General features: G+C 61.8%; 41 protein-coding genes and 1 pseudogene (1 of these 42 running past the window's edge). 30 read left to right on the top strand and 12 right to left on the bottom strand.

Annotated elements, in window-relative coordinates; all coding sequences use genetic code 11:
* The 3 genes from CO666_RS21005 to CO666_RS20995 form a co-directional block, all read left to right on the top strand.
* Positions 1-708: the 3' portion of a UDP-glucuronic acid decarboxylase family protein gene (locus CO666_RS21005; RefSeq protein WP_097614129.1), read on the top strand. 345 nt of this gene lie to the left of the window's left edge; the window shows 708 of its 1053 coding nt (coding positions 346-1053); its start codon lies beyond the left edge, outside the window; its stop codon occupies positions 706-708.
* Between the two features lie 115 nt (positions 709-823).
* The gene (locus CO666_RS21000; RefSeq protein WP_245436825.1) at positions 824-1759 is read left to right on the top strand and encodes a glycosyltransferase family 8 protein; all 936 of its coding nucleotides are present in this window, start codon (positions 824-826) and stop codon (positions 1757-1759) included.
* Between the two features lie 28 nt (positions 1760-1787).
* Positions 1788-2777, top strand: coding sequence for a glycosyltransferase family 2 protein (locus CO666_RS20995; protein WP_097614127.1), 990 nt, complete (start codon positions 1788-1790; stop codon positions 2775-2777).
* Between the two features lie 198 nt (positions 2778-2975).
* On the opposite strand, the gene CO666_RS20990 is transcribed toward CO666_RS20995, so the two are convergent.
* Positions 2976-3677, bottom strand: a complete 702-nt coding sequence (locus CO666_RS20990; RefSeq protein WP_425352427.1) for a response regulator transcription factor — start codon at positions 3675-3677, stop codon at positions 2976-2978.
* A 610-nt stretch (positions 3678-4287) separates the two neighbouring features.
* Here CO666_RS20990 and CO666_RS20985 point away from each other — a divergent pair.
* The 6 genes from CO666_RS20985 to CO666_RS20960 are packed head-to-tail and all read left to right on the top strand — an operon-like array spanning position 4288 to position 9852.
* Positions 4288-4794 carry an acyltransferase gene (locus CO666_RS20985; protein ID WP_097614125.1) on the top strand — a complete coding sequence of 169 codons (507 nt, stop codon included), beginning with the start codon at positions 4288-4290 and terminating at the stop codon, positions 4792-4794.
* Positions 4791-5828, top strand: coding sequence for a Gfo/Idh/MocA family protein (locus CO666_RS20980; RefSeq protein ID WP_097614124.1), 1038 nt, complete (start codon positions 4791-4793; stop codon positions 5826-5828). Before CO666_RS20985 ends, CO666_RS20980 begins: the two co-directional genes overlap by 4 nt.
* Positions 5825-6928 carry a DegT/DnrJ/EryC1/StrS family aminotransferase gene (locus CO666_RS20975; protein WP_097614123.1) on the top strand — a complete coding sequence of 368 codons (1104 nt, stop codon included), beginning with the start codon at positions 5825-5827 and terminating at the stop codon, positions 6926-6928. Before CO666_RS20980 ends, CO666_RS20975 begins: the two co-directional genes overlap by 4 nt.
* Positions 6918-7634, top strand: coding sequence for an acyltransferase (locus tag CO666_RS20970; protein ID WP_097614122.1), 717 nt, complete (start codon positions 6918-6920; stop codon positions 7632-7634). The genes CO666_RS20975 and CO666_RS20970 overlap by 11 nt, the downstream gene beginning before the upstream one ends.
* Complete coding sequence (locus CO666_RS20965) at positions 7631-8602, top strand: NAD-dependent epimerase/dehydratase family protein (RefSeq protein ID WP_097614121.1); 972 nt, start codon at positions 7631-7633, stop codon at positions 8600-8602. Before CO666_RS20970 ends, CO666_RS20965 begins: the two co-directional genes overlap by 4 nt.
* Complete coding sequence (locus tag CO666_RS20960; RefSeq protein ID WP_097614120.1) at positions 8599-9852, top strand: DegT/DnrJ/EryC1/StrS family aminotransferase; 1254 nt, start codon at positions 8599-8601, stop codon at positions 9850-9852. Before CO666_RS20965 ends, CO666_RS20960 begins: the two co-directional genes overlap by 4 nt.
* Positions 9853-9953: 101 nt before the next feature.
* Here CO666_RS20960 and CO666_RS20955 read toward each other — a convergent pair whose 3' ends face one another.
* Together CO666_RS20955 and CO666_RS20950 are read right to left on the bottom strand one after the other, a co-directional pair.
* Positions 9954-11468 carry an O-antigen translocase gene (locus tag CO666_RS20955; protein WP_097614119.1) on the bottom strand — a complete coding sequence of 505 codons (1515 nt, stop codon included), beginning with the start codon at positions 11466-11468 and terminating at the stop codon, positions 9954-9956.
* 80 nt (positions 11469-11548) lie between these two features.
* Positions 11549-12853, bottom strand: a complete 1305-nt coding sequence (locus CO666_RS20950) for a polysaccharide biosynthesis/export family protein (RefSeq protein WP_179869737.1) — start codon at positions 12851-12853, stop codon at positions 11549-11551.
* A 549-nt stretch (positions 12854-13402) separates the two neighbouring features.
* On the opposite strand from CO666_RS20950, the gene CO666_RS20945 reads away from it, so the two are divergent.
* Together CO666_RS20945 and CO666_RS20940 are read left to right on the top strand one after the other, a co-directional pair.
* A complete protein-coding gene (locus tag CO666_RS20945) occupies positions 13403-19744 on the top strand; it encodes a DUF4082 domain-containing protein (protein WP_097614117.1) in 6342 nt (2113 codons plus the stop codon).
* A 102-nt stretch (positions 19745-19846) separates the two neighbouring features.
* Positions 19847-21031, top strand: a complete 1185-nt coding sequence (locus CO666_RS20940) for a GTP-binding protein (protein ID WP_097614116.1) — start codon at positions 19847-19849, stop codon at positions 21029-21031.
* A 24-nt stretch (positions 21032-21055) separates the two neighbouring features.
* On the opposite strand, the gene CO666_RS20935 is transcribed toward CO666_RS20940, so the two are convergent.
* On the bottom strand, positions 21056-21568 hold the full coding sequence (locus CO666_RS20935) for a hypothetical protein (RefSeq protein WP_097614115.1): 513 nt from the start codon (positions 21566-21568) through the stop codon (positions 21056-21058).
* A 434-nt stretch (positions 21569-22002) separates the two neighbouring features.
* On the opposite strand from CO666_RS20935, the gene CO666_RS20930 reads away from it, so the two are divergent.
* The 5 genes from CO666_RS20930 (at position 22003) to CO666_RS20910 (ending at position 32661) form a co-directional block, all read left to right on the top strand.
* Positions 22003-27306, top strand: a complete 5304-nt coding sequence (locus tag CO666_RS20930; protein ID WP_425352426.1) for a DUF4082 domain-containing protein — start codon at positions 22003-22005, stop codon at positions 27304-27306.
* 48 nt (positions 27307-27354) lie between these two features.
* Positions 27355-28590 (top strand): GTP-binding protein, encoded by a 1236-nt coding sequence (locus tag CO666_RS20925; protein ID WP_097614186.1) that lies wholly within the window; start codon positions 27355-27357, stop codon positions 28588-28590.
* A gap of 57 nt (positions 28591-28647) precedes the next feature.
* Entirely contained in the window at positions 28648-28956 is a 309-nt protein-coding gene (locus tag CO666_RS20920; RefSeq protein WP_097614113.1) for a hypothetical protein, read from the top strand.
* Positions 28957-29065: 109 nt separating this feature from the next.
* A complete protein-coding gene (locus tag CO666_RS20915) occupies positions 29066-31210 on the top strand; it encodes a peptidase domain-containing ABC transporter (RefSeq protein WP_097614112.1) in 2145 nt (714 codons plus the stop codon).
* Entirely contained in the window at positions 31207-32661 is a 1455-nt protein-coding gene (locus tag CO666_RS20910) for an HlyD family type I secretion periplasmic adaptor subunit (RefSeq protein WP_097614111.1), read from the top strand. Before CO666_RS20915 ends, CO666_RS20910 begins: the two co-directional genes overlap by 4 nt.
* A 175-nt stretch (positions 32662-32836) precedes the next feature.
* Here the strand turns inward: CO666_RS20910 and CO666_RS20905 are convergent, their stop codons facing one another.
* Both CO666_RS20905 and CO666_RS20900 read right to left on the bottom strand, forming a co-directional pair.
* Complete coding sequence (locus tag CO666_RS20905) at positions 32837-33577, bottom strand: SDR family oxidoreductase (protein WP_097614110.1); 741 nt, start codon at positions 33575-33577, stop codon at positions 32837-32839.
* Positions 33570-34319 carry an SDR family NAD(P)-dependent oxidoreductase gene (locus CO666_RS20900; RefSeq protein ID WP_097614109.1) on the bottom strand — a complete coding sequence of 250 codons (750 nt, stop codon included), beginning with the start codon at positions 34317-34319 and terminating at the stop codon, positions 33570-33572. Before CO666_RS20900 ends, CO666_RS20905 begins: the two co-directional genes overlap by 8 nt.
* A 95-nt stretch (positions 34320-34414) precedes the next feature.
* Here CO666_RS20900 and ydiJ point away from each other — a divergent pair, with 95 nt between their 5' ends.
* Entirely contained in the window at positions 34415-37435 is a 3021-nt protein-coding gene (ydiJ, locus tag CO666_RS20895) for a D-2-hydroxyglutarate dehydrogenase YdiJ (RefSeq protein WP_097614108.1), read from the top strand.
* Between the two features lie 78 nt (positions 37436-37513).
* On the top strand, positions 37514-38245 hold the full coding sequence (locus tag CO666_RS20890) for a FadR/GntR family transcriptional regulator (protein WP_097614107.1): 732 nt from the start codon (positions 37514-37516) through the stop codon (positions 38243-38245).
* Between the two features lie 100 nt (positions 38246-38345).
* On the opposite strand, the gene CO666_RS20885 is transcribed toward CO666_RS20890, so the two are convergent.
* Genes CO666_RS20885 through CO666_RS20860 form a run of 6 tightly spaced genes read right to left on the bottom strand, consistent with a single transcriptional unit; the run spans position 38346 to position 47036 of the window.
* Positions 38346-40031: a thiamine pyrophosphate-binding protein gene (locus CO666_RS20885; protein WP_097614106.1), complete on the bottom strand. Its 1686-nt coding sequence runs from the start codon at positions 40029-40031 to the stop codon at positions 38346-38348.
* Between the two features lie 19 nt (positions 40032-40050).
* On the bottom strand, positions 40051-41244 hold the full coding sequence (locus tag CO666_RS20880; RefSeq protein WP_097614185.1) for an NAD(P)/FAD-dependent oxidoreductase: 1194 nt from the start codon (positions 41242-41244) through the stop codon (positions 40051-40053).
* Positions 41245-41252: 8 nt separating this feature from the next.
* Complete coding sequence (locus tag CO666_RS20875; protein ID WP_097614105.1) at positions 41253-42065, bottom strand: NAD-dependent epimerase/dehydratase family protein; 813 nt, start codon at positions 42063-42065, stop codon at positions 41253-41255.
* A 14-nt stretch (positions 42066-42079) separates the two neighbouring features.
* Positions 42080-43291, bottom strand: coding sequence for a pyridoxal phosphate-dependent aminotransferase (locus CO666_RS20870; protein ID WP_179869736.1), 1212 nt, complete (start codon positions 43289-43291; stop codon positions 42080-42082).
* Positions 43288-44943 (bottom strand): hydantoinase B/oxoprolinase family protein, encoded by a 1656-nt coding sequence (locus tag CO666_RS20865; RefSeq protein ID WP_097614104.1) that lies wholly within the window; start codon positions 44941-44943, stop codon positions 43288-43290. The genes CO666_RS20870 and CO666_RS20865 overlap by 4 nt, the downstream gene beginning before the upstream one ends.
* Positions 44944-44954: 11 nt before the next feature.
* A complete protein-coding gene (locus tag CO666_RS20860; RefSeq protein ID WP_425352425.1) occupies positions 44955-47036 on the bottom strand; it encodes a hydantoinase/oxoprolinase family protein in 2082 nt (693 codons plus the stop codon).
* A gap of 318 nt (positions 47037-47354) precedes the next feature.
* Here CO666_RS20860 and CO666_RS20855 point away from each other — a divergent pair, with 318 nt between their 5' ends.
* From CO666_RS20855 to CO666_RS20800, 12 genes and pseudogenes are all read left to right on the top strand, one after another.
* Positions 47355-48470: an ABC transporter substrate-binding protein gene (locus CO666_RS20855; RefSeq protein ID WP_097614102.1), complete on the top strand. Its 1116-nt coding sequence runs from the start codon at positions 47355-47357 to the stop codon at positions 48468-48470.
* Between the two features lie 74 nt (positions 48471-48544).
* Positions 48545-49462 carry an ABC transporter permease subunit gene (locus CO666_RS20850; protein WP_097614101.1) on the top strand — a complete coding sequence of 306 codons (918 nt, stop codon included), beginning with the start codon at positions 48545-48547 and terminating at the stop codon, positions 49460-49462.
* Between the two features lie 15 nt (positions 49463-49477).
* The gene (livM, locus tag CO666_RS20845; RefSeq protein ID WP_097614100.1) at positions 49478-50794 is read left to right on the top strand and encodes a high-affinity branched-chain amino acid ABC transporter permease LivM; all 1317 of its coding nucleotides are present in this window, start codon (positions 49478-49480) and stop codon (positions 50792-50794) included.
* Positions 50791-51609, top strand: a complete 819-nt coding sequence (locus tag CO666_RS20840) for an ABC transporter ATP-binding protein (protein WP_097614099.1) — start codon at positions 50791-50793, stop codon at positions 51607-51609. The genes livM and CO666_RS20840 overlap by 4 nt, the downstream gene beginning before the upstream one ends.
* The gene (locus tag CO666_RS20835) at positions 51606-52340 is read left to right on the top strand and encodes an ABC transporter ATP-binding protein (protein ID WP_097614098.1); all 735 of its coding nucleotides are present in this window, start codon (positions 51606-51608) and stop codon (positions 52338-52340) included. The genes CO666_RS20840 and CO666_RS20835 overlap by 4 nt, the downstream gene beginning before the upstream one ends.
* 11 nt (positions 52341-52351) lie before the next feature.
* Positions 52352-52492, top strand: a pseudogene (locus CO666_RS20830) (aldehyde dehydrogenase family protein); the annotation flags it as partial.
* Between the two features lie 419 nt (positions 52493-52911).
* Positions 52912-53946: a sterol desaturase family protein gene (locus CO666_RS20825; protein ID WP_097614097.1), complete on the top strand. Its 1035-nt coding sequence runs from the start codon at positions 52912-52914 to the stop codon at positions 53944-53946.
* Positions 53943-54254: a MocE family 2Fe-2S type ferredoxin gene (locus CO666_RS20820; protein WP_097614096.1), complete on the top strand. Its 312-nt coding sequence runs from the start codon at positions 53943-53945 to the stop codon at positions 54252-54254. The genes CO666_RS20825 and CO666_RS20820 overlap by 4 nt, the downstream gene beginning before the upstream one ends.
* 71 nt (positions 54255-54325) lie before the next feature.
* Positions 54326-55270, top strand: a complete 945-nt coding sequence (locus tag CO666_RS20815; RefSeq protein WP_097614095.1) for a substrate-binding domain-containing protein — start codon at positions 54326-54328, stop codon at positions 55268-55270.
* 59 nt (positions 55271-55329) lie between these two features.
* A complete protein-coding gene (locus tag CO666_RS20810; RefSeq protein ID WP_097614094.1) occupies positions 55330-56535 on the top strand; it encodes an NAD(P)/FAD-dependent oxidoreductase in 1206 nt (401 codons plus the stop codon).
* A gap of 43 nt (positions 56536-56578) precedes the next feature.
* The gene (locus tag CO666_RS20805) at positions 56579-57418 is read left to right on the top strand and encodes a sugar phosphate isomerase/epimerase family protein (protein ID WP_097614093.1); all 840 of its coding nucleotides are present in this window, start codon (positions 56579-56581) and stop codon (positions 57416-57418) included.
* A 26-nt stretch (positions 57419-57444) separates the two neighbouring features.
* Positions 57445-57671: alcohol dehydrogenase catalytic domain-containing protein (locus CO666_RS20800; RefSeq protein WP_179869735.1), on the top strand; the 227-nt coding region annotated here is incomplete at its 3' end.

The following is a 57671-nucleotide window of genomic DNA, read 5'->3' as shown; positions in this document are numbered from 1 at the left end:
GCATCCACCAGCGAAGTTTACGGCGATCCGGCAGTCCACCCTCAACCCGAGGAGTATCGAGGCAGCGTCAATCCCATAGGTCCGCGGGCATGTTACGACGAAGGCAAGCGCTGCGCCGAGACGCTGTTCTTCGACTATCATCGTCAATATGGCGTGGAAATTAGGGTGGCGCGGATCTTCAATACCTACGGGCCGCGAATGCAGACCAATGACGGGCGTGTCGTCTCCAATTTCATCGTTCAGGCGCTTCAAAACCAGCCGATCACCATCTTCGGCAACGGCACGCAAACGCGCTCCTTCTGCTACGTGGACGATCTGATCGAGGGCTTCATCCGCCTGATGGCGACCCCGGCCGGCGTTACCGGTCCGATCAATCTCGGCAACCCGGGAGAATTCCAGGTCCGGGAACTGGCCGAAATGGTCATCGCGATGACGGGATCGAAATCAAGCATCGTTTACAATCCCCTGCCGATCGACGATCCGACGCAGCGCAAGCCCGATATCAGCCGGGCAAAGCAGGAACTGGGCTGGCAGCCGACAGTCAGCCTGAGCCAAGGGCTCGAGAAGACGATCGCCTATTTCGAGTGGAAACTTTCCGGCGGCGCCAAGAGCACGACCGGCGTCCAATCCTGGCGAACGGCTTACACCCATCTGCCTAACGCAGCCGCCGGCCTTGCTGCCCAGGAAGCCGTATCAATCCGGCCGTGAGCAGCAACGTCGATCAGGACAAGGCGAACTGGTATTTTTTCGATGGGGTGGTACCGGAAACATGAATGTGCATAGCATACCGACAGGAACCGCCCCTGCGAAAGCAAAACAACGGTTGGGCCCCATCGTCTTTGCAGTCGATGCGGCCTACGCCGTTCCCTTGGCGACCGCCCTTCGATCGATCGCCGAGAACAACCAAAGTGCATGGCCCTTGGATATCCATGTCATTCATCAGGCAATAGGCGAAGAAACAAAGCGACTGATCTTTGAATCTCTGCCTGCAAATTCTGCAGTCATTCAGTGGCATCCCATCGACACATTGTCTTTCGCAAGCGGATTTTCCACTCGCCCAGGCGTTTCGAGGATGACCTTCGCAAGGATCCTTCTGCCGCAATTCCTGCCGCAGACCTGCAACCGGGCTCTGTATCTGGATGGCGACATCCTGGTCCTGACTGCGCTTGAACCGCTGTGGAATATCGATCTCGGCGAAGCAGTAATCGGCGCCGTACCGGATTACTGGCTGGACAATGTCGTGCGCGGACCAGGCGCAACGGGCGGCCATCGGGTCAAACGTTATTTCAACGCCGGCATCCTTCTTATCGACCTTGCAAAATGGCGCGACGAGCGCATATCGGAACGATCGCTGGACTATCTCGACCGTTTTCCGACGACGGAATATTCTGATCAGGACGCGCTCAACGTTGCCTGCGACGGAAAGTGGAAGATCCTCGACCGCGCCTGGAATTTTCAGTTCGAGCCAACGCAGGCGATCGCCCGCATCGTGCCCGAGCAGAGGCCAGCGATCGTTCATTTCGTGACCAACGTGAAACCCTGGAAATCAGGAAGCTTGAGCCCGAACGTCGCCTTCTACGATGTGTTTCGGTCCCGGACCCATTTTGCGCTTACCCGTTGGGACCGCGTTCGGAGCGGCTTGAAGCGTACAGGCTCCCGGCTGCTTGCCCGATCCACCTTGTTGAGAGCTGCGTGGTCCTGGACGAAATCGGCTATGCGGGCGCGTGCCTCAACGTCGGGGCGCGAAAATGCCCAATAGCGAAACGATCGCCTGCGGAGGAACGAGTTTGCAACGCGTTGATGTCGTCATTCCCTGCTACAACTACGCGCATTTCCTGCAGGAATGTGTTGAAAGTGTTCTTTCCCAAGCGGGCGTCGATGTGCGCGTGCTTATTCTCGATGACTGCTCGCCAGACAATACGCCGGAAGTCGGAAAGGCTCTGGCATCGCGGGACAACCGCGTCACCTATCGGCGCCACGCGGCAAACAAGGGTCACATCGCCACCTATAATGAGGGAATCGAGTGGGCGGGCGGCGACGTGTTCCTGCTTCTCTCTGCCGATGATTATCTCTTGCCGGGCGCGCTCAGCCGCTCTTCGGAGCTGATGCGCAATCATCCGCATGTCGGCTTTACGTTCGGCAACGCGCTCGTCGCCGAGCCAGACGGCGTCATCAAACGCGTCGATCCTCTCGGCGACAGTAGTGTGCCTCCCACGCAGATCTTGTCCGGTCCGCAATTCATCCGGATGAGTGGAGCAAGAAACCTGGTTCCGACACCGACGGCGGTCGTGAGAACGACGCTGCAAAAGCAGGTCGGCGGCTATCATAAGGAGCTGCCGCATGCCGGTGATATGGAGATGTGGCTGCGGCTCGCATCACATGCCGGCGTCGGCTACATCAACGAAGACCAAGCAGTATACCGCAGACATGCCTCGAACATGTCGCTCCAATATTATGGACAAAGTATCCTTCCCGACCTTCAGCAAAGAAACCAGGCTTTCGATATTCTTTTTCGCCAGGGCGCAGATAGCCTCAGGAACGATGAGAAACTAAGACGTTTTCTTGCCAGGGATCTCGGGAAAGAGGCGCTTCGGCTGGCCGGCATGGCATTCAATAATTTCGATGTCGCTACAGCCGAGGCTATTCAGCGCTTCGCGCTCGAGATTTCTCCCGAAGTGCGAAATTCATTGCCCTGGATCAAGTTGGTCTGCAAACAGACAATCGGACCCAAATACTGGTGCACCTTGAATTCCATCGGGCGACGAGTTTCAGGATGAATTCATCCCAAAGTACGGAAGCAACGGTCGGCGGTTAAGCGCTCGATCACTATTCATACCAAGATCGCGGGAAATGTGAGAACGCGCTTCACAAGCAAATCATCCGGTGGGCGTTCGCGCCACCGGATGACTTAAGCAACAGCGCAGTTCAAAGATACGGACACCAACAATGGTCTCAGCGCGACGCCTTGTTCACGCTCATGCCGGAATACTGTTTTGGAACAGGTCGTTGAGCTTGAACACAACTTCCGTCCTGTTGGTTGCCTTGACCTTTTTCATGATGTTGCGAACATGCACCTTGACGGTGCTTTCCCGCAGATTGAGCTCATAGGCAATGATCTTGTTCGCCTTTCCGCGCCGCAGTGCCGCGACGACTTCGGCCTGACGATCCGTGAAGATCCCGGCCAGCGGATGCGTTGTCGAGTTGCTCGACTGCAGCAAGTGCCGCATGGCGAACAAGGCGCTTGCGGGTACAAAAAGTCCTCCTGCTACCGATAGCGCGATCAGCTCCATGCAGACGCTGATGCTGACGGTGGCGGGTATGTAACCCTTGGCTCCGCAATCGATCGCCTTTACGATTTGCGCGAAATCGTCACTGTCAGACAATATGATGACCGGTGTCGACACGAATTCCGACGACAGGCTCTTGATCTGCTCCGAAACGGCAGGGTCGTCGACCATCTTGCCGCCGACGTTCAAGAGGATCGCCGACAGCGGCGGATATTCTTCGCGCTTTTGCTTCCACTCCTCAATTGATCCAAACGCCAGTATGAGGAAATCTTTCGTGTGGGCGGCCATACATTGCGCAAGGCAGTGCCGATCAAGTTCCCGCTTGTCGAGAATGACAAGCGACTGCTTTGAACTTGACGGTCGCGTAATCGCCGTCTCACCATCGTCCATCTCTAGGGGAAGAGATACGTCTTCCCGCCTGTGGTTTATTGAATCCAAAGCCCCATCCTCCCAAACTGGTACACGTCTTACCCAAAAGTCGATTATTGAACTCCCCTATAAATACGGGAGCTTTATCAGCAAAAGTGCTAATTTAATACCACAGTTTCGGTGCAGTAACACTAATTAATAGTGGTTACCTCTCAACACATAAGTTCCGTGAAAAGGTGAAAATGGTTAAATTTCAGAAATGATAAGTCTAGGTCTAAGTCATTTTCATGACACCGCCCGGATTTGCTGTCTATATTCAATTTAATTCCCTAAACCCATGGAAACAATGCCCGTCTTCTCTGGAGAGGACCAGGATCGATCATTGCGTGACCTGCCGCCGCTGCCGATCGATTACCATAGGCGATCCCGGGCAATCATCATCCGATCATAGTAAGCAGCTACGCCTTTTGGCGAATAAGCTTCAACGTTTTGTTCCTTTACTAAGATGGACAAAACAATTCACTTTGGATGCGAGAGTTATAGTTGCCTTGACGAAGTGAAACCTTGAGCACCTTCATGCGATCGACGGTTTCAGCCAGATCTGGGCCTGTTGAGTAGGGGGCAAGGTGGAATGATTGCATCGAACGTCAAGCTGGGTGACGGCTGCGTCATCCACCATCCAGATCTCGTCAATCTCTACGGCTGCACGATCGGCGCAGGAACGCGCATCGGCACCTTCGTTGAAATCCAGAAAAACGTCCTCGTCGGAAAAGACTGCAAAATATCCAGCCATTCCTTCCTCTGTGAAGGCGTGACGCTGGAAGACGGCGTTTTTATCGGCCACGGGGTCATGTTCACCAACGATACTTACCCGCGCGCCGTCAACTCGGACGGGAGTCTGCAGACGGAGGCCGACTGGGTTGTCATCCCCACCGTGGTCAAGCGCCATGCGTCGATCGGCAGCAACGCCACCATTCTGCCCGGCGTGATCATCGGCGAGGCCGCACAGGTCGGCGCCGGCGCTGTCGTAACCAAGGATGTGCCTGACGGCGCCATTGTTGCCGGCGTTCCGGCGAGAATTACCGGTCACGTTCATGACCGGCCAGTCAACATGCAAGCGTTGGGAGGAATGCGATGATCGGCATTGCAGTTGTCGGATATGGATATTGGGGGCCGAACCTGGTTCGTAACATCTCGGAAGCGGCCGGCGCGCACCTGGTTTCCGTTTGTGATTTGAATGTCGAACGATTGGCGGCTGTTAAAAGCCGGTATCCCGCGATCACGATCACCGACAATTTCGAGGAAGTTCTGCGCGATCCGAGAGTGGATGCGATCGCCATCGCAACGCCCGTCTCGACTCATTTCAAGCTCGCAATGCAGGCGATGATGGCCGGCAAGCATGTCTTCGTCGAAAAGCCGATGGCATCGACGACGGAGGAAGCCGCGCGGATGGTCGAAGAGGCCGCGCGCCGGCGCCTCGTGCTGGCGGTGGATCATACCTTCGTCCATACCGGCGCGGTCCGCAAGATGCGCGAACTGGTCGAAAGCGGCTTGGGCGATATGTATTATTATGACTCCGTCCGGGTGAATCTGGGGCTCTTCCAGCACGATGTCAGCGTCATCTGGGACCTCGCGGTGCATGATCTCTCAATCCTGGACCATGTCGTGCAGGAAAGGCCGGTGGCTGTTTCAGCGACGGGAATGAGCCATGTGCTCGGCGAGCCGGAGAACATCGCCTATCTCACGCTCTTCTTCGAAAGCAAGCTTATCGCCCACGTCCACGTCAATTGGCTGGCACCGGTCAAGGTCCGCCGCACGCTGATCGGCTGCAGCAACAAGATGATCGTCTATGACGATCTGGAGCCCAGCGAAAAGATCAAGGTCTATGACAAGGGCATCACCATGTGCCCCAATTCCGATGCGTATGGCGAGAAGGTGCATCAGATGATGGTTGGCTACCGCAGCGGCGATATGTGGGCGCCCAGGCTCGATATGACCGAGGCACTGAAACGCGAGCTGGATCAGTTCGTCGAGTGCATCGAGCAGAATTCACGCCCCATTGCAGACGGCCATGCCGGCTTGCGTGTCGTGCGGATCCTTGAAGCCGCAAGCCGGTCGCTCGCCCAGCGCGGTCGTATCATCGAGCTCGAAGAGGCGAGGCGCATTGCATGATCCCGTTCCTGGACCTCAAGGCACAATATCAATCGATCAAGAGCGAAATCGACGCCGCCGTGCTCGGCGTCCTGGCCTCCGGGCAATATATACTCGGCGAAGAGGTTGCCCGCCTCGAGCAGGAATTCGCCGAGTATTGCAACGTCAAACATGCGATAGCGGTCAACACCGGAACGAGCGCCCTGCATCTGTCGCTTCTCGCAGCAGGCGTCGGCCCCCGCGATGAAGTCATCACCGTGCCCTTTACCTTCGTCGCGACCGTATCGGCGATCTGTTACGCAGGTGCGCAACCTGTTTTCGTCGATGTCGAGCCCGTAACGCTGACGATGGACCCGGCTCAACTCGAGGCGAAGATCACCCCTCGCACCAAGGCCATCATTCCCGTCCATCTCTACGGGCAGATGGCCGATATGGACGCGATCAAGGCGATTGCCGACCACTACCGGATACCGATCATCGAAGATGCCTGCCAGGCGCACGGGGCGCAATACAAAGGCGCACGCGCCGGCAGCATCGGCACGTCAGGCTGCTTCAGCTTCTATCCCGGCAAAAATCTCGGCGCCTGCGGCGAGGGAGGTATCGTCGTCACCAACAGCGACGATCAGGCCAAAACGATGCGCATGCTGCGCGACTGGGGCCAGGAACAGCGCTATCACCATCTGCTGAAGGGCTTCAACTACCGCATGGATGCCATTCAGGGCGCGATCCTGCGCATCAAGCTGCGGCATCTCGAAGCCTGGACCGAAGCGCGGCGCGCCCACGGACGCCGCTACTCGCTGCTGCTTGGCGGCTCGGCGAATTTGAGCACACCTGTCGAAATCCCCGATCGCCGCCACGTCTATCACGTCTATGCCATCAGAAGCCGCGATCGCGACGAGCTTCAACGCGCACTGACCGCCGAGGGCATTCAGTCGGGGCTGCACTATCCGATCCCCGTTCATTTGCAGAAGGCCCATGCCGACCTTGGTTACCAGGCCGGCGACTTCCCCATCTCGGAAGCCGCCGCACGGGAGGTTCTCTCACTGCCGATCTATCCCGAGATGCCGGCTTGGCACGTCGATCAGGTGGCCGCCGCGCTGGAATACGCCTATGCCAGCTAATCCAGGCGAGGCCCGGGTCGTGCAGGCAGTCCACGGCCGCCATGAAAGACCGGCAGACCCGGCCTACCAGGCCGGGTTGGCCGAAGAACTCAGGCAGTCATACGGGCGCGCTGGCCTGATCGAACTCTATGGTCGCTTCGCAACAGGCGACGGGGTCGTGGACACGATGATGCGCAAAGCCATCTGGCAAGCGATCACGCGGAGCTGCGGCACGGGATTGCAGGTCGCAGGCGGCGCCGGCTTCAAACACCCGGAGACGTTCGAGATCGGCAATGGCGTGTTCATCGGCGCTCAAGCCTATATCCAGGGGCGCTACGACGGCACCTGCGTGATCGGCGACAATGTCTGGATCGGGCCGATGGCCTATTTCGACGCGCGCAACCTGGTGATCGAGGATTCCGTCGGGTGGGGGCCTGGCGCCAAGGTGCTTGGCTCGACCCACACCGCATTGCCAATCGACGTGCCGATCATTCGCACGGATCTCGAAATCAAGCCGGTCCGCATCTGTGCGGAGGCCGATATCGGAACGAATGCAACCATTCTTCCCGGCGTGACCATCGGGAAGGGGGCGATTATCGGAGCGGGGGCAATTGTCGTTTCCGATGTCGAGCCGTTCTCGGTCGCCGCAGGCGTACCGGCGAAATTCATACGTTGGCGTTCGGAGAATGATCCGATGACGAACATGTTGCGTGAGGGAAGATCATGAGAAATCAACGAGTGCTCATTACCGGCGGCGCCGGCCTGATCGGGTCGCACATTGCCGATCTTGTCGCATTGGAAAAACCGCGCGAGATCATCGTCCTCGACAATTTCGTGCGCGGGCGCCGGGACAATCTCAGCACGGCAATAGCCAATGGGTCCGTCAACATCATCGAGGGAGATATCCGCGACAGGGCGCTTCTGGCAAAAATCTTCGAGGGCGTCGACATCGTCTTTCATCAGGCGGCGATCCGCATCACGCAATGCGCCGAAGAACCGCGGCTCGCCTTCGATGTTCTGGCCGAGGGCACGTTCAATGTTCTCGAAGCCGCCGTCAAGGCAGGTGTTTCGAAGGTCGTCGCGGCCTCCTCGGCCTCCGTGCTGGGATTGGCCGAGAGCTTCCCGACAACCGAAGCGCACCATCCCTACAATAACAGGACGATCTACGGCGCGGCGAAGACCTTCAACGAGGGACTGCTGCGCAGCTTTGCGGAAATGTACGGCCTGCGTTACGTCGCGCTGCGTTATTTCAACGTCTATGGGCCGCGCATGGATGTTTACGGCGCCTATACGGAAGTTCTGATCCGTTGGATGGAGCGTCTTGTGGCCGGAATGCCGCCCCTCATCTATGGGGACGGCAGCCAGACGATGGACTTCGTCGACGCACGCGATATCGCGCGCGCAAACATTCTGGCCGCCAAAAGCGATGTCACGGACGAAGTGTTCAATGTCGCGAGCGGCAAGGAAATAAGCCTGCTGGAACTCGCCAGGATGCTGAGCGACATTATGGGTTCCTCGCTCGAACCGCAGCACAAGGAGGCCCGCACGGTCAACGGCGTAACCCGTCGTCTCGCCGATATCAGCAAGGCCGAACGGCTCCTCGGCTTCAAGGCGGAGATCTCCATGGAGCAAGGGCTTCGCGATCTCGTTGCCTGGTGGCAAAAGCAGACCGAGGCAGGAGGGCAGGCAGCATGAGCTCGTCTCAATCCACAACTCTGGCCACAACCCCGGCCACAATTCCGGCCACAATTCCGGTCGCCAAACCTGTCCTCGGAGAGGAAGAGGCAGAGGCTGCGCGCCGCGTTATTCTATCGGGATGGGTGACGCAGGGGCCAGAGGTCGCGGCTTTCGAGCGTGAATTCGCGGCCTTTGTGGGCGCCGCGCATGCCTGCGCCATGTCCAATTGCACGACCGCCTTGCATCTGGCCCTGAAGGCGGTCGGCATATCCGCCGGTGATGAAGTCATCACCGTCAGCCATTCTTTCATCGCGACCGCAAACGCGGTTCGTTACTGCGATGCAGTGCCTGTTTTCGTCGATATCGAAGAAGATGGCTACAATATCGACGCCGGCCTGATCGAAAGGGCAATTACGCCTCGCACCAAGGCAATCCTCTGCGTCCATCAGCTCGGCATGCCTTGCGATCTCCGCGCCATCGTGGAGATCGGCAAACGCCATCGGATACCGGTCATCGAGGATGCAGCCTGCGCGACGGGAAGCGAAATCCTGTGGGACGGGCGCTGGGAAAGGATCGGCAAAGCGCATGGCGACATTGCCTGCTTTTCCTTCCACCCCAGGAAGGTGGTCACGACGGGCGATGGCGGCATGCTGACCACGGCCAATCCCGACTACGACCGAAAGTTCCGGCTCTGGCGCCAGCATGGCATGAGCGTCACCGATGCGGTGCGCCACGGCTCGAAACAGGTCATCTTCGAAGACTATGACGAATTGGGCTACAATTATCGAATGACCGATCTCCAGGCGGCCGTCGGACGCGAGCAGTTGCGGCGGCTGCCGGAACTGGTTGCGCAGCGCAGGCTGCTTGCCGAGCAATATTGCGAACGTCTATCGACGATTGCCGGGCTTTCTCTGCCGGCCGAGCCGCGCTGGGCGCGCAGCAACTGGCAGAGCTTCTGCGTGAGATTGCCCGATACGATCGACCAGAGGGCCGTCATGCAGGCCCTGCTCGATCAGGGCATCTCGACCCGGCGTGGCGTGATGAACATTCATCTGGAGGGCGCCTACTGCGGTGAGAACTCCCACCGCGCTGCCACGAGCCTGATGCGAAGCGTATCTGCGCAGCAGCAAACGATCATCCTGCCGCTTTATGCCCAGATGACGGAGTCGGACATGGACCGGGTTGTCGAGGCGCTTCGCGCAGCCCTTGCAGAAGCGACTGCCGGAGGCGGCGGCGTGCAACGTGTCATGGATGCCGCTGTCGCCTGAACCCGCATTTGCCTGACTGAGAATTTGTATAACGAACAATGCGCGTATCTGAGGATGCGCGCATTGTTCGTTATGCTGCTTCAGAGCCTTTCCGGGTCAAGCTAACCCGGAAAGGCTCTAGCGATCCATCCGCGGATGATGGCCGGCATGGACTCCGGCGGAAGCAGGTCGATCAGTATGCGCAGCGAATAGAGCCCGCAGAGAACGACGGCGACGAAGCCGATCACCGTCGCCGGCCAGAGCGGCAAGATCGAAAACATCAGCAAGACCAGTCCAGATGCGGGCAGGAAAAGCAGCGCGTGTCTGCGGTTGGCAGCCGACCAGCGAAAACCGGTCAGCTTCCGCACGATCACATAGATCAGAACGCTGTGCCAGACATAGAGGCCAAAAAACGCCATGCCGGCTCCTTGCGTGCCGAGCAGCGATACGAACAGCCAGGCAAGCCCCACATGCACGACGGCCGCCGCAACCTCCGTCCAGAAGAAAATCGCCTGGGTACGCTTCGCCACCACGATGAAACCCATCGGCCAGGAAATAATTCGCAGCATCATTCCAAGGCAGATCCAGCGCAGAAGATCGACTGCGCCTTGAAATTCCGCCGAATAGAACAGGCTCATCATCAGCGGCGCCAGCGTCAGCGTGCCGAGCAGACCGGGACCGGCGAGCAGCATGCTGATCTCGGCCTGTTCATTGACCAGCCGGTTGCATTCGGTGTCGTTGTCGGCTGCCGCGGTCAGGCGCGGATAAAAATCCGTTCCCATCGCCTGCAGGATGAAGCCGGCATAGAGACCGCCGAGGCCCCAGGCCGCCTGGTACAATCCAGCCGCCATGACGCCGCCCTCCTTCAGCACGATGAGGCGGATGGCATAAGCCGCGCCGAAGGTCAGAAGCCCGCTTGCCATGAAGACGAAGCCGAGCCTGAGCAGTGCCGACACCTCCCGAGCGAACTGGCGCGTGGGCATTGGCAAGGGGTGCGGGCAGATCCGCCGGCTGTACCACCAGCTCGGAAGGATGGCGGCGGCCGCAATCACCACCAGCGACGGCGCGATCGCCTGCAGGCCGAACAGATAGATCAGCGGGATGCTGACAGCCGTACCGAAAAGCCCGGCAAGCACGTTGATACGGGCAAGATCTGCAATGCCCCGCAGGCCCTGGATCAAGGCAGTCTGCCCTGCGGAGATCAGTCGAAAGAAGATTGCCAGCGACAGCAATGCAATGCCACCGGCATGCTGGTAGTCGCCGAAAGTGAAATTCGAAACCGGCAATGCCAACGCGGCGAGAAGGAGCGCACCAAGCAATCCGAGAACCATCGATATGCGTCTCAGCACCGTTGCCGATCGTGCGATCGTTTCCGCGTCATCGGTGCCGGCAGCTTCGGCAATCTGGCGCACGCCGCTGCTGCCCACGCCAAGCCCGGCGATCGCCTGCGCAATATCGAGGATCGACCCGTAAAGACCCATGAGTCCCACGCCTTCCGGCCCGAGAAGAACAGCCATGGCTTTGTTTCTGATGATGCTGAGCGCGACGTTGACGAGCGAAGAGCCGCCCATCAGCATCGTCGATTTGAGGATCTGGGTGTAGGTCTGGCTGCTGGGTGGGGTCATGCGCAAAGTCATCGGATGCCCTTAGCCGTTTATCCCGTGCCGGCGTTCGATCGCCCGCCGCAGGTTCGATTGCAGCACATGGTTCTGGTGGATCACCGGCTTGCCTGACTGATATCCGCCTCTGTCTCGACAGGCAGCGCAGCGGCGTCTTCGGACGGCCCATCCGCCATGCCGGGCCGGGTTACCCTGACCACGTCGCCCGGCGCCAATTCCGTGGTTTCGGAGGCCTGGAACTGAGTGACTTGTCCCTTCTCCCGGCGGCTCACAATGAATGTCAGCGGGAGTTCCGCAATGCGTTTTTTCACGTCGGTGCCCGTCGACAGATCTTCGAGGAGCAGTTGCTGCGTGGTGTCACGCTTCAATTTGAACTGATCGACCTTGGCCTTTTCCGCCTGCACTTCGGAAGCGATCTCGCTCCGGCGCGTGTCGGAAAGTCCCTCGAGGTTGCGCGTCGTCTCGTTGATCGCCTGGCGACCCCGCATAATGGCCGTGACAAGGTCGAGCCGGTCGGAGCGATAGGTGGTGAGCAAGCGTTCCAGATCCATCTGGCGTGAGGTGATGGTGAGGCCCTTCTCGACAAGCGTCTTCACGCTCGTCAGTTGCTCCTCGACCGAGTGGATGTTGTCATCCGAGCCCTTCAGCTTCTCTTCCAGCGTATCGATTTCCGCCTTCAGGAGATCGCGCAATTCGACGAGCGCCGTCGACTGCCTGTCGAGCGCGCTTGCGCGCGCCTGAAAAATGACCCGCTCCTCGTCATAGATACTCGCGGCATATTGCTGGTCGACGGCGGGCGGATGGTCGAAGGTTATCTCCTTCGCGCCGGACATCTCGGCTTGCAGCCGCGAGAGCTTTGCGGCGCTGCGCAGCAGCGAATGGTCGATTTCCCGCAATTCCCCGACAAGCGTGATTGTCTGCGATTGCTGCTGTGGCCCCGCCCGCAACGGGCCGCCGCTCATGGCGAGGGATTGCAGGACGCTGAGGCCGGAACGAAACCTGTATTCTCCCGGGGCCATGACGTCCCCGACAACATAAATGGCCGGATAGTCGAGAACGTCGATGGTCACCGCAGGTGTCTGCGCCAAACCCATCTTCGCCTGCAGGCGCTTGGCAATCTCGTTGGTCAGGTCCGTCATATTTCCAACCGACACCGACCCCAGGAAGGGCAGGGAGACTGTCCCTGCATCCGAAACCGTATATTCGCCGCCAATCGCGTCCCATCGCTCGAACTGGCCCTTGGACTGGATCCATTGGACGATCGTCAGGCGGATCTTCGTTTGGGGAGCCAAAGTGGCGCTATCGGCGAGAGCGGGCGACACAGCGCCGGCAAGAAAGACGAGTGCACTGATGACAGACGTCGCGCGAACGAACAGGTGAGGGGCGCGGTGCGATAGATTCATGTACATGTCTCGCCTGCAAACCATCCTAAACTAACGCTGGTCCAACACTTTGAACGCTGTTCGAACGCCGGACCAGGTCCGAACCCGCCTCACCAGTGTGCAGTCTGGCGAAGCCTTGAGGAAGGTGGAGGCCGTTTGCTTTGCCTCATCACTATTGATGAGAAGGGGGTGAGTGCTTCACCCCACGTCGGCCGGAAGCATACATCCCTGCGCGGCAAGGAGGTATTATCCTGGAAAATCAACGGTTATGCACGCAGGAATAGGCGCGCTCGCCGCGCGAAGGACAGCGAACGGTCACGGCGCGGGATCGGCCCTGGCCCGATCGAAAATGCCGCCATCCCAACGGCCTTTGCCATCGCTCGAACCGTCCCGTGCGCGACTGATTGTCTCGCCCGTCTCCAGGCCTATACGGCAGGCCGTTCCAAAAGGATGCCGCGAGTAGAGCAAAAGGCGTATGATATACTCGCTTATTTTTGGACTATACTTCAGTGCTCCGAATTGAGCGATCTCATAGCTTCGATCCTGACAATCTCGCGAGAGGTGCCTCCCATGTATCGCAACGCTCGTCGCTGGACTGCGCGCTCACTCCTGGTGGATTCGTTGGTTCCCCAATGGTTGACCATCGGCGGAAAGGAAAGGTCGCGCAAGCCGGCCGAAAAGCACGGGGATAGTGCTCAACTTGCGGCAGCGGTGCCAACCGCAGACGGAAACAAGCAGGGCACCCTTGTCGACGATCCCGATAAGGACGCGGTGCTCAACGAGCATGATGTTGGCCAGGGAACGGACGGGAACGGCGACACTGACGGTCGGGCCGACAACAGCACCGCAACGCCGCTCTTGCCTGACGCTTTCACAACCAACCGCGAATTGGGAGCGCGAAACGGTCATATAACCGCGTCTGTCGCGTCCGGCCATACACCTGGTTTTGTACATTTCGCACCGGATGCGAACAGCGTTGCATTCGGGGGCCAATCGTCCCTTTATCGCACTTACGCCGGAACGAGCCTCATAGGCGACGATCCTCTGGCTCCGTATCTGCCGCAAAGCCCTGCACCGACAGCTCCTGAGCACAGTTCTCCCGCCGTGGCGGCCGCGCGCGTGCACTCGGGCAAAGTCGTTATTCTCGAATCGAGCCCGTCGGCGCAGACGACCGCGCATACCGGACCCAATTCGCTAGCGGTTGGCATGCCCTTTGGCGTGTGCGGTTGCGGCTACTATACGTCCCCCACGCGGATTCTCGATTGGGCCCACGGCAGCGGCCTGCTTCAACAGGACGGCCAATTGCCCGGGACCAGACTGACCGAGGGGCCGGACTATGTGGACACGATCAAGCGGGCCATCGGCGCCTCGATCAGCGACCCGCTTCTCGACCGGAACCTGTCCCCTCTCTCGGGCTGGCGCGGAACCGCAAGCTGGACGGATTCAACGGTCTTGAACGGATCCTTGCCAGGCGGCGGAGAGACCGGGACGGGCACCAGCACCTCCAGGGGCATCGGCACGCTTTCCGGCTCGGTCACCACCGCGCCCGCAATAGCACAGCAGCGGTCGTTGACGACGCAAAATCTGGCGGCCGCCGCGGTGACGGCCAGCAACGCGATCGTGCTGGAAAACCAGAAGCAGGGTAATCCGGAGAGCGAGTGGGGCATCGACGGTGCTGGCAGTTCCAACATCGAGGGGTTCGCGACCGATATCAGCGTCGATAACGGCAAGACGGTCAGCTTCAAGATCAACACCAATTCCACCAACTACCGGATCGATATCTATCGGCTCGGCTATTATGGCGGCATGGGCGCGCGCAAGGTCGCAACCATGCAGCATACCGGATTGCAGACGCAGCCTAGTCCGCTGCGCAACGCCTCGACGGGCACGGTGGACGCCGGCAACTGGGCCGTGTCGGCCTCGTGGACCGTACCGGATGATGCCGTCTCGGGCGTCTATATCGCCAAGCTCGTGCGTCAGGACGGCACCTTCGGTGAAAATCAGATCCCGTTCATCGTGCGTGACGACGCCAGCCACAGCGACATCGTCTTCCAGACCGCAGACGAGACCTGGCAGGCTTACAACGGCTGGGGCGGCGCAAACCTCTATGGCGGCAACGGCCCGGCGACGGGGCAGGGGGCAGGTCGCGCCTATGCTGTCAGCTACAACCGACCGATTGCGACCCGCGGCGGGGTCGGCACCTATGCCGGCCCGCAGGACTATTTGTTCGGCGCCGAATATGCGGGCATCTATTGGCTGGAACAGAACGGTTATGACGTTTCCTATATGTCGGGCCTCGACGTCGACCGCTATGGCAGCCTGTTGCTCAATCACAAGACCTATATCGATGCCGGGCACGACGAATACTGGTCCGGGCAGCAGCGAACCAATGTCGAAGCCGCGCGCGATGCCGGCGTCAACCTGATGTTCTGGAGCGGCAACGAGGTCTATTGGCGCACCCGCTGGGGCAATGCCTATAGCGCCGACGGCACGCCTTATCGCACGCTCATCACCTACAAGGAGACATGGGGCCCCGCGGGTGTCAGCCTCGATCCTACCAACCAATGGACGGGCACCTTCCGCGACCCGCGCCTCAGCCCGCCGGCTATCGGCGGCGGAAACCCGGAAAACTCGCTGACAGGGCAGTTGTTCAAGGTCGATGATGTCGGCGCCAATCTCAGCGCGATCGCGGTTGGATATGACGATGCCAATCTGCGCTTCTGGCGCAATACGAGCGTTGCCAATCTCCAGCCTGGCCAGACGGCAACACTCACCAAGAATTATCTCGGTTACGAGTGGGATGAAGCGCCTGACAATGGCTTCGATCCGGCCGGGCTCGTGAAGCTCTCGTCGACGACGATGCCCGTCAGCACCTACTTGCTCGACTACGGAAACACGACCGGCAATGCGACTGCGACCCACAATCTGACCCTCTATCGCGCGCCCAGCGGCGCGCTGGTGTTCGGCGCCGGTACGGTCTATTGGACATGGGGCCTGAGCGATAATCACGATAACGAGGCAACTCCCACTGATCCTCGCGTGCAGCAGGCAATGGTCAATCTGCTTGCCGATATGGGCATTCAGCCAGGGACGCTGCAATCCGGGCTTACCGCCGCGACTGGTTCGTCGGACCAGGTTGCGCCGACCTCCGTCATCACGGTGCCTGGCACGGTGACCGCTGGATCCACCGTGACGATTTCGGGCACCGCTGCCGACACGGGCGGCGGGGTCATCGCCAGCGTCGAGGTGTCGACCGACAATGGTGCGAGCTGGCATCCGGCGACGGGAGACGAGAGCTGGACCTACTCATGGACCCCGGCGATTGCGGGGACCTATACGATCCGGTCGCGGGCGGTGGACGACAGCATCAATCTCGAGACACCCTCGGCAGGGCGCACCGTCACCGTCACCGGGCCGACTTATACATCTCTCTTCGGCGGCGCGACGCCGGCTGTCGTCAACACCAACGATACTGCGGCCGTCGAGCTCGGGGTCAAATTCCAGTCCTCGGTGGCGGGCACGGTCAGCGGTATTCGGTTTTACAAGAGCAGCCTGGATACGGGCACACATACCGGGTCGCTCTGGTCAAGCACGGGTACGCGGCTTGCGACCCTCACCTTCACCAACGAGACTGCCAGCGGCTGGCAGACCGCGACTTTCACGAGCCCGGTGACGCTGACAGCCGGACAAACCTATACGGCATCCTACCATACGAATGTCGGCAACTATTCGACGACCGCCAACTACTTCACCTCCAATGTGACAAGTGGTCCGCTGACGGCGCCGGCAAGCGGCAACGGCGTCTATAGGTATGGCAATAGCGCGTTCCCGACGACCAGCTTCGACCAGACGAACTACTGGGTCGATGTGATGTTCAACCCTTCGAATGCGAACAACACGGCACCGACGGCGGTTGCCGATGCGGGGGATGCGACAGAGAAGGGCGGTGTCGCCAATGGTTCGGGCGGCGTGGTTGCCAGCGGCAACGTGCTGACCAACGACACCGATCCGGACTCTGGCGACACCAAGACGGTCAGCGCGGTCAGCTTCGGCGCGACATCGGGCACGCTCGGCTCGGCGCTGAACGGCACCTATGGCAGTCTCGTTCTCAATGCATCGGGTACCTATACCTATACGATCAACGAGACCAATTCCGCCGTCCAGGCGCTGCGCCTGTCGACCAACACGCTAAACGATGTCTTCAGCTACACGATGCGCGACACCGCAGGCGCCACCTCCACGGCAAACCTGACCGTCACCATCCACGGCGCCAACGATGCACCGGTGCTCGCCGTCCAGACGGCGACCCAGAACGCCACTGTCGGCTCCGCCTTCTCCTTCGTGGTGCCGACCACTACCTTCACCGATGTCGACAGCACCGAGACGCTGGCCTATTCGGCAACGGCCGCCGACGGCACCGCACTGCCTGCCTGGCTCACCTTCAACGCCTCGACGCGCACCTTCTCCGGCACGCCGACGACAGGCGGCACCTATGGCGTCAAGGTCACGGCAACCGATCTCGGCGGCCTCGCCGCCAACGAGACCTTCAACATCGCCGTCTCGGTTCCCGGCAATACGACGCCGACGGCGGTTGCCGATGCGGGGGATGCGACAGAGAAGGGCGGTGTTGCCAATGGTTCGGGCGGCATCGTCGCCAGCGGCAACGTGCTGACCAACGACACCGATCCGGATTCCGGCGACACCAAGACGGTGACGGCAGTCGTCTTCGGCGCGACGTCAGGCACGCTCGGCTCGGCACTGAACGGTACCTATGGCAGCCTCACGCTTAATGCGTCGGGTGTCTATAGCTATGCCATCAACGAGACCAATGCCGCCGTCCAGGCGCTGCGCCTATCGACCAACACGCTGAGCGATGTCTTCAGCTACACGATGCGAGACTCCGCAGGCGCCACCTCCACGGCAAACCTGACCATCACCATCCACGGCGCCAACGACGCGCCGGTGCTCGCCGTCCAGACGGCGACCCAGAACGCCACCGTCGGCTCCGCCTTCTCCTTCGTGCTGCCGACCACCACCTTCACCGACGTCGACAGCACCGAGACGCTGACCTATGCGGCAACAGCGTCCGACGGCACGGCGCTGCCTGCCTGGCTCACCTTCAACGCCTCGACGCGAACCTTCTCCGGCACGCCGACGACAGCAGGAAACTATGCCGTCAGGGTGACGGCGACCGATATCGGCGGCCTCTCGACCAACGAGACTTTCACTATCGCCGCATCGACGACGCCTGCGACCTACAGCCTGTTTTCCGCCTCCAACACGCCGGCTCAGACGAACCTCAACGACGGCCAGCAGCTCGAACTCGGCGTCAAGTTCACGTCGACCGTCGGCGGCGACATTACCGGCATCAAGTTCTACCGCAGCGCCAACGACAACGGCCAGAACGTCGTCGACCTGTGGAGTTCCACCGGCACCAAACTCGCCACCGCCACCTTCACCAACACCACGGCGAGCGGCTGGCAGACGGTGAACTTCACAACACCCTTCACCATTGCCGCCAACACCACCTATGTCGCCTCCTATCACACGACAGGCGCCTATGTGGCGACCGCTAATTTCTTCACCGCCGCCGTCACCGGCGGCCCGCTGACGGCAACAGCCAGCGGCAACGGCGTCTACCGCTATGGCGGCTCTGCCACCGCCGGCATTTTCCCGAATGCCACTTTTGGCGCCACCAATTACTGGGCCGACGTGGTCTTCCGTCCCACGAATTCGAACAACGCGGCGCCGACGGCGGTCGCCGATGCGGGGGATGCGACAGAGAAGGGCGGTGTCGCCAATGGTTCGGGCGGTGTGGTTGCCAGCGGCAACGTGCTGACCAACGACACCGATCCGGATTCCGGCGACACCAAGACGGTCAGCGCAGTCAGCTTCGGCGCGACGTCAGGCACGCTCGGCTCGGCGCTGAACGGCACCTATGGCAGTCTCGTTCTCAATGCATCGGGTACCTATACCTATACGATCAACGAGACCAATTCCGCCGTCCAGGCGCTGCGCCTGTCGACCAACACGCTGAACGATGTCTTCAGCTATACGATGCGCGATACCGCAGGCGCCACCGCTACGACAAATCTGACCATCACCATCCACGGCGCCAATGATGCACCGGTGCTCGCCGTCCAGACGGCAACCCAGAACGCCACCCTTGGCTCGGCCTTCTCCTACACGCTGCCGGCCACCACCTTCACCGATGTCGACAGCACCGAGACGCTGACCTATGCGGCAACAGCGTCCGACGGCACGGCGCTGCCTGCCTGGCTCACCTTCAACGCCTCGACGCGAACCTTCTCCGGCACGCCGACGACAGCAGGAAACTATGGTGTCAGGGTGACGGCGACCGATATAGGCGGCCTCTCGACCAACGAGACTTTCACTATCGCCGCATCGACGACACCGCCTGCGACCTACAGCCTGTTTTCCGCCTCCAACACGCCGACCCAGACGAACCTCAACGACGGCCAGCAGCTCGAACTCGGCGTCAAGTTCACGTCGAACGTCGGCGGCGACATTACCGGCATCAAGTTCTATCGCAGCGCCAACGACAACGGCCAGAACGTCGTCGACCTGTGGAGTTCCACCGGCACCAAACTCGCCACCGCCACCTTCACCAACACCACGGCGAGCGGCTGGCAGACGGCGAACTTCACAACACCCTTCACCATTGCCGCCAACACAACCTATGTTGCCTCCTACCACACGACAGGCGCCTATGTGGCGACCGGCGGCTTCTTCACCGCCGCCGTCACCAGCGGCCCGCTGACGGCACCAGCCAGCGGCAACGGCCTCTATGCCTATGGCGGCTCCGCCACCACGGGCCTCTTCCCGACCAACACGTTCAATTCGGCGAATTACTATGCCGATGTGGTCTTCCGGCCGCAGCTTGCCGCGTGAAGCATCGGAGGAGGTTTGGAGCGGGATTGAAATGAGGCTCATAGGACGCAAATGCCGGCTGCGGCGACGGTCACACCGAATATCCCTGATCGAGGGATGCCGATGAACGGGATCGAGCGCCTGCCGGTAACGGTGCTCGCCGGCTTCCTCGGTGCTGGCAAGACGACGCTCCTCAGCCACGTCCTGAATAACCGTCAGGGCCTGCGGGTCGCCGTCATCGTCAACGACATGAGCGAGGTGAACATAGACGCCAGTCTCATTCGAGACGGCGGCTGCAACCTGTCGCATACGACGGAGACATTGATCGAGCTCAGCAATGGCTGCATATGCTGTACCCTGCGCAACGACCTGCTAACGGAAGTGCGGCGACTGGCCGAAGAGCGGCGATACGACTATCTGTTGATCGAAGGCACCGGCATTGCCGAACCACGCCCCATTGCGGCAACCTTTTCCTTCCGCGACGAGAACGGTATTTCTCTCGCCGATTTCGCCAGGCTCGACACCATGGTCACCGTGGTCGACGCGGCAAACCTGTTAGCCGACTACAGCAGCGCCGATCTGCTTGCCGACCGCGGCCTGCAGCGCGACGGTGAGGACCGGCGCACGCTCATCGACCTGCTGGTGGATCAGATCGAATTTGCCGATGTCGTCGTGATCAACAAGATCTCGGACGCGTCTGAAGATATCCGCGCAGAGGTGAGCAGGATCATCACGTCTCTCAACCCGGACGCACTCCAGGTGGAGACGGATTTCGGCAAGATCTCTCTTTCAACAGTCCTGAATACCGGCCTCTTCGATGAAGCAAAGGCCGCTGCGCATCCCCTGTGGCACAAGGAATTGTACAGCCCGGATGAGCATGTTCCGGAAACGGAGGAATACGGGGTCTCGAGCTTCGTCTATCGCACCAGGCGCCCCTTCGATCCCAAGCGGTTTCGGGCATTCCTGGACGAACCCTGGCCGGGAGTGCTGCGCGCCAAGGGCCATTTCTGGCTTGCCACGCGCCCGCGTCATGTGGGGCTGATGTCGGCTGCCGGGATCCAGCGGCGCTGCGAACCCATGGGCCTCTGGTGGGCAGCCGTGCCCCGGCAGGACTGGCCGCCCCATCAGCAGTTTCGTCAGCATCTCGAGAGCCGATGGGACAGCGCCTGGGGCGACCGTCGGCAGGAACTGGTTTTTATCGGTGTCGATATGGACGAGAAAGGTGTGCGGACCGCGCTGGACGGATGCCTTGCCAGCGCCGATCCGCGCGACTGGGCCACCCTCGAAGATCCGTTTCCGGCCTGGTAGTTCGGGCGGTGGACCTTCGCGTCGTCACGGCTTGGTTGGGCAGCCCTTTGCCACGCGAGATATCTGGTCTCGTGCGTCCGTAAGTTCAAAGCCGGTGCTGTAATCTATCTCACCGGCCTTGAGGGCGAACATAGTGGCGAAATCAGCGCCAGATGTGAGGGCGGCAAGCAGCTTCGGATGTTTTGAGAGAACAATCGTTCGCCGATCGGGACTGTTGCCGTCGAGACGGATCGTCTCTTTGTACCTGCCAATCTCGAAGCGCGCCGATCGCAGGCCGTTCTCACCAACAGTGGCATCGCCAATCTCGAAGATGAGGCCGTTCTTGGCGTCGCACCGGACCATGTAACAAGCCTCGATGTCGCTCGCATCAATCATTGAGCATGTTCCGACCGCTCCGGCATGCGAACCGGTCAGCTTAACCCATGGAGCGGGCGGCTCGACTTCCTGTGCGAGCGCAGGCGATGCCGCAAGGCAGGCGCCAAACACACAGGCCGCCACGCCAACCACGCCTGCGACTGCCGGTCTGCCGAACCTCATCCTATCCTCGTTTTTCCAAGACATTGCGAGCCCAATAGCGTCTCGACTTGAACGCTCTTGTCAAGGTCGATTGAGGAGAGACGCAGACCGGCAGCCTTAGGATCGCCGGACGCAGTTTTCGTGTTGCCAAGGCGAAGCGGCGCACCGTGGCCCGGGCATTTCTCAAAGGCGATCGGCTCGGACGTACCAAGAGATATGCCCTTCGCCAATCGCCTTTGCGCAGACGAAAAGCCATTCCGGCAGAATGCTGCAATCTAACCCGGAAAGGTCTGGCTGCCGCCGCAGGCAGCTTTGCGACTTGTCGGCCGGCGTGCGTCGGGGATCATCATATCGGCGTAGGGAGTACCTCCCTCTTACCCCAGATTGCTGTCGTACATTCTCTTGGCAAAGGTGCCAGTATGGACGTCTTGCCATGGCTGCCGAGGGGCCGGCCGATGCGGAAGGGGACGCCGCTGATGCGGAGAATTCATGTCGGTAATCGTGAGTATCTGAGTACATTTGGTGGAGCGTTGAGTGTCTGTCGTGCACCCGCCGCATGGAGCGCGGTTCTTGGATCCGCAACGGTCGTATCTTCGACGAGCAGCGATGGCTCTCCAAGCTTTGCCAATCAGGGCGGCGTAACTGTTCAATCCTCCTTCATCGGTACGGTCACATCCTCCCTGATGTCATCAGGTGACACGCAGTCGTCTCCTGCATCGTCGACGGCGATGCCGGCGCCTGGAGGTGATAGCGGTGTACAGGACAATTCGACGAAGACAGCGGCGGCTACGACGGTTTTCCAGACGCCTTCCTCGACATCGCAGCGCACCGTGCTTGGCCCGGATCCGATCGAGGAGGCTGCGACGCTGCCTGCCGCTCCCACGCTTACGGGTGTTACCGGCGATGCCGATAACGGCAGCACCACGACGACGGCGCCGGTTACCTCTTCCAGCAGTATCGCCGCGACTTCGCTTCGCCTTCAGACCTCGATAGCATCCCTCTCGGTGGAGTCCAGTCAGGATGCTTCTGCTGAGACGACTGCAGCCGTAACGGCGCTCGCGGCACCGGTGGCGGCGGCGGCGGTGACGCCCAACAAGATCGCGCTCGAGAACATGAAGCAGGGCAACCCGATCAGCGAATGGGGGCTGGAGGGCGACGGCGGCGGCACCATCCAGGGCTTCGCCACCGAAATCAGCACCAATATCGGCCAGACGGTCGATTTCAAGATCGCCACCGATTCCACTCATTACCGCATCGATATCTACCGTATGGGCTATTATGGCGGGGCCGGCGCGCGCAAGGTCGACTCGATCGAGAAATCGCTGACCACGGCGCAGATCCAGCCGCACCCGATCGTCGACATGTCGCTCGGTCTTATCGATTGCGGCAACTGGTCGGTATCGGCCAGCTGGCAGATCCCTGCCGATGCCGTCTCCGGCGTCTATTTCGCCAAGCTGGTGCGCGAGGACGGCACCGAGGATGCCAGCATCATCCCCTTCGTCGTGCGCGACGATGCCTCGACCAGCAATATCGTCTTCCAGACGTCTGATACGACATGGCAGGCCTACAATGCCTGGGGCGGCGCCAGCCTCTATTACGGCCAAGTGCCGGTCGATCCGGCCGACATGATCGGCTACCTGCCGCCGAACTGCAGTTGCGGCTTGACCGCCATCGGCCGCGCCTCGGCGGTCAGCTATAACAGGCCGATCATCACCAATACGAGCCCGATCGGCGGCTCGCAGAATTACATCTTCGGCGCCGAATCCTCCGCCATCTCGTGGCTGGAGCAGAACGGCTATGACGTGTCCTATATCTCGGGCGTCGATACAGCGCGCAGCGGCAGCCTGCTGCTCAACCACGACGCCTATCTCTCCGTCGGCCATGACGAATACTGGTCGGCCGAGCAGCGCGCCAATGTCGAGGCGGCGCGCGATGCCGGCGTCAACCTCGCCTTCTGGAGCGGCAACGAGGTCTACTGGAAGGTCCGCTGGGAAAGCAGCATCGACGGCAGCGGCCAGGCCTACCGCACCATGGTCTGCTACAAGGAGACCTGGGGCACGAGCACGGATCCGAGCACTGTCGGCACCGGCACCTGGCGCGATCCGCGTTATGCCGATCCGGGGCAGCAGCCGGAGAATGCGCTGACCGGCACGATGTTCCAGGTGGACAGCTACCGCCAGGATACGATCTCCATCCCCTACGACTATTCGAACCTGCGCTTCTGGCGCAATACCGATGTCTCCGAGCTGAATGAAGGCGAAACCTATAATCTGGTGCAGAACCTGCTCGGCTATGAGTGGGATTCCGACGTCGAGAACGGCTTCCGGCCGGCTGGGCTGATCAACCTGTCGCTCTCCTCGGTCTCGGTGAGCACCTATCTGCGCGATTACGGCACCACGGTCGGCGATGCGGTGGCGACCCACAGCCTGACCATGTACCGGGCGGCAAGCGGCGCGCTGGTTTTCGGCGCCGGCACCGTCTTCTGGTCCTGGGGGCTGAGCGACAACCACCAGGGTCCGGCCACGTCGACCGATCGCAACGTCCAGCAGGCCATGGTCAACATGTTCGCGGACATGGGCATCCAGCCGACCACGCTGGATGCGAGCCTGATCCTCGCGACCCAATCGACCGACACGCTGAAGCCGACTTCGTCAGTCAGCACGCCGATCGTGGGTGCCTCCTTCCTCGAAGGCCAGCATGTGACGATCACGGGCACGGCGCAGGATTTCGGCGGCGGCATCATTGCCGGCGTGGAAGTCTCCACCGATGGCGGCCAGCACTGGTTCAAGGCCACAGGCCGCGAGAGCTGGAGCTATAACTGGGTCGTTCAGGCGAGCGGCACCTACACGATCATGTCACGGGCCGTCGACGACAGCGTCAATATGGAGGCGCCATCGGCCGGCAAGCAGGTCACCGTGACGCTGCCAGGCACACAGGGCCTCTGGACGCTTGCGGAAAAGCCGGCGACCGAAGTGGCGATCGATCGCGATTCCGTCGAGCTCGGCCTGCGCTTCCAGGCAACGACCGCCGGTTCCGTGCAGGGCATCCGCTTCTACAAGGGCTTCTACAATATCGGCGACCATGTCGTCAGCCTCTGGAGCGCCAACGGAACGCTGCTGGCAACAGGCGTGTCCGTCGGTGAATCGCTCTCCGGCTGGCAGACGGTGATGTTCTCCAGCCCGATCCAGATCGCCGCCGGCACGACCTATGTGGCCTCCTATCACACCAACGGCTTCTACTCGGCCACCGGGAACTATTTCAGCGGCACCTATGCCAGCGGCCAGCTGAAGGCGGTCGATGGCGGCGGCGTCTACGCCTATGGCGACAATGCCGGCATCTTCCCCGGCCAAAATCTCGGCACCGGCACCAATTACTGGGTCGACGTGGTTTTCGACGCCGGCGCCAACAGCGCGCCGGTCGCGACCGACGATACGGGGCTGACGTTGACCCGCAACGACAGCGTCGTCATCTCGATCGCCTCGCTCATCGGCAACGATACGGATGGCAATGGCGATGCGATGACGATTTCGGCCGTCGGCAATGCTGTCAACGGCACGGTGACGCTCAACAAGCAGAACGGCACCATCCTTTTCACGCCGACCAACAATTATTCGGGGCCGGCAAGCTTCGCCTATACGCTGTCGGACGGGCGCGGGGGCACGGATCAGGGCAATGTCAGCCTGACGGTGGATCCCGGTCCCGCAGGGGAAACGCTGTTCAAATCGAGCGAGGGGCCAACGGGCGCAAGCTTCAACGAAGGCCAGTCGCTGGAGCTTGGCATGCGGTTCTCCGCTTCGTCGAGCGGCATGGTCACCGGCATCCGCTTCTACAAGGCATCAGGCGATACCGGCGCCCACACCGGCTCGCTGTGGACGGCCGACGGCACGCTGGTTGCGACCGTCACCTTTGCCGGCAGCGGATCGCTGAGCGGCTGGCAGACCGCGACATTCTCGAACCCGGTGCATATCCTCGCCGGCACGACCTATGTCGCCTCCTACCACACAACGGGCAGCTATGTGGCGACGGCAGACTATTTCACATCAGCCCATAGCAACGGCTCGCTGACGGCGCTTGCCGGCAGCAACGGCGTCTTTGCCGATGGCTCCGGCTTCCCGACGTCCAGCTACCGGTCGTCGAATTACTGGGTGGATGTCGTCTACAACCAGACGAGCAATGCGGTGCCGGTCGCTGCCAACGACAATGGCTACACGACCTATTCCAGCACGGCGCTGTCGATTGCCGCGGCCAGCCTGCTGGCAAACGACACCGATGGTGATGGCGATGCGCTCAGCATCACCGGCGTCAATGGTGCGGTCAATGGAACGGTGACCTTCAACAGCCAGACCAAATCCGTCATTTTCACCCCGACGGCGGGTTATACAGGTGCGGCAAGCTTCTCCTATTCGATCTCGGACGGGTTTGGCGGAACAGCCTCGGCAACGGTCAGCCTCACGGTCAATTCGCAGACGGGCGGGGGCACGACGTCGAGCCTGTTCACCGGCACCGACACGTCGGGGGTTACTGCTGCCAATGACGCGAACTCGGTCGAACTCGGCGTCAAGTTCATCGCTTCCGCCAGCGGCCAGATTACCGGATTGACCTATTACAGGAGCGCCGGGGATAGCGGCACGCATGTCGGCTCGCTGTGGACGGCCAGCGGCCAGCTTCTGGCCCAGGCGACCTTCATCAACGAGACGGCAAGCGGCTGGCAGACGGTGTCCTTCACCCAGCCGATCAATGTCACGGCCGGCGCCACCTATGTGGCGAGCTATCATTCGAACGGCTTCTATTCGGCAACGGCGAACTATTTCACGACCGACCATACGAGCGGCGCGCTGACGGCGCCGTCGAGTGCTGGGAGCGGCGGCAACGGCCTTTATGCCTATGGCTCGGGCAGCCTGTTCCCCACAGCCTCCTACAATGCGAGCAATTACTGGGTCGACGTGCTCTATCAGCAGGGCGGCGCGCAGAATGCGGTTCCGGTCGCTGCCAATGACAGCGGCTTCTCGACCAATACCGGCACGCCGCTCACCATCCAGGCCTCGGCGCTCCTGGCAAACGACACCGATGCCGACGGCGATCCGCTTGTCATCACCGGCGTCAGCGGCGCGGTCAACGGCTCGGCCACCTACGATGCCCAGGCCCAGACGGTGACCTTCACGCCGACGGCAGGCTATTCGGGATCGGCGAGCTTCAGCTACGCGATATCGGACGGCAAGGGCGGCACGGCCTCGGCGCAGGTTGCGCTCACCATCAATGGCGGCCAGACGGCAGGGCCGGAGCAGAACCTCTTTGCCGCCGATGCGACGCCTGCAATCGCCTCCGTCAACGACAACCAGCAGGTCAATCTCGGCATGAAATTCCAGGCCGACACGTCAGGCTGGATCACGGGCATCCGCTTCTACAAGGGCGCCGACAATACCGGCCCGCATAACGGCTATCTCTGGACCGCCTCGGGCACGCTCATCGGCAGCGTCGCCTTCAGCAACGAAACGGCCAGCGGCTGGCAGACTGCGCAGCTCACCCAGCAGATCGCGATCCAGGCGGATACGACCTACGTCGTTTCTTACTCGAGCAACGGCAATTATTCGGCGACCGGCAATTATTTTGCCAGCGACGTGACGAACGGCGATCTCAAGGCGCCCGGCGGCAGCAACGGCGTCTATGCCTACGGAGCCGGCGGGCTGTTCCCGACAGCCAGCTATAACAGCACGAACTACTATGTGGATGTGACGTTCAAACCGCAGCTCGCGGCGTAAAGGGCGCGAGGATCTAAGGCTAGCATGCTGTAAAGAGTAGGAGTCTTGATGATGCGTGCAGACAACAGATTGCCGGTCACGGTTCTCGCCGGGTTTCTCGGCGCCGGCAAGACGACTGTGCTCAATCATGTCCTGAGCAATCGAGAGGGCCGCCGGGTTGCCGTCATCGTCAACGATATGAGCGAGGTCAACATCGATGCGGATCTCGTGCGCGAAGGGGAAGCAGGCCTCTCGCGCACCGACGAGACGCTGGTAGAGCTCACCAACGGGTGCATCTGCTGCACCCTGCGCGACGATCTCCTGAGCGAAGTGCGTCGCCTCGCAGCCGCCGGCCGCTTCGACTATCTGCTGATCGAGGGCACCGGCATTGCCGAGCCGCTGCCTGTTGCAGCCACCTTTTCGTTCCGCGACGAGCGCGGGGCCGCCCTCTGCGACGTGGCGCGTCTCGATACGATGGTCTGCGTCGTCGATGCGGTCAATCTTCTCGCCGATTACCAGAGCGCCGACTTTCTCGCCGATCGCGGCGAAAGGCGGGACGGGGACGATGAGCGCAAGCTCGTGGAACTGCTCGTCGAGCAGATCGAATTTTCCGATGTCGTCATCATCAACAAGGCGGGCGACGTGCCCTGCGCCGATCTCGCAGAGGTTCGCCGGGTCGTCGCCGCACTCAATCCGGATGCCCAGGTCGTCGAGGCGGTCTTCGGCCAGGTGCCGCTCGGGGCGATCCTGGACACCGGCCTCTTCAGCGAGACGAAGGCCGCCCGCCATCCGCTCTGGCACAAGGAGCTCTTCGGCTGGGGCGAGCATGTGCCGGAGACAGAGGAATACGGCATAACAAGCTTCGTCTATCGCAGCCGCCGGCCCTTCGCGCCGCTGAGGCTCAAGGATTTCCTGGACCGGAAATGGACGGGCCTCATCCGCGCAAAGGGTCATTTCTGGCTGGCGACGAGGCCCGATGAGATCGGCCTGCTGTCGATCGCCGGCACCCAGTGCCGCATCGAAACCAGGGGATACTGGTGGGCCTCGGTGCCGCAGGTGCAATGGCCGCGCTTTCCGCAATTCCGCCAGCTCATCGACCGGCATTGGGACGCGGTCTGGGGCGACCGCCGCCAGGAACTCGTCTTCATCGGTTCCGGCTTCGACGAGAAAGCGATCCGCGTTGCGCTCGATGATTGCCTGACCGGGGAGGAGACGGGGTTCGATCCGCAGAGCGCAGTCGGCCTTCGCGATCCGTTTCCGGCATGGCAGCACGGACATATCCCTGTCCATTCAAGGGCATCCTAATGGACGCAAGACACCCTGATGTGACGACGTTTTGATTATCAACCGGAGGAGAGAACAATGAGCGACGAACTTTATGCAGACGGTATCAATGAAATCACCGTTACGGGAACGATCGTGCGCATCGACCTGATGTCGCTTTCGGCCACCGATCGCGACGCCAACAACAATCCGAAGCCGGTCTTCCGCCAGCGCATCGTCATGCCTGTCGATGCCTTCGCCAATGCGGTGGATCTCATGCAGAAGGCGCTTGGCGGGTTGGTCGAGGCGGGTGCGGTTCGCCGCATCGGCGACATGTCGGCCGCGGCCGCAACCGATATCCAGTCGGCGCAGGCGGGCGCTTCGAACGCCTCGCCGAACTTCAACTGATAAACAGGGTGTGGAGCGCGCGCGGAAGCGCCGTGTGCCATTCGGACGCACAAAGGACGCTCCAATTCTGTGAATCCAAGCCTCGGTCTCGTATCGTTTCAGGTGGGCCATGAGTGGTTTTCTGCATACCAACCTGCACTGTCTTGCGTTTGTCGCGCGTCATCACGGCGTCGATCTTTCGCCTGAGCGATTGCAGCACGATTACGCGGTCGGCAACGAACCCGTCGCCGTGCGGCGATTGCTGCGGATGGCCAAGGATGCCGGCCTGCGGGCCAGGCACCTCAACCTGGACTGGCGGTCCCTCTCCCAGCTGGGCGAAGCATTCCCGGTGCTCGCCGAACTCGCCAACGGCAACTGGGTCGTCATCGCCGGAATGGAGGGGAGCGGGGAGGAAGAGAGGATCCGCGTTCTCGACCCGCTTGCGACGCGCCCCGAAGTCATGCTCCTCAGCGAGGAGCAATTCTCGAAGGCCTGGCCGGGATCGGTGGTTCTCCTCAAGCGCAACTATCGCATGTCGGACGAGGACCGGCCGTTCGGCTTCCGGTGGTTCGTGCCTGAGATCATCAAGCAGCGAAGCTTCTTCCGGGATGTGGCCCTCGCCGCCTTCGTTCTCTACGGCCTCGGGCTGACGACGCCGATCTTCTTTCAGCTGGTCATCGACAAGGTGCTCGTCCACCAGAGCTATGCGACGCTGACGGTTCTGACGGTGGGCATCGCGATCGCCCTCGTTTTCGACGCGACCTTCACTTTCCTGCGCCGCTATCTGCTGCTCTATGCGACCAACAGGATCGACATCCGGGTCGCGACACGCACCTTCGGCCATTTGCTCAACCTGCCGATCGCGCTCTTCGAGCATGCCTCGGCCGGGGTTCTCGTCAAGCACATGCAGCAGACGGGGCGCATCCGCGAATTCCTGACCGGGCGGCTCTTCCTGACGCTGCTGGACGGCGTCTCGCTGCTGGTCTTCGTGCCGATCCTGCTTCTCTACAGCCTGAAGCTGACGCTCGTCGTGCTCGGTTTCGCAGCTCTCGTCGGGCTCGTCGTGATGCTGCTCGTCGGGCCGTTCCAGCGCCGCCTCCAGGCGCTCTACCAGGCCGAAGGCGACCGGCAGGCGCTGCTGGTGGAAACCGTGCACGGCATGCGCACGGTCAAATCGCTGGCGCTGGAGCCGCGCCAACGCAAGGTATGGGACGATTATTCGGCGCAGTCGATCTCCGTGCGCTTCCGGGTCGAGAAGATCTCGACGATCGCCCAGGCGATGACGGGGCTCTTGGAGAAGCTGATGAGCGTTGCGATCATCGGCCTCGGCGCGCTCGACGTGTTCAGCGGCGCGATGACGATCGGCGCGCTTGTTGCCTTCAACATGCTCGCCGGCCGCGTCTCCGGACCGCTGGTGCAGATCGTCACGATGGTACACGAATATCAGGAAGTGGCGCTCTCGGTGCGGATGCTCGGCGAGATCATGAACCAGCGGCCGGAACAGGCAGGCCGCGGCCGTGGTGTCAGGCCGCATCTGCATGGACGCATCGAGTTCGACAGGGTCACCTTCCGCTACGGCCCGGATAGCACCCCGGCACTCGACAACGTCTCCTTCGCCATTCCGGCAGGCTGCGTCTTCGGCGTGGTCGGCAAAAGCGGCTCGGGCAAAACGACGATCACCCGGCTCATCCAGGGGCTCTACCAGAGCCAGGAAGGGCTGGTGCGCATGGACGGCTATGACAGTCGCGAGATCGACCTCGTGCATCTGAGAACCAGCATCGGCGTCGTGCTGCAGGACAATTTCCTGTTTCGCGGCTCGGTTCGCGACAATATCGCTGCCGCAAAACCCGATGCCAGCATCGAGGAGATCATGGAAGTCGCCCGCATCGCCGGCGCCGAGGAGTTCATCGAGCGGCTGCCGCGCGGCTTCGACACCATGCTGGAGGAAAATGCCGCCAACCTTTCCGGCGGTCAGAAGCAGCGACTGGCAATTGCCCGGGCGCTGATCACCGATCCCAAGCTGTTGATTTTCGACGAGGCGACGAGCGCGCTCGACCCTGACAGCGAGGCGATCATCCGCGACAATCTGAGCCGCATCGCCGCCGGCCGCACCGTCGTCATCGTCTCGCACCGGCTTTCCACGCTCGTCGATGCCGACGCCATTCTCGTCATCGATCGCGGCAAGGTCGCCGATATCGGCCGGCACGATCAGCTCGTGTCGCGCTGCATGACCTACCGCCACCTCTGGGCCCAGCAAATGAGGCAGGTCGCATGAACGCGCATGTCAGAAAATCCGGTGAAAACCTGCCAGTCCCTTCAAACAAGGGACCATCAGACAAGGGGCCATCAGACAAGCGCCCGGACAAGGGCAGGGAACTTGCCGCCCGCCCGCCGCTGCCGCCGGCGATCGCGGAATTCCAGTCCGACGCCGTCGAGCTCGAAGAACGCGCGCCGCCGCGCGTTGCCCGCATGACGCTCTATTGCGTGACGGCGCTGCTTGCCGCGGCGATCACCTGGGCCTCGGTCTCGTCGATCGACGAGGTGGTGATTGCGCCAGGCAAGCTCGTCACCACCCAGCCGACCATCGTCGTCCAGCCGCTCGAAACCTCGATCATCCGCACGATCGAGGTGAAGGCCGGCGAGGTGGTGCATGCCGGCCAGACCCTTGCCACCCTCGACGCCACCTTCAGCCAGGCCGATGTCGACCAGCAGCAGGCGAAGTTCTCCGCCCTCGACGCCCAGGTGAAGCGCATCGAGGCCGAGCTTGCCGGCGCCGACTATACGAAGATGGCGGGAGATACGCCCGATCAGTTGCTGCAGGCGCAGCTGTTCACCCAGCGGCGGGCCTTCTACACGGCGCAGCTGCAGAATTTCGACCAGCAGATCGCCGGCCAGTCGGCCGCTCTTGCGGCGAGCAAGAACCAGGAGGCGGTGCTCAACGACAGGCGCGATGGGCTCTCGCGGATCGAGGCAGCGCGGGAGCGGCTTTATGACAGACAGAGCGGCTCGCTGATCACGCTGCTCGGCTCCCGCGACGCCCGCCTCGACGTCGAGTCCGACCTGACCGCCGTCCGTGGCCGGGCCGACGAGGCCGCCCATAGCTATGCGAAGCTGCAAGCCGACCGCCAGGCCTTCATCGAGGATTTCCGACGGGCGGCGATGGAGCAGCTGGTTGAGCTGCGCGGCCAGCGCGACATGGCCGACGAGGAGCTGAAAAAGATGGAGCTGCGCCGCAACATGGTGGCGCTGACCGCCCCTGCCGATGCCGTCGTGCTCGATCTGGCGCAACGCTCGGTCGGTTCGGTCGTGCGCGAGGCCGAGCCGGTGGTCACGCTCGTGCCCATCAACGTGCCGCTGGAGGCGGAAGTCTCGATCAATACGCGCGATATCGGCCGAGTGGCCGTCGGCAAGGAAGCGCGTGTCAAGCTCGATGCCTACCCCTTCCAGAAATACGGCACCGCGACGGGCAAGGTGAGAACCATCAGCGAGGATACGTTCCTCACCGGCCAGCAGGAGCAGACCGCCACCCCCAGCCAGCCGGCCGCCCCCTTCTTCAAGGCGCGCATCCTGCTTGCCGATACCCGGCTGAATGCCTCGGATGTGCCGGTGCGGCTGCTTCCCGGCATGACCGTGTCCACGGAAATCAAGGTCGGCAACCGCACGGTGATCTCCTATTTCCTGTATCCGCTTCTGAGTGGCCTCGACAACGCAATACGCGAGCCGTAGGACGCGGCGGATCGCGGGCTCAACGTGTCAGCCTCCTATCTCGAGGGCAATCGGAGCCCCGGCGGTGAAGGCCGTGCACCTTGTCCGGTGTCACCGCACGCTTCCCCGGCAGTGCACCCGTTCAAAGACAGGCCTTCAATGCACGGATGATGTTTTATCCAGCTGAGCGATTTGCCTAGTCTTGAAACTTCACCATGGTCCCGCCGCCGGTCGCCTGGTCGGTCGGGAACACTTCGATGCGGGCGACGTCGACGAAGACGGGAAGCTCGATGGCGTTGACGACGATCGAGGCGATGTTCTCCGGCTGGATCGGACGGTAGCCGTCATAGAGCAGCGCGCGCGCCTGGTTTCCGGCCATCGCCGTCCTGTAGAGATCGGTTTGCACGCGGCCCGGAACGACTTCGGTGACCCTGACCGAGCTTCCGAGCAGGTCGCATCGAAGATTGTCGCAGAACAGGCTGAGGCCGGCCTTCGAAGGGCCGTAGGCGCCCATGTTCGGGTAGGGCGCCTGGCCGCCGCTCGAACCGACATAGAGGAGATGGCCGCGCTTGCGCTCGACCATGCCCGGCAGCAATGCGCGGGTGAGATGCATCGGTGCCTTCAGGTTGACGTCGATCATCGCGTCGATCTCGGCCGGATCGATCTCATGGAACAGCGCGCGCGTCGACAGAATGCCGGCATTGTTGACGAGGACGTCGACCTCGATGCCGGCAAGAGCCCTGGCGATCGTATCGGTATCGCGCACATCGACCTGGATCGGGATCACACCATCGGTGGCGGCGAGTTCCTGAAGCGGCGCCTCGCTGCGGCCGACGGCATAGACCGTTAGCCCTCGTCGTCTGAGTTCCAGCACTGTCGCCTTGCCGATACCGCCGGTGGCACCGGTCACGACTGCGACGCGATAGGTGTCAAACATAGATATAGCCCCCGCTGATGACGACGTTTTCGCCGGTCGCGTAGGTGTTGCGGCTGGAGGCCATCATGACGATCCATTCCGCCATCTCGACGGGTTCGGCCGCCCGTCCGAGCGCGCTCGCTTTGGCAAGCTCGGGCAGGAATCCGAGTTCCTTGGCGCGGTCGGTGGCAAAACCCGCGGGCGCGACGGAGTTGACGAGGATCTGGTCTTTCGCGCATTCTGCCGCGAAAGATTTGGTGAGGCTGACGACCGCGGCCTTGGTCGCGGCATAATGGGCATTCTGGGGATGGGCCTTGAAGGCGTCGACAGACGTCACGTTGACGATTCGTCCGGTGACTTCAGGAGCATTGACGTGCTGGCGCATATGGAGAACCGCCGCCACCATCATGTGGTAGGTTCCCTTGACGTTGATGGCATTCTCGAGGTCCCATTCCTCGTCGGTGATTTCGAGAATCGGCCGACGGGGATAGATGGCCGCGCTGTTGACAAGCGCATGAACCCGGCCGAGCTTCGCGACGATCTCATTGAAACCCTTGTGCGCCGTCTCCGCCCGGGCAATGTCGGCGACCGATGTCGCCACATCAGCGCCGAGCGAACGAAGCGTTTCCGCAGACGAAGCCAGCAATTCCGCGTTGCGGTCGATCAGGCCGATCTTGCTGGCTCCGTGGGAGACCATAAGCTTGGCCGTGGTCAATCCGAGGCCGGAGGCCCCGCCGACGATTACTGCTGTTTGATCCTTCACGTCCCACCTCCAATTCAGTTGCGTCAACTCATTTGTATGTTATCACTTATATGCCAAGTTTTGCAAGACTTGGGCGATTTCGGCAGCGATAAAAAATGATCCCTCGTATCAAGACCAAAGACTCTCTACTCCTTCCCAGCGCCGGCTTCTTCGAGCGGCTGCTGGAGGCGGGCTTTGCCGGCGACATCGAGACCAGCGCCGCCTCGCGCACCGTTCTTTCGACGGACAACTCGATCTACCAGATCGAACCGGCGGGGATTCTCTTTCCTAGAGATATCGAGGACATGAAGACCGTGATGCGGGTCCTCTCCGAAGACACGTTCCGCGGCCTGCGCGTCGTCGCGCGCGGCGGCGGCACCGGCACCAATGGCCAGTCGCTGACGGACGGAATTGTCGTCGACTGCTCACGGCATATGAACCGGATCCTGGAGATCGATCCGGTGCGGCGTGTCGCCCGCGTCGAAGCCGGCGTCGTCAAAGACCAGCTCAATCGTGTCCTCGAGGATCATGGCCTGTTCTTCGCGCCGGAACTTTCGACCTCCAACCGGGCGACGATCGGCGGCATGGTCTCGACCGATGCCTGCGGCCAGGGCTCCTGTCTCTACGGCAAGACGAGCAACCATGTTCTCGGCCTCAGGATCGTCCTCACCGATGTCACGGACTGGTGGTCGCGTCCCCTAGACGATGTGTCTCTCGCCGAGATCAAGTCTCGCGGCGACCGCCTCGGGGAGATCCACCGGACGGTCGACAGGATCGCGCGCGACGAGCGTGCGCGCATCGAGGACATCTTTCCGCGCCTGAACCGCTACATGACGGGTTACGATCTCGCGCATATCCGCCGCGACGACGGACGGTTCGATCTCAATGCGATCCTGTGCGGCTCGGAAGGCACGCTGGCGATGATTGCCGAGATCGAGCTCAACCTTCTGCCGATCCCGAAACATTCGGCGCTGGTCAATATCCGCTACGACGACTTCAACACGGCCCTCGAAGATGCGAGGTCGCTGACCGCGCTCAACGTCGCGTCGGTGGAGACGATCGACGAGAAGGTGCTCGGCCTTGCCAAGGGCGACATCGTGTGGAGCGGCATCGCCCGGTTTTTCCCGGACGACCAGCGCGGCCCCGCCAACGGCATCAATATCGCCGAGGTGCTGGCCGACGACCCGGTCGAGCTCGAGCAGAAGCTTGCGGCGGTAACGTCGGCACTCGCCGGCGCCGATGTCGTTCGCAATACGGGCCTTACGATCGCCCGGGACAGTGCGGAGGTCGAAGCGATATGGGCGATGCGCAAGCGCGCCGTCGGCCTTCTCGGAAATGTCGAAGGCCCGGTGCGCCCGGTGGCCTTCGTCGAGGACACCGCCGTTCCTCCCGATAATCTTGCCGCCTATATAAGCGAATTCCGCGCTCTTCTCGATGCCGCGGGCGTCTCCTACGGCATGTTCGGCCATGTGGATGCGGGCGTGCTGCATGTGAGGCCGGCCCTCGACCTGACGCGGGACGACCATCTGCCGCTCATCCGGGAAATCACCGACGCGGTGGTGGCGCTGACCCGCAAACATGGCGGCGTTCTCTGGGGAGAACACGGCAAGGGCGTGCGGTCCGAATATGTGCCGGAATTCTTCGGCGATCTCTATCCCAGCCTTCAGCAGATCAAGAAGGCGTTCGATCCGGAAAACCGCCTCAATCCGGGCAAGATCGCCACGCCCGACGACGGCGCGCTGATGAAGATCGACGAGGTTCCCTTGCGCGGAAGCGTCGACCGCATCATCGGCAACGAGATCCGCGCCGCCTTCGACAATGCGGCCTATTGCAACGGCAACGGCGCCTGTTTCGATTTCGACGAAACCAGCCCGATGTGCCCGTCCTACAAGGCGACCCGCAACCGGCTCTATTCGCCGAAAGGGCGCGCCGCTTTGATGCGGGAATGGCTGCGGCTTCTCGTCGAGCAGGGCGTCGATCCCCGAGAAGAAGCGGTTCGGCTCCGCACTTCGAACAAGGCGATCGGGCTTATCAGGCGGGCGTTCAACTCGCTGAACCCGGCCAACCGCGCCGACTTTTCGCACGAAGTGCGGGCGGCCATGGACACCTGCCTCGCCTGCAAGGCCTGCGCCGGTCAATGTCCCGTCAAGGTCAGCGTCCCGGCGTTCCGGTCGAAATTCCTGAACCTCTATTACGGCCGCTATCTCAGGCCGCTGAAAGATCCGCTGGTGGCCGGCATCGAGGCCACTCTGCCGCTGATGGCGCGGATCCGGCCTCTCTACAATCTTCTGGCCGGAACGGCTGCCGGCCGCGCGGCGATGAAGCTTGTCGGCCTGACCGCGCTGCCCAGGATGCCGCCGGCATCACTGGCCGGTCTCGGAGTCCCGACCGCCGATGTGGAGCAGATCATGGCAATGGCTCCCGAGGCGCGCAGCCGCACCGTCGTCTTCGTTCCGGATGCCTTCACGGCGCATTTCGATCCCAAAGTGGTCATCGCCGCCGTCGAAGTCGCCCGCAAGCTCGGCCTGTCGCCGTTCATCGCGCCGCCGTTCACCAACGGCAAGGCGCTGCATGTCCACGGTTATCTCGACCGCTTCGAAAAGGCGGCGACGGCGACCGCGCGCTCGCTGGACCGTTTGGCGAAAACCGGCGTACCGCTTGTCGGGTTGGACCCCTCCATGACCCTTGCCTATCGCAGCGAGTACAAGACCCTGCCGGACGGACCGTCCCACGCTTCGGTACTGCTGCCGCAGGAGTGGCTCGCCGCGAGCAGCGAGAAGCTGGCGGCGAACCGGCGACAGGCCGGAACGAAGGTCCGGCTTCTGCCGCACTGTACCGAACGCACCAACATGCCCTCGGCGGCTGCGCAGTGGAAAGCGGTCTTCCGCGCCCTCGGCGTTGACCTTGAGGTGGCCGATGCCGGCTGCTGTGGCATGGCGGGAACCTTCGGCCATGAGGCCCGCAACCGGGAGATCTCCGAAAAGCTCTATGCGATGAGTTGGGCAGAACAGATCGTCGCCAGCGAGGATGGAACCGTCGTCATGGCGACCGGTTATTCCTGCCGGTCGCAGGTCAAGGAAATAGACCGCAGGACAATCCCGCATCCTCTAGAAGTCATCCGGGATCTGTTCAGTTGAAAAGCTGGGCGCCACGAGGAGGTGGCGTGATATGTGATATGTGCTAAATTGGCCTGGAGCCTAGAATCGGAGCACACATTGTCGATCATCACGCAACGCGGAAACCTAGCAGAAATCGTCGTTGCCAAGCTCAGCGAGCGCATCGACTCGGGATTATATGCGCCGGGGGAAAAAATACCATCGAGCGCCCAGCTTTGCGAGGAGTTCGGCGTGTCGCGAACGGTGGTGCGCGAGGCGCTGACATCGCTGAAGGTCGGCGGCAGGGTCACCGCCCGCCAGGGGGCCGGCGTTTTCGTTAGCGAAAAGGACGCCAAGACCCTGAATTTCGAGATCAGCCGAGTCGAAGACATCCGTTCCGCCATGCAGATCCTCGAGCTGCGGCTGGGTGTCGAAATGCAGGCCGCAGCGCTTGCCGCCACCCGGCGCACGCCTGAGGCGCTCGCCGGCATCGCCCGCGCCTACGATCATCTCGAAACGCTTCAGACGGAGGATGCCGAAGTCGAGGCACGCGCCGATTTCGATTTCCATCTGGCGATCGCGCGGGCGACGCGAAACCCGCATTTCCCGAGTTTTCTGGAAGCGGTGATGGAGAGCATCAACTTCGAACTCGTCCTCAAGCACCGCGAGTCGTCACGCGCCTATCAGGGGTACCTGAAGAAGATCAACAAGGAGCACGCGGCGATCCTCTCGGCGATCACCCAGGGCGACGCCAAGGGTGCGAAGAACGCCATCGCCGCGCATCTGGAAGAGAGCTTGAACCGCTACCGCGCATTGCTCGACGAACCGGCCAGCAGCGAGACGGTGGAGTAGGGCACGGTCAGCTTCGAGGCTGGCGAAATCATTCTGCGGCGCCTCGCAGTGAAAGAGCCCGCGCGGCAATGCGGGCCATAGTTTCAAACGGCCTGCCAACTCATTTGCCCTGAGCGATCGCCTGTTCGCGAATCTCAGTCAGCGTCTGTTTGACCGTCAGCGCTTCCGGATCGATCCGCACTTCGATCAGCCCCGGCTTGCCCGACGCCTCGCATCTTTCGAATGCCCCCATGAAGTCTTCGGTCTTTTCGACCGTCTCTCCATGCAACCCATAGGACCTGGCGAGGGAAGCAAAATCGGGATTGGTCAACCGGGTGCCTGAGACGCGGCCCGGATAGTTCCGTTCCTGGTGCATGCGGATCGTTCCGTACATGCCGTTGTTGATGACGAGGAAAATGACGCGTGCATCGTACTGCATCGCTGTCGCCAGTTCCTGCCCATTCATCAGGAAGCATCCGTCACCGGCAAAGGCGACGACGGTGCGCTCCGGTGCGGTGATCTTGGCGGCGACCGCAGCTGGTACGCCATAACCCATTGAACCGTTGGTCGGCCCGAGCTGCGAACGGAACGTCCGATACTGGTAGAAACGATGGGCCCATGCCGTATAGTTGCCGGCACCCATGGTCAGGATCGCATCGGACTTCAGATGCTTGCGCAGCCACGCCATGACGTCGCCCATCTGGACGTCGCCGGGCGTCTGCGGATGCTTCAGGTTTTCCAGATAGTCCGCATGAGCGGCCCTCGTCCATTCCGTCCAGGCCGGCGCCGATGCGGGCTTGAGCTTTGCGGCCTGCGACAGAAAACCGGCGGGGCTGGCATTGATGGCGAGAGTCGCGTGATAGACGCGGCCGAGCTCCTCGGCCCCGGAATGAATGTGCACCAGCGTTTGCTTCGGAACCGGGATGTCGATCAGCGTATAGGCACCGGTCGTCATCTCGCCGAGACGGGCGCCGATCGAGATCAGCAGATCGCAATCCTTGACATGCCGGATGAGCTTCTGACCGGCGGCGAGGCCAAGATCGCCGGCATAATTGCGGTGGGTATTGTCGAACATGTCCTGACAGCGGAACGAGGCTGCGACAGGAAGGTCGAAAGCTTCCGCAAAGGTCTCCAGGTCGTCGATGGCCTGTTGTGTCCAGCCGCCGCCGCCGACAATCGCAAGCGGACGCTCCGCCTTGGCAAGAAGCGACCGCAATTCTTCCAACTGCGGTTCGCCGGCATAGATTTCGACGCGGCTATAGGCCGGCGTATCGGCAACTTCGACCACGTCCGTCAGCATGTCTTCCGGCAGCGCGATCACGACGGGACCCGGCCGGCCGTTGACGGCGCGGTGAAAAGCCTGGCTGATCAGCTCGGGGATGCGCGCCGCGTCCTCGATCTCGACGACCCACTTGGCCATCTGCCCGAACATCCGGCGATAGTCGATCTCCTGGAAGGCTTCCCGCTCCATCTGGTCGCGCGCCACCTGGCCGATGAACAGGATCATCGGCGTCGAGTCCTGGAAGGCGGTGTGGACGCCGACCGAGGCATTCGTCGCTCCCGGCCCGCGCGTGACGAAGCAGATCCCCGGTTTGCCCGTCAGCTTGCCGTAGGCTTCCGCCATATAGGCGGCGCCGCCTTCCTGGCGGCAGATGACGAATTCGATCGCCTTTTCGGCATCGTGAAACGCGTCGAGTACGGCAAGGTAGCTTTCCCCGGGCACGCCGAAGACGCGGTCCACGCCATGGATGCGCAGCGCGTCGACCAGCACCTGCCCGCCGCTTCGTTTGGTAATTTCGCTGTTCATGGGATTCCCCGCCTTGTTGTTAGATCACCGCGTCTTCAAGGAACGGACGGTCCGCCACCACGCGCTCATATCCGAACGGCGACAGGTCCAGGGTCTTGAAGCCGCCATGGGTGATGAGTTCGGAAAGCCCCCGGCCCATCGCCGGGGACTGCTGCAGTCCATGTCCGGAGAAACCGTTCGCGAACAGGAAATTGCCGACCTCCGTATGCGGCCCGAGGACGACGTTGTGATCGAGCGTGCAATAGTCGTAATGCCCCGCCCAGGAGTTTACGACCTTGATCGCCTCAAAGGCGGGAACGCGGTTGGCGAGCGTCGGCCAGATTTCCTCTTCGAACTCGTCATGCATGACGTCGAAATCGTTGGGATCGACTTCCGGGTCGTGCTTGGGATAGGTCCCCATCAGGTAGAACTTGCCTTCCGGCCGAAAGAAGACGCCTGTCGGATCGATGGTCAGGCCGACCTTGCCTTCGAGCGGCGTGCGGCAGTCGACGACGAACAGCGAACGGCGGCGCGGTTCGACCGGAACGTCGAGACCCGCCATGCGGGCGACCTTCTTGCCGTTGGTGCCCGAGGTGTTGACCATCGTGCCGCAGGCAATCGTCTGGCCGCCCTTGGTCGTCACGGAGACGATCCGGTCGCCTTCCCGGTTGACGGCAACCACCTCGTCCTCGATGTATTCGACGCCGAGCGATCGCGCCTTCTTGCGAAAACCCTGGAGAAGGCCGACGCTGTCGAACCAGCCTTCGCCGCGCTCGCCGGTGCTTCCGAGTCTCAAACCATCGAGATTCAGCCAGGGAAAGCGCTTTGCGAGACCGTCCTGATCGAGAAGCGTCACCTCGGCCCCGCAGGAGAGCTGGGTTTCGTGGTTGCGCCGCAGCACCTGCTCGCCGCGCTCGTCATCGGCGAGGAAAAGATAGCCGGCTTCATGGAAGCCGATTTCCGGCGTGTCGTCGTCGACCCGGACATTCTGTTTGAAGTTGCGGATGAACTCGGTGCCGAACTGGGAAACCTGGACGTTGATGGCATTGGAAAACTGATGCCGGATCGAGCTCGACGACAGGGCCGTCGCCGAGCGCTGGTAGGTCCAGTCCTTCTCGATGACGAGCACCGATCCGGTGAAGTCGGGGTTCGTCGCGAGGAAATAGGCGGTGGAACTGCCGACGACGGCGCCGCCGACGATAATCACGTCATAGGATGACCTGGAAGCCTGCATGGCCGCGCTCACTTGTTCTCGTCTTCGTAGTGGCCGGCGGCGGCGAAGCTTCCGCCCTGGAATCGGACGGCGGGGTCATTGGGATCACCCTGCCTGGTCTTGGCGAAGACCTTTTCGGCATAATCGTCGGCGCTGTCTTGCGGGTGATAGCCGAGTGAAGCGGCGGTGCGATTGTCCCAGAAGGCCCGGCTGTTGTTCGACATGCCATAGGCGACCATGAAGCCGACGCGCTCGGCCGACAGGCTCTTTTCGACAAGTTGGCGGCAGTCGCGGTAGGAGAGCCAGGTGATGAGGTGGCGCCGGTCGGTCGGCTCCGGGAAGGACGAGCCGATCCGCAGGCTGACCGTCTCGATTCCAAACTTGTCGAAGTAATAGCGCGCGAGGTTTTCGACGAAGGTCTTCGAGACGCCGTAGAGGCTGTCGGGCCGTGTCGTCACATTGCCGTCGATGGTCTCGTTTCGCTCATAGAAGCCGATCGCGTGAACCGAGCTTGCATAGACGATGCGTTTCACCCCGTGCCGGCGGGCCGCTTCATAGATGTTGTAGCTGCCGGCGATATTGGCGTCGAGGATGGTCTTCCACGCCGCTTCGAGCCCCTGTCCGCCCATGTGGACGATCGCATCGCAGCCTTCGACCGCGCGCGACACCGCCTCGAAGTCGGTGAGGTCGGCAGGAAAATCCTCTTCGTGTGGCGCAAGGTCCTTGATCGGCGAACGGGCGGAAAGACGGACGATCTTTCCGAGCCTGGTTCCGGATTGACGAAGCTGCGTTCCAAGCGCCCCTGCGGCGCCGGTCAAAAGCGTGCGGTTGTAGTCGGTCATGGAATAACGTCCTCCTATCGCAGTTTGGCGAGTGCGTCGGCCGTGCGCTCGATCGCAATGGAAAGATTGTCGCGCGAGGTGGCGAAGGAAAGACGGATATAGGGTTCAACGCCGAAGGCAGCCCCCGGAACCGTCGCCACCTTGCCCTCTTTCAGCAGATAGGAGGCCAGCTCCGTGTCGTTGGCAATCCGGCTGCCGTCCGGCGCCGTCCTGCCGATATAGCCGCTGCATTTCGGAAATAGGTAGAAGGCGCCTTCGGGGGCACGGACCTCTAGGCCCGGAATGGCCGAGAAGCCGCGGGCGACGAGCGCGCCGCGCGCCTTGTACTCCGCAACCGCTGTCGTGACGAAGTCCTGCGGGCCGTCGAGCGCCGCCGCTGCCGCATATTGCGTGATCGACGAAGGGCAGGTGGTGCTTTGCGACTGAAGCTTGTTCAGCACCTTCGTCAGCTCCTTCGGCCCGGCCGCGTAGCCGAGGCGCCAGCCGGTCATGGCATAGGCCTTGGACACGCCGTTGATAATGAGCGTGCGGTCCTTGAGGTCAGGGCAGGCGATCGCGAAGGAGGTGAAGGGCACATCGGCGCAGACGATGTGCTCATAGATCTCGTCGGACATGATGGCGACGCGCGGATGGCGCGCCAGCACCGCGCCGAGCGCCTTGAGTTCGTCGGCCGTGTAGATCGCGCCGGTCGGATTGGATGGCGAATTGAACAGGAACCAGCGCGTGCGCGGCGTGATCGCCGCTTCCAGCCGCTCGGGCGTGATCTTGAACGCGTCCTCGACCCCGCACTGGACGATCTTGGCCGTGCCGCCGTGCAGGATGACGAGATCGGTGTAGGAAACCCAGTAGGGTGCCGGCACGATGACTTCGTCGCCGGGTTCCAGCGTTCCGAGGAAGGCGTTGAACAGGATCTGCTTGGCGCCGTTGCCGATGGAGATCTCGTCCGGCGCATAGTCGAGGCCGTTTTCTCTTTTGAACTTGGCGACGATCGCCTGGCGAAGCTCGGGCAGGCCGTCCGGGGCGGTGTACCGCGTCAGGCCCTTGCGCATCGCTTCGACGGCGGCCTCGACGACATGATCCGGCGTTTCGAAATCGGGCTCGCCGAGCGAGAGATCGACGACGCTCTCGCCCTTGGCTCTCATTGCCTTGGCGGCCATCGACACCGCCATGGAAGGCGACGACTTGATGGAGGCGACGCGTGCGCTTTCAAACTTGATCATGTTCATGCCTTGTCTCCCGCCTTGGCATAGAGCCCGGCCTGTTCCTTGGTGATGTAACCGTGCTTCAGGTCGTGCGCGACGGCGTCGGCCGGGCGAAGGCCGGGGTTCCCGTAGCCGCCGCCGCCCGGCAACGAGAGAACTAGGCGGCGTCCCTCCGGAACGAACTGAAGCCCCTTGCCCTTCAAGACGGTGCCGTCGTCGAGCGCCACGCCACCGGCAGCGCCCTCCAGCCCGCCGTCGCGGCCGCGCGCCGGATGGCCGATGCGATCGAACATCGCGGAAAAGCGAAAGCTGAAGCCTTCGGCCGCTTCGATCTCGATCATCTGGCCGAGACCGCCGCGCTGTGCGCCGGCTCCGCCGGAGCCTTCGCGCAGCTCCTTGCGCCAGACGATGACCGGGCCGACATTCTCCGTCGCCTCGATCGGCATGGTGTGGACGCCGCTCGGAAATGCCGTGGCATTGAGGCCGTCGAGCGCCGTGCGCGCGCCGGAGCCGCCGGAGTTGAACATCAGGATTTCGGCACCCCTGGCGTCGTTGCCGGGAAGCGGCCGGACGCTCATATGCAGGTTCCAGAGGGCGCTGGCGCCTTCCGCGGGCACTTCGCCGGGCAGCGCCTGATGCAGCGCGCCGAGCACCAGATCGGGCACGAAATGACCGAGAACGTGCCGGACGGCGACCGGTGCCGGCCGCTTGGCGTTGAGAATGCAGCCTTCCGGAGCGATGACTTCGAACGGTGCGAGAGAGGCCGCGTTGTTGGGGATCTCCGGAGCGACGACACATTTGATGCCGTAGCAGGCATAGGCCTTGGCATAAACGAGCGGAACGTTGATGCCGAACTTGCTCATGCCGGAGGTGCCGTCGAAGTCGACGACGACGCCGTCAGGCCCGATGCTGAGCTTCGCCGCGAGGTGAACGGGTTCGTCGTAACCGTCGAGATCGAGGCTGTAGCTCCAGGAGCCGTGCGGCAGGTTCTTGAGCCGCTCCAGCGTCGCTTCGCAGCTGTGCTTGAGGATGAAGCCACCGATCATCGACAGGTCTTCGAGGTTGAACTCCGTCAACATGTCGATCAGGCGGCGGTGTCCCGTCTCGTTGCAGGCCGCAAGCGCATGGAAGTCGCCGACGACCTTGTCGCTTTCCCGCACATTGTTCCTGACGATATGGATGAGCGTGCGGTTCAACTCGCCACGCTCGAAGAACTTCATGATCGGGATGAAGATGCCTTCCTCGTAGACCTCCCGCGCATCGGGCCCGAAGCCGCGGCCGCCGACATCGACCACATGCGCCGTCGAGGCGAAGTAGCCGACGAGCCTGCCGTGGTGGAAGGACGGGGTGACGACGGTGATGTCGTGAAGATGTCCCGTTCCCTTCCAGGGGTCGTTGGTGATGTAGACGTCGCCCTCGAAGATGTTCTCCGGACCGATGTCGCGGATGAAGTGGGCAACGGATTCCGCCATCGCGTTGACATGGCCCGGCGTGCCGGTGACCGCCTGCGCCAGCATGCGGCCCTCAAGGTCGAAGACGCCGGCCGACAGGTCGCCCGCCTCGCGCACCGAGGTGGAGAAGGCGGTGCGGATCAGCGTCTGGGCCTGTTCCTCGACCACCGAGATCAGGCGGTTCCACATGACCTGCATGTGAATATCGATCATGGACTGGTTCATGGTGGAGTTCCTTACTGCCTGGTAACGAGGAGGCAGCCGTCGTTCTGGACGATCGCCTTGAACGCGGATGTCAGGACGGACGAGGTTTCACGCTCGACGATGACGGCCGGGCCGGCGACGACGTCGCCCGGCTTCAGATCCTGCCGCTCATGGATTCCCGCTTCGAGATAGGCGCCCTGTGCGGCCTCGAACAGGCGCCGGCGCTGACGCGGCGACACAGTGCCGCCTTCGGCGATGGAGGCCACGCGCGCCACCGGCGGGAGCGGGGAGGCGGCCTTGACCGACCAGCTGACGATTTCGACGTCGAGCCCTTCGATCGCCCGGCCGAAGAACCGCTCATATTCGGCCTGGAAGGCGGCGGCGATCCTGCCGGCACTCGCCGCGTCGAAACGGTCGGCCTCCAGCGGCACCGGAATATCCCAGCCCTGGCCGGCGTAACGCATGAACAGGGTCCGCTCGATGACGGGGGCGCCGGCTTCGAGCCCGCCTTCCACGAAGCCGATCGCCTCGGATTTCATGGCGTCGAGAAGGCGGTTGGCTTCGGCGAAATCGAAGTTCGAAAGATTGAAGACCGAGCTGCGCACGGCTTCGTAGCCGAACGGCGCCTTGAGGAAGCCGATGGCCGAGCCGACGCCGGCGCCCGGCGGAACGAGAAAGGTGGAGATGCCCATCTTCTCGCAGAGGCGGGCCGCATGCAGCGGGCCGGCGCCGCCGAAGGTGATCATCGTGAAATCAGAGATATCCTTACCGTTCTCGACGGTATGCACCCGCCCGGCATTCGCCATATTCTCGTCGACCATCTCGCAGGTGCCGTAAGCGGCGGCCTCGGGATCGAGGCCGATGACGGCGCCGATATCGTCACGCATGGCGTTGCGGCTTGCATCGACGGAAAGCGGGATGGCGCCTCCGGCGAAATTCTCCGGATCGAGCTTGCCGAGGATGAGATCGGCATCGGTCACGGTCGGGTTCTTGCCGCCGCGCTGGTAACAGGCCGGCCCCGGCTCGGAGGCGGCCGAATGCGGGCCGACGCGGATCTGGCGCATGCCGTCGACCGAGGCGATGGAGCCGCCGCCGGCGCCGATCTCGACCATCTCGACGACGGGAATGGAAATCGGCATGCCGGAGCCTTTGCGGAAGCGGTAGGTGCGCGCGACTTCGAAGGTCTTTGCGGTTTTCGGCACCTGGTTCTCGATGAGGCAGATCTTCGCCGTCGTGCCGCCCATATCGAAGGAAAGCACCGCGTCCAGGCCATGCCGGCGCGCGATGTCGGCCGCAAAGATCGCGCCGCCGGCGGGGCCGGACTCGACGAGGCGGACCGGAAATTCGGAGGCGCTTTCGACCGAGACGATGCCGCCGCCCGAATGGATCATGAAGACGGGGCAGCCGACGCCGATCTCCTTCAGCGAGACGACGAGACGGTCGAGATAGGACTTGATCGCCGGCTTGACATAGGCGTTGGCGCAGACCGTATTGAAGCGCTCGAACTCGCGCATCTGCGGCGAAACCTCGGATGAGATCGATACGGAAATCTCAGGCAGGCGCTTGAGGATGGCGTCGCGGACAGCGGCTTCGTGGGCGCCGTTCGCATAGGCGTGGATGAAGCCGATCGCGACGCTTTCATAAGCTCCCTCGGCGATCTTCTCGACCGCGGCGGCGACCGAAGCCTCGTCGAGCGGGAGCAGTAGGCGGCCCGCCGCGTCGATGCGCTCACGGACGACCAGGCGGTCGGCGCGGGCGATGAGTGCGGGCGGCAGCGATATGTTGAGATCATACTGCTCGAAACGATTTTCGGTGCGCATTTCCAGCACATCGCGGAAACCTTCGGTCGTCACGAAGGCCGTCCTTGCGCCACGCCGCTCGATCAGGGCGTTGGTCGCAAGCGTCGTGCCGTGGATGAGAATGCCGATCTCCGACAGCGCAATCCCCGCCATCTCGGCAACGGCCTTCACGCCTTTGAGAATAGCCCGCTCCGGAGCGGTGTAGTCCGTCAGGACCTTCGTCGAGTGAAGCGTGCCGTCGAGATCGAGCGCTATGTCCGTAAACGTGCCGCCGATATCGACGCCGACCCGGCAGTTGCGTGGCGTGATGTTCACCGTGTTGTTCCCCACTTCCCGTTTCAGGTGCCGACCGCGCCCTGCGATCGGAGCGGCCGCCGCCATGTTCCAGTTTCACCCGTCCTTGAGGGCGACGTCAACATTTCGGCTTGACGATCTTCGTATATGTCACTTATCATATAAGTGTCAACTGGAAAGCGAGCCGAAATCTCCGATTTGAAGCCGTCTCCAAGTTAAAGAACGGAAAGAATTACCTCTTCAAATCAGGTACTTCGCCGAACAAAAATCATATGAACGCCGGCCGAACCTGCGTCGAACGCACTCCAAACCGAAGTCTTTCAACCAGAGGGAAAATCGATGAAATCCATCTCCAAGCTTCTTGCCACGACCGCCTTCGCATCCATTCTGACGTTTGCGCAGGCTTATTGCGCCGACACGATCAAGATCGGCGTCGCCGGTCCGTATACGGGCGCGAACGCGACGTTCGGCCAACAGGTGTTCGACGGCGTCTCCGCCTATGTCGGCGACGTCAATGCGAATGGCGGCGTCAACGGCAAGAAGATCGAGCTCGTCAAGGGCGACGATGCCTGCGAACCGAAGCAAGCGGTCGCGGTCGCCAACCGTTTCGTCGATCAGGACAAGGTCCAGGCGGTGATCGGCCATTTCTGCTCGTCGAGCACGATCCCGGCCTCCGAGATCTACAACGACGCCGGCATTCTCGAAATGACCCCGTCGTCCACCAACCCGACCGTCACCGACCGTGGTTTTGACAATCTCTTCCGCGGCTGCGGCCGCGACGACCAGCAGGCCGTCGTTGCCGGCAGCTTCATCCTCGACACGCTGAAGCGCGACAAGATCGCGCTGATCCATGACAAGGATACTTACGGCCAGGGCCTCGTCGACGCCGTCAAGAAGACGATCGAAGCGCGCGGCGTCAAGCCGGTGCTCTACGAAGGCCTGACGCGCGGCGAACGCGACTTCAACGCGCTTGTCACCAAGATCAAGAGCTCCGGCGCGAACGCCGTCTATTTCGGCGGCCTCATTCCGGAAGGCGGCCCCCTGATCCGCCAGCTCAAGGAGCAGGGCGTCGATGTCGTCGTCGTCAGCGGTGACGCCTTTGCCCAGGCCGAACTCGTATCGGCAGCCGGCGGTCCGGCCAATCTCAAGAACGTCTACTATTCCGCAACCCCGGATCCGCTGGAAGATCCTTCGACCAAGGGCGTACAGGATGCCCTGAAGAAGGCCAACATCACACCGGCCAACTACGTGCTCTACGGCTATGCCAACGCCCAGGCCATCGTCGCCGCTCTCAAGGCAGGCGACGATCTGAAGGTGCAGGGCAGCTACCTCCGTGGCAACACCATCGACACGGCGATCGGCAAGCTGGGCTGGGACGAGAAGGGCGACATCAAGGACTTCAAGTTCGTCTTCTATAACTTCGACGACAAGGGCGCCCCTGTCCTCGTCAAGTAAGGCAGCCGCTTCGCTCCAGCCGGACCGGGTCCGGCTGGACTCCCTGCCCAGAGAAAAACAAAAGGGGATCTGCCATGGATTTCTATATCCTGGTTCAACAGCTCTTCAACGGCATCACGCTCGGCAGCATCTACGGCCTGATCGCGGTCGGATACACCATGGTCTACGGCGTAATCCGGATGATCAACTTCGCCCATGGCGACGTCTACATGGTGTCGGCCTATATCGCGGCGATCACGCTTGCGGTGCTAACCTTCTTCGGCGTCCAATCGGTTCCTTTCGCGCTGATCTCGGTGCTGGTGATCACCTGCGCCCTCACCGCCGTCTACGGCTGGACGATCGAGCGCGTCGCCTACCGGCCGCTGCGCGGCTCGACCAAACTGGCGCCGCTCATTTCGGCGATCGGGATGTCCCTGATGCTGCAGAGCTACGTGCAGATCGCGCAAGGCGCACGCGACCAGGGCGTCCCCACCCTCATCCAGGGCGCATTCCGCTTCGGCAGCGGCGGGCATTTCGCGCAGATCACCTATATGCAGACGGTCATCCTGGTCGCCTCGCTGATCGCCATGGGCATCCTCACCTATGTCATCAACTATACCAGAATCGGCCGCGAATGCCGGGCGACGCAGCAGAACATCCGCATCTCGGCCGTTCTCGGCGTCAACACCGACAGGATCATCTCCACCGTCTTCGTGATCGGCGCGGCGACTGCGGCCGTCGGGGGCACGCTGGTGACGTTCAACTACGGCTCGTTCAATTTCTTCATCGGCTTCGTGATGGGCATCAAGGCTTTCACCGCCGCCGTTCTCGGCGGTATCGGCTCTCTGCCCGGCGCCGTTCTGGGCGGCGTGCTGCTTGGCCTGACCGAGGCGCTGTTCGCCGGATATGTCAGCACGGATTACAAGGACGTCTTCGCCTTCGCGCTGCTGATCATCCTTCTGTTCTTCCGTCCGTCCGGGCTCCTCGGCCGTCCGGAGATCCAAAAAGTATAAGTGGGAACGGGTATCATGCAGTCAGCAAGACTTATTGCGCTCCTGCGGGAGGCGCTTCTCACATTCGTCATTTCGATCGTGCTGTTCGGACCGCTATCCGGATTGGTCCTCGACGGCTTTTCCTTCACGAACGAGCTGACGCGCGCGCTGATGCTTGCGTCTGTCGTCACGGCCGGTCGCATCGCGATCTCGCTCGTGCAGATGAGCAGCCTCGGGGCGCATCTTACCGGGACGGCCACCCGCACCGGCGCGGGCGTGACCGTCATGACCGGAAAGGAGAAGTCTCCGGCCCTTCTGCTGGCAGCGCTATTTCTCGCCGGCCTCAGCGTCCCCTTCATCGCCGACAAGTATTTTCTCGGCGTCGCCATCCTCGCGCTGATCTACTGCCTGCTCGGCCTCGGCCTCAACATCGTCGTGGGACTTGCCGGCCTTCTCGACCTGGGTTTCGTCGCCTTTTACGCCGTCGGGGCCTATCTGCTGGCGCTCGGCTCGCAATATCTCGGCCTCGGTTTCTGGAGCGCCCTTGTGATTGCCCCCTTCCTCGCCGCGCTTTTCGGTATGGTGCTGGCCTTTCCGGTTTTGAAGATGCATGGCGATTATCTCGCCATCGTCACGCTCGGCTTCGGCGAAATCATCCGTCTGATCCTCAACAACTGGCTCGAATTCACCGGCGGGCCGAACGGCGCGCCGGCTCCGGCGCCGACATTCTTCGGACTGGAATTCACCCGCACGGCCAAACAGGGCGGCGTGCCGATCCACGAATATTTCGGGATTCCCTACAATGCCGACTATAAATTCTGGTTCATCTACGTCGTGCTGTTTCTCGTCGTCTGCGCGGCAATCTATGTCGTCCACCGGCTTCGCGTCATCCCGCTCGGGCGCATGTGGGAAGCACTGCGCGAGGATGAAATCGCTTGCCGCTCGCTCGGCGTCAATCACGTCTTCACCAAGCTCACGGCCTTCATGCTGGGTGCCTCGACCGGCGGGCTTGCCGGCGTGTTCTTCGCCGTTCACCAAGGCTTCGTGAACCCGACATCGTTCACCTTCTTCGAGTCGGCGCTGATCCTGGCGATCGTCGTGCTCGGCGGTCTTGGATCGACGGTCGGCGTCATTCTTGCCGCTCTCGTGCTGACGATCCTTCCGGAAATGCTGCGCGAGTTCGCGGAATACCGCGTTCTCATCTTCGGCGTGCTGATGGTTGTCATGATGATCTGGAAACCGCGCGGCCTCGTCCGCGTCAGGCGCCCGGCATTTTTCCCAAGCAGTTCCGCGCTTAGCGACAGCGTAGCGCCGTCCTTGCTTGCGAAGGCGAAGATGGAGGCGGGACGATGAGCGCGCCGATCCTGGAGGTTCAGAACGTCACCATGCGCTTCGGCGGCATCGTTGCGAACCGGAACGTCAGCTTCTCGGTGGAGGAAGGCGCCATCACCGCGTTGATCGGCCCGAACGGCGCCGGCAAGACCACCATGTTCAACTGCATCACCGGTTTCTACCGGGCAAGCGAAGGACGCATCCTGCTGAAGGGAGACGGCGGCGACGAGGACATCGGCGACCTCGTCACCAGGCCGATCTCCGGCGGTTCGCATCTCGTCACACGGGCGGGCATCGCCAGAACCTTCCAGAACATCCGTCTGTTCAAGGAAATGTCTGTGGTCGAGAACCTGCTGGTCGCCCAGCATCGCGCAACGCGCAACGGCATTCTGAGCGGCGTTCTCAGGACGTCGGCCTTTCGGCGCGCCGAGCGCGAGGCGATCGACCGGGCCTATTACTGGCTGGCGCAGATGGGTCTTGTCGAAGACGCAAATCGCCTTGCCGGAGAGCTTCCCTACGGCCGCCAGCGGCGCCTGGAGATCGCGCGCGCGATGTGCACGAGTCCGCGTCTGATCTGCCTCGACGAGCCGGCGGCTGGCCTCAATCCCTCCGAGACCCGAGAGCTGGCGCAGGTCATACAGCGGCTCTGCAGCGATCACGATCAAACCGTTCTCGTCATCGAACACGACATGGGACTCGTGATGCGGATTTCCGATCACATCGTGGTTCTCGACCATGGCGAGGTCATTTCCGACGGAACGCCCGAGCATGTGGCCAACGACGCGGCGGTCGTCGCCGCCTATCTCGGCGTCAGCGAAGAAGAGGTACAGGCATGAGCCAGTCGTCCACCAGCCGGTCTCCGCTGCTCGAATTTTCGAGCGTGCATGCTCACTATGGTCCGGTCGAAGCGCTGAAGGCCGTCACGGTCCAGGTCTATGAAGGCGAGATCGTCAGCCTGATCGGCGCGAACGGCGCAGGCAAAACCACCCTGCTGTCGTCGATCTTCGGCACGCCGCGCGCCTCCTCGGGAAGCATTCTCCATCGGGGCGAGGATATTTCCCGCACCCCGACCAACATGATCTCCCGGCGGGGGATCTCGCTGGTTCCGGAGGGGCGGCAGATCTACCAAGAGATGACGGTCGAGGAGAACATGATGATGGGCACGACGCCCGTCGGCATGCAGCATTTCGAAACCGACAGAACCACCATGTTCGAGCTCTTTCCGCGGCTCAAGGAGAGGCGCAATCAGGTGGCCGGCACGATGTCGGGCGGCGAGCAGCAGATGCTCGCCATCGCCCGCGCCATGATGGCGCGCCCGCAGCTCATCCTGTTCGACGAACCCTCGCTCGGGCTTGCACCGCTCGTGGTCAAGCGCGTGTTCGAGGTTCTGCGCGAGATTGCGACCATGGGCAAGACGATCTTCCTGGTGGAGCAGAACGCCAACCACGCCCTGAAACTCTCTCAACGCGCCTACGTCATGGTCAATGGACGGATTCACCTGTCGGGCGACAGTGCCGCCCTTCTCGACAATGAGGAAGTTCGCAAGGCCTATCTTGGTTTACACTGAACGGAGCAACGATGCTGCACAAGAACCTGATCGCCGGCGAATGGGTCGGCGACGACGCTTCGGCGAACGTCAATCCTTCCAATACCGACGAGGTCGTCGGCGAATATGCGCGGGCGAGCGCGGACCACATGCTTGCCGCCATCGCAGCGGCCTAGGTGGCATTCCCCGCCTGGTCGCATTCATTTTTGTCTCCGACATTATCTGAGCAGGAATCCCTGGCAGATATTTCGCGCGGGCAGAACTCTCTCAGGCGAACTGTTCCCGGAACAGCTGACCTACCCCTAAGAATTCCTCGTTTCCAACGAAGCCGCTGGCTGAGCATATGCTGGATGCAGCCGCCCTTCGGCTACCGTCGGCAGTTCATCCTGCTTCGGCGGGATGGAGCCCGTCCTCACCGAGGAAGCGCTTTGATCTAATTAGATCAAGAATACGCTCGGGATCCGGAAGGTCTCCTGATATTTCTGTATCAGGAAGGAGAGCCCGAGCGACACTTGAACAAAGATGCGCAGGGCGCTCTCCGACATCAATTTCATGGTCGCGGCGAGACTGGATCCGCCGCGAGGAGGCCATAATGGACGACCTGAAGTATGGAACGCGTAACAAGCGCGGCGACTGGGCGCCGAACCAGCCCGTTCAAAACGCACCGCTTTTTATGTTTCCCACGCGGCTGATGGCGATTGCGAAGTGGTTGCCGCATTACTTTTTTCCCTGGAACATGATCTTCGCTGCCTCGGCTGTCGCTTATTGGGCATGGGTCATTCCGCCGATCGAGACGATGCAGATGATCGGCTTCGGCTGGATCGCCTGGCTGTACGCCGTGAATGCGATCTGCGTGTTTCTGTTCTACGGCGCCTTCGAACTGCATCTTTACGTTCTGAAGCGGCAGGAAAATCGCTTCAAATATAACGGCAGGTTCCCGGCCGAGCAGAAGAATAACGCCTTCTGGTTCGAAAGCCAGAACCTCGACAACATCCTGCGCACCTTCCTGTCTGGCGTCACTATCTGGACAGCGGTCGAAGTCGGAATGCTCTGGGCCTATGCCAATGGCTACGCGCCATGGCTTGGCTTTGCGGAAAATCCGTGGACGCTGGCGCTCGTCGCGCTCGTGGTGCCGATCATCCATGAGTTTCACTTCTTCTGCATCCACCGGCTCATCCACACGCCGCTTCTCTACAAGTGGGTGCACTCGGTTCACCATAATTCGGTCAACCCTTCGCCCTGGTCGTCGCTGTCGATGCATCCGGTCGAGCATCTGCTCTATTTCGGAACGGCTTTCTACCACCTGATCCTGCCCTCCAACCCGATCATCATGCTCTACCAGCTGCATTATGCCGGTTTCGGGGCCATTCCGGGTCATGTCGGCTTCGACAAGGTCGAGATCGGCGAAGACAAGCTGGTCGATAGCCACGCCTATGCCCACTACCTCCACCACAAGTACTTCGAGGTGAACTACGGCGACGCCCTGATCCCGCTCGATAAGTGGTTCGGCACCTGGCACGACGGCTCCCCCGAAGGCGAAGCGCAGATGCAGGAACGCTACCGCAGGCGGAAGGAAAAACTCGCCGCCCGCAAAGCTCGCGTAGAAATGGGAGAAGCAGCCGAATGACCTGGGTTTCCGCTGGCAGACTTGACGACATCGAGCAGGAGGGAGCCATCCGCTTCGACCATGGCGGGCGCACCTACGCGATCTACCGCGGTCCGGACGACAGCGTCTACTGCACCGCCGGGCTCTGCACCCACGAGGCGATCCACCTCGCCGACGGATTGGTCATGGATTTCGAGGTGGAATGTCCGAAGCATTCGGGCGCCTTTGACTATCGCACCGGCGAGGCATTGCGACTTCCCGCCTGTGAGAACCTGAAGACCTATAAGGCCGAAGTGGTCGATGGGGAGGTTCGCGTGGCTCTGATCTGAGCCAGCGACATAGGCAGGCCGAGCGGCCTCCGGAACGGATCGGGCGGCCCGGCGCCCTTTGGGAGGATGACATGAAATCAATCTGTGTGGCGGCCGTCCTGGCCGCCCTGACGACGACGGCTGCCTCGGCCGAGACGATCGGTGTGTCGATGCAGAGCTTCGACAACAATTTTCAGACGCTGCTGCGCGAGGGGCTTCAGGCAAGGGCGTCGAAGCTCAGCGGCGTCAATCTTCAGATCGAGGACGCGCAGACCGACGTTTCCAAACAGCGCAGCCAGGTGGACAACTTCATCGCGTCAGGGGTGGACGCGATCATCATGACGCTCGCCGATACATCAGCGGCTACCGGCATCAGCGCGGCAGCGAAGAATGCAGGAATTCCCCTTGTCTACCTCAACCTCGCGCCGGAAAATATCGACAAGCTGCCGGAAAAGCAGGCCTATGTCGGCTCGAAGGAAACCGACTCCGGCAGGCTCGGCGCCGAGGCCGCCTGCGATCTGTTGAAAAAGAAGGGAAAGGCAGGCGACGCACAGGTCTATATTCTTATGGGTGATCTCGCCCACCAGGCCTCGCGCGACCGCACATCGTCGTTCAAGGAGACATTGGCGGTCGGTGATTGCAAAGGCGCCACCATCGCCGACGAGCAGTCTGCTGCCTGGACGCGCACGAACGCGATGGATCTGACGACGAATTGGATCACCGCAGGTCGGCCGATCGACGTCGTCTTCGCCAACAACGACGAAATGGCGCTCGGTGCGATCCAGGCCCTGAAAGCTGCAAGCGTGTCGATGGATGACGTCATCGTCGTCGGCATCGATGCGACACAAGATGCTCTCATCGCCATGGCCGCAGGCGACCTCGACGCGACTGTGTTCCAGAACGCCAAGGCGCAGTCGGCAAGTGCCGTGGATGCAGCCGTCGCCCTGGCCCATGGCAACAGCGTCGACAAGGAGGTTTGGGTTCCTTTTGAGCTGGTCACGCCGAAGAACATGACCGAATACGCCAAGAAGAACTGATCCTCCCCGGCCGGCGTCTCCTCCTCACGAGCGCCGGCCACTTTTCACTGGAGAAACCTATGGACGGCATCGTCATCGTCGGCGCGGGCGAATCCGGCACGCGCGCAGCCTTCGCGCTGCGAGAAACGGGATTTCCCGGCAGCGTCACGTTGATCGGCGCGGAACCGCATTTGCCTTACGAGCGGCCGCCGCTCTCGAAGCCATTGAACGGCACGGTGCAAATGAAGCCGATCTGTGGTTGCGAAGCGCTAACCGCTGCAGGAATCGAATATCTTCAGGGCGTTTCGGCGTCGAGGCTCGATGCCCAGGCGCGATCGGTCGTTTTAAGCGATGGCCGAACGCTCGCCTATGACAAGCTTCTGCTCGCCACCGGCGCCCGTCCGCGGCGATTGACATGCCCTGGGGCGGAGCGCGCATTCGACTTCCGCACCTATGCGGACGCAACAAGTGTCTTCTCTCGTGGGGACGCCGGCAAAAAAATCGCAATTATCGGCGGTGGTCTGATCGGAATGGAGCTTGCAGCCGTGCTGCGCGCAAAAGGCAGTGCCGTCAGCGTCATCGAAGCTGCGCCGAAGCCGCTGGGGCGCGCCGTTCCCCCGCGCTTTGCAGCAAAGCTCCACGCCAGGCACCAAGATGAAGGCGTCGCATTCCATCTTGGCCAGGGCGTGGCCGAAATCACTGACGACGCCGTTGTTCTCACCAATGGCGACGCGGTGCCGGCCGACGTCGTTGTCGCGGCGATCGGCGTCCAGCCGGATGTAGTACTCGCGGAAACGGCGGGGCTTGCGACAGGAAATGGCATCCTGACCGACGATTGCCTACGCACAAGCGACCCGGATATTTTCGCGGCGGGTGATTGCGCTGCGGTGGCTCAGCCGGGCGGAGGACATATCCGGTTCGAAAGCTGGCGGAATGCCCGCGGCCAAGCGGAGACTGCGTCTCGCAACATGGCTGGCGGCGAGGGCGCTTTCACGGCTATCCCCTGGTTCTGGTCCGACCAGTATGATCTCGGGCTGCAGGTGGCGGGGCTGCCGCTGCCCGGGCATCAGAGCATCGTGCGGACGCTCGGCGAGGGCGAATTGGAATTCTACCTTGATGACGGGCGTCTCGTTGCTGCTGCCGGTCTCGGCATCGGCAATGGCTTGGCCAAGGACATCAAGCTGGCCGAGATGTTGATTGCCGCGGGCGTCAGCCCCGACCCAGAGGCACTAGCCGACCCCACCTTCAACCTTAAAGCTGTTCTGAGAAGCGCGCGGGCCGCCTGATGCGGCCCCGATATTGGCCCAGACTTTGGCAGGCGGAGGACGAATGCAGTCACTACTGGTCTTTCAATCGCTCTGGGCGATGGAACTGCGCAGCAGCAGGCGCGCTGACCCCACCCTTGAGGAGAGCATCAGCCAAATTGCTGAAGCGGGGTTCGACGGGGTGAGCGCGCATTGGTATGATCGAGAATACGTACGGCGCCTTCACGCTCTCCTGAGCCAATACGGTCTTCAGGCCGAAGGTCAGTGTTTCCCGAAGTCCATAGATGACCTCAAGCCGGTCCTCGAAAACGCTGCCGAGTTCGGTGTTCACCACATCTGCCTGCAGCCCGACATCCGCTTGCGTCGGATCGATGATTGTCTGCCACTGCTGGAGGGCTGGCAGCGGCTGGGAGAGGACGCGAGGATTCCCGTCTACATCGAGACGCATCGCGATCGAATGACGACCGACCTCTTTTTCACACTCGACTTGCTGGATCGACTGCCGGATTTGCAGCTGCTGGGCGATATCTCGCACTTCCTGGTCGGCCGCGAATTTGCCTGGCCCGTGTCGGAAGAGAACCATGGCATGATTCATCGAATCCTCGACAATTCCTGGGCGTTCCACGGGCGAGTGGCATCACGAGAGCAGGTGCAGATAGAAATCTCGTACCCGCATCATCAGCCTTGGATCGATCTCTTTCTGGGCTGGTGGGAATACGGCTTCCGGAGTTGGCGAAAACGCGCTGCCGCCAACGACAGTCTCGCCTTTGTCTGCGAACTTGGCCCGAAACCATACGCGATCACAGGCCGCGACGGAGAAGACTCCACCGATCGTTGGGAGGAGTCGCTCATGCTGCAGCGATACGCCCGCGGCTTGTGGTCCAGGCTCACCACCGAATCCTGACTTATTCAAACATTTGGAGATATCCTATGGACGTTCGCGCCGCTGTTGCCGTTCAGGCCGGCAAACCGTTGGAAGTCATGACCGTACAGCTGGAGGGACCGAAGGCCGGCGAAGTGCTGGTCGAGGTCAAGGCGACCGGCATCTGCCACACCGACGATTTCACCCTGTCGGGCGCCGATCCGGAAGGTCTGTTTCCGGCGATCCTCGGCCATGAGGGCGCCGGCATCGTCGTCGATGTCGGTCCGGGCGTCAC

It is taken from the genome of Rhizobium chutanense (assembly GCF_002531935.1).
GTDB classification, from domain to species: Bacteria; Pseudomonadota; Alphaproteobacteria; order Rhizobiales; family Rhizobiaceae; genus Rhizobium; species Rhizobium chutanense.
The sequence above is the reverse complement of the archived record's forward strand: the minus strand, read 5'-3'. Positions and strand labels throughout refer to the sequence as shown.

Coding starts and splice junctions, on each gene's coding strand:
- CO666_RS20990 (WP_425352427.1), bottom strand. CDS start 3,677: ATGGACGATGGTGAGACGGCGATTACGCGACCGTCAAGTTCAAAGCAG.
- CO666_RS20985 (WP_097614125.1), top strand. CDS start 4,288: ATGATTGCATCGAACGTCAAGCTGGGTGACGGCTGCGTCATCCACCAT.
- CO666_RS20980 (WP_097614124.1), top strand. CDS start 4,791: ATGATCGGCATTGCAGTTGTCGGATATGGATATTGGGGGCCGAACCTG.
- CO666_RS20975 (WP_097614123.1), top strand. CDS start 5,825: ATGATCCCGTTCCTGGACCTCAAGGCACAATATCAATCGATCAAGAGC.
- CO666_RS20970 (WP_097614122.1), top strand. CDS start 6,918: ATGCCAGCTAATCCAGGCGAGGCCCGGGTCGTGCAGGCAGTCCACGGC.
- CO666_RS20965 (WP_097614121.1), top strand. CDS start 7,631: ATGAGAAATCAACGAGTGCTCATTACCGGCGGCGCCGGCCTGATCGGG.
- CO666_RS20960 (WP_097614120.1), top strand. CDS start 8,599: ATGAGCTCGTCTCAATCCACAACTCTGGCCACAACCCCGGCCACAATT.
- CO666_RS20955 (WP_097614119.1), bottom strand. CDS start 11,468: ATGACTTTGCGCATGACCCCACCCAGCAGCCAGACCTACACCCAGATC.
- CO666_RS20950 (WP_179869737.1), bottom strand. CDS start 12,853: ATGAATCTATCGCACCGCGCCCCTCACCTGTTCGTTCGCGCGACGTCT.
- CO666_RS20945 (WP_097614117.1), top strand. CDS start 13,403: ATGTATCGCAACGCTCGTCGCTGGACTGCGCGCTCACTCCTGGTGGAT.
- CO666_RS20940 (WP_097614116.1), top strand. CDS start 19,847: ATGAACGGGATCGAGCGCCTGCCGGTAACGGTGCTCGCCGGCTTCCTC.
- CO666_RS20935 (WP_097614115.1), bottom strand. CDS start 21,568: ATGAGGTTCGGCAGACCGGCAGTCGCAGGCGTGGTTGGCGTGGCGGCC.
- CO666_RS20930 (WP_425352426.1), top strand. CDS start 22,003: ATGCGGAAGGGGACGCCGCTGATGCGGAGAATTCATGTCGGTAATCGT.
- CO666_RS20925 (WP_097614186.1), top strand. CDS start 27,355: ATGATGCGTGCAGACAACAGATTGCCGGTCACGGTTCTCGCCGGGTTT.
- CO666_RS20920 (WP_097614113.1), top strand. CDS start 28,648: ATGAGCGACGAACTTTATGCAGACGGTATCAATGAAATCACCGTTACG.
- CO666_RS20915 (WP_097614112.1), top strand. CDS start 29,066: ATGAGTGGTTTTCTGCATACCAACCTGCACTGTCTTGCGTTTGTCGCG.
- CO666_RS20910 (WP_097614111.1), top strand. CDS start 31,207: ATGAACGCGCATGTCAGAAAATCCGGTGAAAACCTGCCAGTCCCTTCA.
- CO666_RS20905 (WP_097614110.1), bottom strand. CDS start 33,577: ATGTTTGACACCTATCGCGTCGCAGTCGTGACCGGTGCCACCGGCGGT.
- ydiJ (WP_097614108.1), top strand. CDS start 34,415: ATGATCCCTCGTATCAAGACCAAAGACTCTCTACTCCTTCCCAGCGCC.
- CO666_RS20885 (WP_097614106.1), bottom strand. CDS start 40,031: ATGAACAGCGAAATTACCAAACGAAGCGGCGGGCAGGTGCTGGTCGAC.
- CO666_RS20880 (WP_097614185.1), bottom strand. CDS start 41,244: ATGCAGGCTTCCAGGTCATCCTATGACGTGATTATCGTCGGCGGCGCC.
- CO666_RS20875 (WP_097614105.1), bottom strand. CDS start 42,065: ATGACCGACTACAACCGCACGCTTTTGACCGGCGCCGCAGGGGCGCTT.
- CO666_RS20870 (WP_179869736.1), bottom strand. CDS start 43,291: ATGAACATGATCAAGTTTGAAAGCGCACGCGTCGCCTCCATCAAGTCG.
- CO666_RS20865 (WP_097614104.1), bottom strand. CDS start 44,943: ATGAACCAGTCCATGATCGATATTCACATGCAGGTCATGTGGAACCGC.
- CO666_RS20855 (WP_097614102.1), top strand. CDS start 47,355: ATGAAATCCATCTCCAAGCTTCTTGCCACGACCGCCTTCGCATCCATT.
- CO666_RS20850 (WP_097614101.1), top strand. CDS start 48,545: ATGGATTTCTATATCCTGGTTCAACAGCTCTTCAACGGCATCACGCTC.
- livM (WP_097614100.1), top strand. CDS start 49,478: ATGCAGTCAGCAAGACTTATTGCGCTCCTGCGGGAGGCGCTTCTCACA.
- CO666_RS20840 (WP_097614099.1), top strand. CDS start 50,791: ATGAGCGCGCCGATCCTGGAGGTTCAGAACGTCACCATGCGCTTCGGC.
- CO666_RS20835 (WP_097614098.1), top strand. CDS start 51,606: ATGAGCCAGTCGTCCACCAGCCGGTCTCCGCTGCTCGAATTTTCGAGC.
- CO666_RS20825 (WP_097614097.1), top strand. CDS start 52,912: ATGGACGACCTGAAGTATGGAACGCGTAACAAGCGCGGCGACTGGGCG.
- CO666_RS20820 (WP_097614096.1), top strand. CDS start 53,943: ATGACCTGGGTTTCCGCTGGCAGACTTGACGACATCGAGCAGGAGGGA.
- CO666_RS20815 (WP_097614095.1), top strand. CDS start 54,326: ATGAAATCAATCTGTGTGGCGGCCGTCCTGGCCGCCCTGACGACGACG.
- CO666_RS20810 (WP_097614094.1), top strand. CDS start 55,330: ATGGACGGCATCGTCATCGTCGGCGCGGGCGAATCCGGCACGCGCGCA.
- CO666_RS20805 (WP_097614093.1), top strand. CDS start 56,579: ATGCAGTCACTACTGGTCTTTCAATCGCTCTGGGCGATGGAACTGCGC.